Genomic DNA, 56,986 nt, shown 5'->3' with positions numbered 1-56,986 from the left:
GAACACCCCGGTGGAAAGGTACTCCGGCACCACGTCGTTCACATTGGTGGCCGCGAGAAACCCTCTCACCGGCATCCCCCACCACCACGCATACACCCCGGCGGTGAGATTGCCGAAGTTCCCGCTCGGGACACAGAAGAAAGGCCTCTCCCCTCGCGCCTTCAGCTGGGCATAGGCCCACACGTAGTAGAACGACTGCGGAACGAGCCTCCCCAGGTTGATGGAATTGGCGCTCGTGAGAGGACACCGCTCACTGAGCTCCTGATCGAGGAAGGCCTCCTTCACCATCCGCTGGCAATCGTCGAACGAGCCGGCCACCTCGAGGGCATGGACGTTCCCCCCCAGTGTGGTGAGCTGCTTCTCCTGAAGCGGACTCACCCTCCCCGAAGGGTAGAGGATCACCACATCGATGTGCCGCCGGCCGTGGAAGGCCTGTGCCACCGCACTCCCCGTATCCCCCGAGGTGGCCGTGAGGATCACGGCCCGCCCCTCCCTCCGGGAGAGGAAGACCTCCATGCAGCTCGCGAGAAAGCTCGCGCCGAAGTCCTTGAAGGCGCACGAAGGCCCATGGAAGAGCTCGAGGAGAAGGATCGAATCGGTGAGCTCCCTCAGCACAGGAGAGAAGGGAAAGGCCCGTTCCACGAGCCGGCCCGCCTCCTCCTCGGAGAACTCATCGCCGAAGAGGAGGCGAACCATCTCGTACGAGACGTCGACGAAGCCCTTCTCGGGACCGAGGCGCTCGTAGAGGGGGGCGAGGTCCAGACGCTCCACCGGATGGTAGAGCCCTCCGTCCGGAGCAAGCCCCCGGAACACCGCCTCTTCGAACGAGACCACGTCCTTGGGATTCCTCGTGCTCACGAAACGCATGGCCCCTCCTATCTCCCGAAGAAGGCCTTGTGGATGACCCGGACCGCCTCCTGTCCCCGCTCCTCGTCCACCACGAACGAGAGATTGCGCTCCGAAGACCCTTGGGCGATGGCGTGCACATTGATCCCCCTCTCGCCCACGGCCTGGAAAAGCCGGCCGGCGAGCCCGGGCGTACCCCGCATATTCTCTCCCACGATGGCGATGATCTCAAGATCCCTGATGCACTCGAAGTCCGAGATGATCCTCGCCCTACGCTCCGGCTCGAGCGAGCGCTCCAAGGCATCGAGGGCCCTGTCCACCTCCTCCTTCCTGCACACCACACAGATGCTGTGTTCCGAGGAGGCCTGCGAGATCATGATGATGTTCACCTTGGCCTCGGCGAGGGCGGAGAACACGCGCGCCGCGATCCCGGGCACCCCCATCATCCCGCTGCCCTCTATGTTGATGAGGGCCACACCAGGAATCGAGGCGATCCCCGTGATGGGCCAAGGGTGCGGCTTGGGATGCTTCACGATGCGCGTACCCGGAAACCCGGGATTCATCGTGTTCTTTATCACGATGGGGATGTCCCGCTCCACCGCAGGGATCATGGTGTAGGGATGTATCACCTTGGCCCCGAAATAGGAGAGCTCCATCGCCTCCTGGAACGAAACCTCCTCGAGTACGAAGGCTTCAGGAACCACCCGCGGATCGGCGCTCATGACCCCGTCGACGTCGGTCCAGATCTCCACCTCCTCGGCACCCACGCCGGCCCCCACGATGGCCGCACTGTAGTCAGAGCCGTTCCTCCCCAGCGTGGTCGTCACCCCCTCTCTGGTTGCGCCGATGAATCCCGTCACCACATAGATCGCATCCCCGGCGAGCCTCTCACGGATCCTCCCATAGGTCTCCTCGAACTGCACCACCGCGCTCCCGAACGAGTCGTCCGTGAGCACCACCTCCCTGGCGTCCACGTACTCCGCCCTCTCACCCAGCGAGAGAAGGTAGCGGGTCACGAGGGTGCAGTTGAGACGTTCGCCGAAGCTCGCCACCAGGTCGAGACTCCGCCTGGAACACTCGCGCACGAGCTCGATGCCGTGAAGGATGCTCGAGAGATCCTCGAGCAGTGCGGAGACGGCATCCCACGCCGCCCCGGCCTGTGTCCCATCCCCCATGAGAGAGGAGAGTGTCTCCTTCTGCCTGGCGGTGAGCGAAGAGAGGTCCTCACGGTACGAGGGATCCCCCGATTCGGCCTTGCGGGCCATGGAGAGGAGGAGGTCGGTGACCCCCTTCATGGCCGAGAGCACGACCGCCACCGGCTCCCTCTCCCGAGCCTTCCTCACCAGCTCCACCACGTGGGCGATCTTCGGCCCATCGGCGACAGAGCTCCCTCCGAACTTCATCACCTTCATCTTTCCGGGTCCTCCATCCTGTGCTACAATGATCAGGCTCAATCATTGCAGAGATGAGGGGTTTTAGCAATACACAAACGGTATACTTATGCATTATCGCGGTAGAACGGCCCTGAAAACGAAAAAATATGCAATCCTCGCGTGTGCACTGCTCTGGGCCTCCTGTCGTACGCCGGCACCGTCCCCTCCCATCGCCCCCCCACCCTCCCCCGCCCTCCCCACTCCCGCGGAAAAACCCCTCCCCTCCCTCCCCCCCGATCTCTTCCCCGTACACGGCAAGGACGACCGGCCGGTGGCGGCCTTCCGGTCCGACACCGGGGAGGCCCTCATCCTGTGCACTCCCGGCGCCCCATACCGCTGGGAAGAGCTCTCCGACATCAACCGTATCTACCAGAGCGAAGACCTGCCCGAACTCGCGATCGCGTGGGTCACGGAACAGGGCCTGGAGCGCATCCCCCTCGGCCGGTATCCCGTGCTCAAGGAGGCACGCCCCCTCACCCTCGCCTCCCCCCGCAGAGGGATAGCGCTCCTTCTCACCTGCCTCAAACCCCAGAAGATCGTGCATCTCCTCGTCTCCTCCGGCGGGAACGGCCTGCCGTCGATCGACACCTTCTTCACCACGCCCTCCATGACCACCTCCTTCCAGGACCTCGACACAGACGGCACCATCGACGTGCTGGTCACGGAGACCGTACGCGAGGAGGGCGTGGGCCGGGAGACCTATCTCTCCTGGTACACCTGGAACGGGATCCGATTCTCCCTCGAACGGTCGCTCGGCATCGTACGCAGCCTGAAGGCATTCTTCTCGAAGGCCGGAAGGCTCATCCGCAACGGACCCGATCCCTTCCTCTCCTACGCCTGCGTGCCGGAGGCGGAGACACTGGAAGACATCTTCCTCGCAGAAGGAGGGGACACGCTCGGTCTCCACGGGATCCGAGGGATCACCTTCCCCGAGATCTCGGAGAACCCCTTTCCGGACGGAGGAAGGCCGGGGGAGAAGATCCTGGTCCCGGTCCGCATCGAGACCGGGGAAGGATCATTCGTCGCCACCGCCTTTCTCGGACTCAAGACCTTCCCCTTCCAGGACCCCCCCTTCGAGTTTCTCATTGACAGACCCCCCACCAATCCGTAGAGTGAGGCACCATGAGATACCGAATCGAAGGCGGTTTCCCGCTCAAAGGCACCATCCTCGCCAAGGGGAACAAGAACGCAGCACTCCCCTGCATCGCCGCCTGTCTCCTCACCGACGAAGCGGTGGTCCTCGAGAACGTGCCCGACATCCAGGACGTGAGGGTGATGCTCGACATCGTCCAGTACCTCGGCGTCCAGGTCACGCGCCTTCGTAAAGACTCCTACAGGCTCAAGACCACCGATATCGTCACCTCAGAAATCCCTCAAGAGAAGGCGAAGCTCATCCGGGCCTCCATCCTCTTCGCAGGCCCCCTCCTGGCCCGTACCGGGAAGGCAGTACTCTCACCCCCCGGCGGAGACGTGATCGGTCGAAGGAGGCTCGACACCCATTTCCTCGCCCTCTCCGCCCTGGGTGCCCGGGTGGAGATCGACGGCGTCTTCAGGCTCACGGCCCACAGACTGGTGGGGGACGAGATCTTCCTGGACGAGGCCTCGGTGACGGCCACCGAAAACGCCATCATGGCCGCCGTGCTCGCCGAAGGCACCACCGTGATACGGAACGCGGCGTCCGAGCCCCACGTACAGGACCTCTGCCACATGCTGAACCAGATGGGAGCGCAGATCTCGGGGATCGGTTCGAACGTCCTCACCATCGAAGGAGTGGAGCGCCTCTCGGGTACCACCTTCGCCATAGGGTCCGACTACATGGAAGTGGGTTCGTTCATCGGACTCGCGGCCGTCACGAGGGGCGATGTGGTCATCGAAAACGCGGATCCCCAGCACCTCAGGATGACCAAACTCGCCTTCGGGAAGCTCGGGATCTACTGGGAACAAGAGGGGCGAACCATCCACGTGCCGGCCGGACAATCCCTCAAGGTGGTGCCCGATCTGGGAGGGGCCATCCCCAAGATAGACGATGCCCCGTGGCCCGGATTCCCGGCCGACCTCACGAGCATCATGACCGTGGTGGCCACCCAGGCCGAGGGAACCATCCTCATCCACGAGAAGATGTTCGAGTCCCGCATGTTCTTCGTGGACAAACTCATCGAGATGGGCGCACGCATCATACTCTGCGACCCCCACCGCGCCGTGGTCTCAGGGCCTTCACGGCTCCGGGGCTCCGAACTCACCTCGCCCGACGTACGGGCAGGGATGGCCATGGTGATCGCCGCCCTCTGTGCGGAAGGAGAGAGCCTCATCCACAACGTCTACCAGATAGAACGCGGATACGAGGATCTCGTGGAACGACTCCAGAACCTCGGGGCCCGCATCAGGAAAGAGTCGTAGTCAGCGCTCGATTCCGTAGTACGAACAGTACCATGCCACGAACCGCCGGATCCCCTCCGAAAGCGGGGTGGAGGGACGGTAGCCCACGGCCTCCTCGAGCGACTTCGTACTCGCATGGGTGGCCACCACGTCCCCGGGTTGCATCTCGCGATAGACGATCCTGGCCTCCCGACCCAGCGCCTCCTCGATGGCTCTGATGAAGTCCATGAGGCCCACGGGCGAACCGTGGCCTATATTGTAGACCCAGAAGGGAGCCGACGATCTGTCGGGCCGGGGATCACCCGGATCCCAGTCCCGCCTCTCGGGGAGAGGATGCTCCGCCACCCGCGCGACCCCCTCCACCACGTCTTCCACATACGTGAAGTCCCGCTCCATATGACCGTGGTTGAAGACCTCTATGGGCTCGCCTTTGAGGATGCGCTCGGTGAAAGAGAAGTACGCCATGTCGGGACGTCCCCAGGGACCATAGACGGTGAAGAACCTGAGCCCTATGGTGGGAAGGCCGTAGATGTGGCTGTAGACGTGCGCAAAGAGCTCGTTCGAGCGTTTGGTGGCCGCGTACAAGCTCACCGGATGATCGACCCCATCCCGCTCGGAGAACGGGACCTTCTCGTTGAGCCCGTAGACGCTCGACGTACTGGCGTACACCAGTCTCTCCACTCCGCAGCGCCTCGAAGCCTCGAGCACGGCCCAAAACCCCTCGATGTTGCTCTGCAGGTAGACCTCCGGATGGGTGAGGGAATAGCGGACCCCCGCCTGGGCCGCGAGGTGGATGACACGTTCCACCCCGTGACGCCGGAGGAGGGTCTCCAGGAAGACCCTGTCCCGAACGTCCTCGAAGTAGAAGATGTAGCCCTCCCAGATCCTCGAGCGCATCCCTTCCCCTCGTTCGCCCACCACGATCCCGTGCTCCGCAAGACGCGCCTTCTTGAGCCCCACGTCATAATAGGGGGAGAGGTTGTCGATCCCCACCACCTCGTGTCCCTTCCGCAGGAGGAAATCCACGAGATGGAATCCCACGAAACCGGCACTCCCCGTCACCAGAAACCTCATGTCGCTTCGTCCTCCCTCTGTCGGTACACCTTGTCAACGCATCGCCCTCACCAGGAGGAGGAGGCTGAGACCCAGGAGCACGGCGCTCCCCACCACGAGGACGGCGACCGCCGCCCCGCTCCCACCCAGCGCCATGGCCGCCGCAATGAGACGGGCGCCCCCCTTGTCCATCATATCCGCCCCCCACCACACCGCCGCAGCCACGAGAGGTCCCCCCACCACGAGCAACCCCCACGATCGCCTCGCAGCCCTGTAGCGTCCCCTCCACGCGAGGGCGAGCACGAGAAACGATCCTATCAGAAAGAGCACCGCCCTGTATATCCGTATATAGATGAGGGTCGTGATCTCCCCTCGGGGAAGGAGCACCCGATCGGGAAGCCACACGAGCTGGAAGAGTTCGGACAGCGTCCTCCCCTCCCACCCTGTGCCGCCCAGGAGCAGGAGCTGATCCACATCGAGCCCCACCGGCACCAGGAACGCGGGGTCGTACGGGACCTCGCCCTCCCTCTCGGGAAGGAAGCGCACCGACCGGTCGCTCCGCCCCACACAGTGGAGCACGAGGATACCCCGCTCGATCTTTGCGTAGGGCGCCCGGAGCCGGTAGACCAGGCTACCCTCCCGTCCCACACCGGTCACCTCCACCCCGAAGCCGTAGGTCCCCTCGGCCACCCGGATCACCCTCTCGAGATAGAAGAAGTCGACCCTGTCGTCCCCCCTCCTCGCGAAGAAGACACGGGGAATCCCCCCCACGTCGGACAGATTCGCTATCTCCTCGTAATAAAAGGCGTAGGATTCCACCTGCTCCCTGGCCTCCTCGTAGTACCGCACCACATCGGCGTCACGGGGCCGTTCCTCCCTGAGCCGCATGAAGGCATAGTAGGCGCCGAGATAGTCTCCTTCCATGAGACGCTCGTACGCCTGCCGCTTGGCGGCGAAGAAGTCCTTGTCCTTCCGTGAGGAGGCTGTCTCCTCCTCACGCAGTATGGCATCCCACGCCTTCGCCTGGAGCCTTCTCGCCTCCACCAGGGACGGCTCGATCGCATGGGCGAGCCGCGCATAGTAGTACGCCGTATACGCGTCCTCCTTCTGGAAGGCCTCTTCCGCCAGACGAAGGGCCTCCCCCGCCGAGAGGTTGTGCGGTACGGCCGGGAACCCCTCCTCCTCCCCCGCCTCCTCCACCGTGGGCCGTTCCCGCTCCAGGGTACGAAGCTCCTCCCGGTACGACTCATCCGAGGGGATCAGCCTCGTGTAACTCCTGAGCGCCTGCAACATCGTCGCCCCGTCCCCCCGCTCCTTCGCACGCTCGTAGACCTCGAGAAACTCCTCGGCGAGCCGGGTCCTGTACTCCAGGTGGCGTGCATTCCGTATCACGAGCGGCTTGACCCCCTCCTGGAGGAGGAGATAGGCCCCCGCCTCCACCACCACGAAGACGAGGAGACCCTGGAGGATCCTGAAGCGATCCCTCACATCCTGCTGGACGAGCAGGTATCGGGAAGAGAAAAAACCCACCACCAGGACCACCGAGAGGAGATGAAAGAAGAGGAAACCTCCCAGCCAGTCGGCGACACCCTCATACAACCGCCACGAAGCGGCGAGCAGGGGGTGCACAGGAGCCTCCGCCTTCCCCATGACATAGGCCCATCCCATCACGAGGACGAAAGAGACCAGATAGCAGACGAAGAGCCCCCTCACGATACGCCCTACGGGACTCACCATGCCACCTCCTCCCGGAGGCGTGCATAGGGCAGGAGGAAGAGGAGGAAGAGGAGGCCGCATACTCCGATGAAGGCGGGGATGGCGAGAACCACGTAGTCAAAGGACACGGGAATCCGGGACGCGACTTCGACGAAGAGCGGCTCTTCGGTGAAGCGCTTCACCCCCCACATGAAGAGCCCGGGGGCCATACCCATACCGACGGCGAGGATCGTGTTGAAGAAAGGCCAGCGGGTGAATCTCACCCAGGTCCACATCCCGATCGAAAAGAGAAACCATGAGCCGAGGAAGAGAAGAGACCGAGGCGCCCCCATGGAAAAGGCCTGGTCCCACACCCCTTCCAAGGCCAGCGTCACCTCTTCCCACACGGAAGCCCAGCCGGGAATCGGGGCGAGGACCGCGGCGTCGTAGCCCCGGGAAAGGTCGATCGATTCCCTCTCTCCCAGGACATACCGTCCGGTCTCCTCGTCGAACCACCCTTCCGGGAAGAGGCGGACGACCGGCTCGCGTTCGAACCAGACATCCACGACCCCGGCATCGAACCTTCCCGAGGCATACACGAAGAGGTACCGATCCTCCGCCGTCCTCACGAGTGCCTGCGAAGAGACCGGCGAGGTGTAGCGCCATTCCAGGGCGGCCACCCCTTCCTCCAGGGGAGGAACGACGAAGGCGTACCAGAGGTAGAGATATCCTGTCATGAGCAGGGCGAGCTCCAGGATGGAGAGGAAGAGAACGCCCGGACGAACGAACACCCTCGAGAGGCTTATGATGAGCGCCAGTATTCCTGCCGAAGGGCCCAGGGCCCTCAGGGCCTTCAGGAAGAAAGGAAGCACTGTGCTCTTTCCATCCACCGTGACATACACGCCGTCGGCGAGTCCCCAGGAGGCCATCCCCCAGGAAACCACTCCCAGAAGGAGTATCACGAGGAGCCACCCCACATAGTACACAGGGAGGAAAAGAGAATCCCTCATGCCTGTTTCCTTCATCGATCCTCGTCGATCAGCATGTAGCCCTTTCTGATCACAGAAACGAGCACCCCCTCCAGATCGAGTTCGGCCAGTTTCTTCCTCAACAGGGAGACGTGCATATCCACGGCCCGGGACGATCCGTTTCTCATGCCCACGGCATGGGAGAGCGCCTCCCTCCCGAGGGGTTTCCCCCTGTGCCGCACCAGGAGGGAGAAGAGCTGCCCTTGCACGGGAGTGAGGCGAACCTCCTTCCCCTCCCGCCTGAGGACCCCATTGCGGTACTCACAGACCTTTCCTCGCAGCACCACCCGCTGGGGGAGAAAACGTCGGGCCCGTACCAGGAGCTCACCGACGCTCCAGGGTTCCTTCAAGTAGTCCCCGCACCCGAGGGCGAACGCCTGGGCAACGTAGTCGGCCGGACCATAGGGGATCCACACCGGTCCCCCCTCTCCGGTCTCGAGAGATATGGAAAGAAAGTCCTTCCAGGGAAGGGAGACCACCTGGCAGCACTTCGCCTCTTCGACGACGTCTTCCAGTATGACGATGTCCTCCTTCTGGGGATGGGGAAAATCCTTGTAGTCCAGCCAGAAGTAGTACCTCACATCTGCGTCGGGGAGGAATACTCCGATGGGTATCTCACGACCCCGAGGAATCATGCGGAAGCCCCAGGCGTTTCTTGAGATCCTCGAGGAGGACATCCGCCTTGTCCTCCGGTTTCTCGAGCTTCCTTATCTGTTCCTCAAGCGACAGGGTCGTGTCTTCCGCCTCGAGGGCCTCGGTGGCCTCGGCCTCGGCCTCCAACTCCTCGACTCTCTTCTCGAGTTCCTCGAACGCGGCAAAGGCGGAGGTATCAGAGAGTCCCTTTATGGTCTCCTGCAGACGTTTCTGGGCCTGGACCCGTTTCGCTCGTGCGATGAGGATGTTTCTCTTCCTCCTCGCGTCCTCTATCCTGTCCTGGAGATCCCGGAGCGAGGCCTTCAGCTTCTCCACCGTGGCGTGCTGCTCCTCATGGCTCTTCCTGTACTGTTCGAGCACCTCGAGAAGCTCGGCCTTCTTCACCAGAGCCTGCTTCGCCAGATCCTCCCTGCCGGCCTTGAGGGCCGTCACGGCCTTCTGCTCCCAGTCCTCGACCTGAGCCGCGTATTCGGACACCCTCTTCTCCAGCCTCTTCTCGTCCGCGAGGGCCTGGGCAACCGAGCGCTTCGCCTCGAGGAGCTGCTTGTTCATGTCGAGGAGGAGCTGATCGAGAAGCTTCTCGGGATCCTCGATACGCTTGAGAAGGGCATTGAATTGAGCCTTCACGGCCCTCACGAGGCGCTGAAAGAAGCCCATACCCTTCCTCCCTATCCCAGGAAGACCTGGCCGTTGTTGTCTATGGCGAGGATCGTCTTACACTCCGAGCATCGAAAGCGACCCGGACGCGTGGCCTTCAGCTTCTTCGAACAGATGGGACACTTGAAGATCTTGGGGAAGATCTCGGTCTGTACCTTCTGCCCCCCTTCGGAGAAGTGGGCCACCGCCTCTTCGAGATTGTCCTTTATGGTGAAGAACTGAGAGAATCCGAGGAGCTGGAAGACTTCGTACACCTTCGGCTGGATTTCGAGGAGCACGATGTCCCCCCCCCTGGGCTTCACGGCCTTGAGGAAAGCGGTGAACGACCCTATACCGGTACTGGAGACATAGTTGAGCCCGCCGCAGTGGAAGATGAGACGGATGTATCCTTGTTCGATCGCCCTCGTGACCTTCTTCTGGAAAAAGTTCGAATTATACGTATCTATATAGCCCGTAAGAAACAGGATGAGACACCCAGGCACCGAATCGACCTTCTGAAGCCGTATCTTGAGGCTTTCATCCTTCTCCTCGTCGAATCCTGGGATGATGTCGTTATTTGCCATTCCCGAACCTCGCTTTTTGCTTCATGTGACCATACCTACATAATATAAGTCTATGTATGGTTTGTCAAATCCGCATCCGCTCCAACGATCACAATCTAAGTCCCTTATCGGCAGAAATCACCGCCCCATTTACAAGAGGAGTGGGCATCTTCACCAGATAACGGACGAGGTCCACCACCTCTTCCGCCGAGGCGATACGCGCCTCGGGCACCTCACGCCAGCGCTCCCGCTCCTCTCGCGAGGTGTACTCCGTGAACACGATACCGGGACAGATCACATTGCAGGCCACGTTCGAACTCCCGTAGGCCACGGCCACCGACTTCGCAAGCACCCCGAGCCCTGCCTTCGCCGCCGCATACGGAGCGATGGAGGTATATCCCCTCAGCGCGTCGCTTCCAGGACCCCCGAAAAGGACGATACGCCCATGCCCCCGCTCCGCCATCAGTCCCGCCACCATACCCACCACGGCCCCGGGTAGCACGAGGTTCCCCCGGGCCATCCGTTCCCACACCTCCAGGGATGCCTCCCCGAGGCCCACATACTCCACCGGCCCGGCACACCACACCACGATGTCGAACGGGAGGCGGGATGCCACCTCCTTGAGGAATACGTCCCCCTGGTCAAAGGGACACAGGAATCCGTCCACTTCTTCGGCAGTGCGCGCGCACAACGCACGCGTCTCCTCGAGCCGCGCCTCGTCGTGTCCTCCGTGGACGACGAGGGAGGCCCCCTCCTCTGCGAGCATGAGGCTCACCCCCCGTCCGATCCCTCCGGATCCTCCGACCACCAGGGCCCTCTTTCCTCCGAGCTCTTTCCGATCCTTCCGCACGCTTGACCTCCTCACGCCACTATCCTATCATGAGATAGGGAGCGGGTGAACGACATGAAGCGACTGTTCCTCCTGTACATGACCCTCGGAACCCTCCTGTGGGCATATGACCCTGTGGACGGTGTGCGCTTCGACCTCACCCTCGAAGACCTCATCGGGACGCTTCCAGAGGGGAAAGAGGAGGTATCGGGGTACTACCTCGTCCTCGATGGCATCATAGGGTCCGTGGAGGTCCTGGATCCCGGGGAGGGAGAGTCCTTCACCGCCCGGTTGGAGCTCGTCTCGGGCGCATGGCTCTCGGAGGAGGAGGTTGCCCTCTACCGTGCGGACGTGATCCTCAAGGGCGCAGAGTTCCGATCGAGGATACCCCTCTCGAGGAGGGATCCCATCCTCCCCGAGAGCCTCATCGAGAGGAGGAGGATCATCGTCCTATGCAGGCTCATCGACGTGGAATCCTCCCCGGACGGGACCCCTGTACCGGTGCTCCTCGCGAAAGCGGTGAGGGTGATCAGATGACTACTCGAATCTCACCAGATCGGGGGTGATCATCTCGAGACCCCTGAACCTCGCCTCGAGCACGGCGCGGGTGAGCACGTTTTTCAGTTCCCTCACGTTACCCGGCCAGTCGTACGAGAGAAGGCGGTCCATGGCCCCGGACGAGATCCGGGCCGGGCATCCGTACTGGTCCGCGAGCATCCTGGTGAAATACGAGGCGAGAAGCGGGATATCCTCCTTGCGATCGGTGAGGGGGGGGATCGAAATCTTCAGCACATTGATCCGATAGAAGAGGTCGGCCCGGAACCGCCCCCGCTTCACCTCCCCCGCCAGATCCCTGTGGGTGGCGCACACCACACGCACATCCACCCGGATCGAGCGATGCCCCCCCACCCTCACCACGCTCCCCTCCTCCAGGACACGGAGGAACTTCACCTGCAGGTCCGCCGGAAGCTCTCCCACCTCGTCCAGGAAGAGCGTCCCGCCGTCAGCCTGCTCAAAAAGCCCCGGACGTCTCCGCGCATCGGTGTAGGCCCCCTCCTCGGTACCGAAGAGTTCTGCTTCGATGAGAGAGGGGGGAAGTGCTCCGCAATTGACCGCCACAAAGGGCATCTCCCTCCTGGGAGAGAGATCGTGGAGGATCCGGGCCACGAGTTCCTTGCCCGTCCCCGTGGGCCCCTGGATGAGCACGGTCTCCTTCACCCGGGCCACCACCGAGATATATTCCCGGATCTTCACGATCGACTCGCTCTTGCCCACTAGGCGCTCGAGCGGAGACCTGTCCTCCACAGCCGGAGAGGAGTAGCCTTTGCACCGAAGTGCCCGCTGGAGTGCTCGATGGAGGGCATCCCTTTCAGGAGGGAAGGGGAGATAGTCCACGGCACCGAGATCCATCCCTCTCACCACCGTATGGGGCGACGGATCGGGAGAGCAGAGGATGAGGGGGATGTGGGGAAAGACATCCCCCAGTGTTCTCGCGACCCCCTGCCACTCATCCCCCGCACCGTGGACAAGGATCACCGCATCCGGTCTCTCATCACCGAGCCGGACCTTCACTGCGGCCTCATCCACCAGAACCATGGAGACATCTTCCGGAAGGAGGAGCCTGAAAAAGTCCTCGCTCCCTCCCTTCATATCTATAAGCGCTACTTTAATCATCTCGTGACTTGTTTAAACCGAACACCTTGTACACCATCACCAGAAGAGCGAACCAGAGATAATAGAACACCTTCAGGATCCGGAGGGGATTGAGGATGAACCCCTTCAGCGGGGGAATGCGCCCGTAGAACTCCTCGGGAGCCACCCTCTTCCTCCGTCCCGCGAAGACCTGCATCGTCTCGGGATGTACGATCACCATGGCAGGGGGAAGTTCCGCCCTGTGCTGCGACACCCACTCATCCCCGCCGCGAATACCGCTCCCTATCAGGATGAGGGCCGGCGTGGCCTTCTTCACCGCGGTGAGGATCGTCTCCTCCACCTCCTTTGGGAAGTTGCCGTGGTAGCGTCCCACCACACGAAGACCGGGGAACGTCTCCCGGATATTCCGCTCGATGGTGAGGATATCCTGAGGGCTCTCTCCGAGGAGGTACACCCGTTCTCCCTTCTCCTCCAGGAAACGGAGAAGCCGAACGATGAAGGAAAAAGGAAGGTACCTCACAGGGGCCTCCTGATGGAGCCGTCGAGCCGCCCACACGAGCGAACGGTCAAGAGGCAGGACCAGAGATGCCTCCTCGAGTATCCGCCGCTTCCGTTTCGAACGGCGGGCACGCATGCAATCCGAACGCCGTGCGAACACGATATGGTGGAGTCTCCCATCGAGGAGGAAGTGATGGAACACCCGCTCGAGATCCGCATCCTCCACGCGATCCACGGGGATCCCCAGGATACGGATCCTCTTCTTCCAAGGTATATTCGTCGCAGCTGTCATGATCCCCCCAATTCCCCCAGAACATCAGCGACCGATGATCTGGACGAACACCTTCCGGGTGCGCGGCCCGTCGAACTCACAGAAATAGATTCCCTGCCAGGTACCCAGGGCGAGGGTTCCCCCTTCCACAGGGATCGTCACTGAAGGACCGACGAGCGACGTTTTGATATGAGCCGCGGAGTTCCCCTCGGCGTGAGCATAACCGTCCTGGAAAGGCACGATCTTGCCCGTCTCCATGAGGAAGTCCCGTATCACAGAAGGATCCGCCGCCTCGTTTATCGTTATCCCCGCCGTGGTGTGAGGTGAATAGACCACACAGATCCCCTCCTCGACACCCGATCGGGCGACGATCTCCTGGACCTCCCGCGTGATGAGCACCACCTGAACCCTCTCTCCGGTACGCACTGAGATCCGTTCCATTCAGGTCTCGCCTCCCATCAGTCCGAGAAGGATGCGCATACCTTCCTCCATCACCCTGTCGTAGTCCGGATCATAGAGCGGAGGATGCGTCGACCGCCTCACCACCTCGGCATGGATGAGACGTCTCAGGATGTCGGGATCGTATTCGGGCCGTTCCGCCACCAGCCGGGAGATGAAACTCCCGATCGCCTCCTCGGAGGGGGCCACGTCATGAGAGACCACGAACTCCGTGATCCTCCCTGAGGAGAGGAGTTCTCCGTAGAGGGCCGTCTGTTCCTCGGTGAAGGTCTCCTCCTCCACCTTCACATCCGGCTCGATCCCATGCCTGTCGATCACCACCCCGCTGGGCGTATAGTAGCGGGCAACCGTGAGACGGAAACCTCCTCTGGGAAGCAACTGCACCTGCTGGACCGACCCTTTTCCGTAGGTCGTCTCTCCGACCAGCGTTCCCCTCCCCCTGTCCTTGAGCACGCCGGAGAGGATTTCGGCCGCCGAGGCCGTCCCCCTGTTCACCAGGACCACCACAGGGATATCCTCGTCCACCAGGAGATCTCCGGTGGCATAATAGGTGCGTGTAGCCTCGGAAGTCCGTCCCTCCTCCCTGAGCATGATCCCTTCTCTGAAGAAGAAGTCGGTGATCTCGAGAACCGAATCGAGGAGCCCTCCGGGATTGGAACGGACATCGATGAGGAGCCCCCGATACCCCCGTGCCTTGAACGCGGAGATGGCCTCCTCAACCTTCTCCGGGGTGTGTGGAGTGAACTGGATGATCCTGAGGATACCCACCTTGTGCTCGGGAAGGAACTCGTAGCGCACCGTGGGCACCTCGATGATCGCACGGGTGAGGGTCACATCGAACACATAGTCGCCCCCCCTCTTGATGGTGATGGTCACCTGCGTGCCGGGCTCACCCCTCAGGCGGGAGAGGACCTCGTCGATGGAGAGGTCCATCGTGGACTCCCCTTCTATCCCTATGATCTTGTCCCCAGCCAGGATGCCCGCGCGGTAGGCCGGAGTGCCTTCGATGGGGGCGACCACATCCACATAACCCGCATCCCCCCCGTTCGCGGTCTCCTTGGCGATATAGAGACCGATCCCTCCGAACTCCCCTCGGGTGGTGTCGGAAAGATCGCGGAGCTCTTCCTCCGAAAGATACTCGGAGTATGGATCATCCAGGCTCTCGAAGAGCCCTTCCAGGGCCCCTTCCAGAAGGACCTCCGGATCAGGCTCTTCGACATAGTGGTCCTGTACATAGGAAAAGACACTCTCGAAGAGAGAGAGGAGTTGATCCGTCGAACGGTCGAGAGCGAAGAGCCCGTCCGCCCATACAAGGGACATTAGGAACCCGAAGAGGAGGAGGAACCCTCCCCACCATATCCCCCGCAGTCGGACATCCCCTTTTTTCATCATCACCACCTTGAGCGCCTGTGTGAAGTCTATTCTCAGAGATACCTCCCGTTTTGTCAACTCGAGGAATCCTCACTTGACCCACATACCACCCCCTTTTAGACTAGAAGGTGATGATGCGAAAAATTTTCTTTCTCTTTGCCGCGTTGTGGGAAATGATCCGTTTCGCCTTTCTCTTCCTGATCCTCCAAGCCCCGATGCGGATCGAAGCGGGGAGGGCGTTGATCCTCCTCTGGCTCAGCGGGCCGGCCCTCCTCCTCGCCCTCCAGGCCTTCGCCTCCCTCTTCGAACGCCCCGCACAGGGCGCGAGACGACTCCACCTCTCAGGGAAACTCCTGCAGGTCCTCATGGGGCTCGCCCTCTTCCTCTCCACGCTCCTCTCCACACCCGTGATCCCACCGCTCTTCATCATCGCCACCACTGGCATAGACGCTCTCATCTTTCTGGGGCTTCTCCTCGATCGGTCTTCCGTCCCTCCGTCTCATGGGACCACCCCCCTACAGGAAAAGGATGAGCCATGCACATCTTCCCCATAGCCAGTGGTAAAGGAGGTGTGGGAAAATCTCTCATCGCGACGAACCTCGCCATCGCCCTCGCCCAGGCGGGCAAAGAGGTGGTCCTGGTGGACCTCGATCTGGGAGGATCGAACCTGCACCTCATGCTGGGCATCCCCGCTCCCCGCGGCATCGGTAGCTTCCTCACCACGCCGGGCCTCTCCTTCCAGGACATCGTAGGTCCCACCCAGTACGAACGGCTGAGATTCGTTCCCGGGGACGCCGAGATCCCTGGTGTCGCGAACCTCACCGCCGGACAGAAGAAGAAGCTCCTCTCACACCTCAGGAAGCTTCACGCGGACTACCTCATCATCGATCTGGGGGCCGGAACACACATCAACACCCTGGACTTCTTCCTGATGTCCAACAACGGCATCATCGTGACCACCCCCACCCCGACCGCCACGGTGAACGCCTATCTTTTCCTCAAAAACGTGATCTTCAGACTCCTCTATCTCTCCTGCAAGAGAGGAAGCGAAGGCTACCAGTATCTCAAGAGGCTCGAGAAAGAGGGAAAGGCCTTCCAGGAGCTCTATCTCCCGAAGCTCGCCGAACTCATCAAGGAAGTGGATCCGGAGAGCTACGAACAATTCACCCGGTCCCTCTCCTCATTCCACCCACGGCTCATCCTCAACATGCTCGAGCAACCCCAGGACACCGTGAGGGCCCAACGCCTCAGACGATCCTGCCAGCAATACCTGGGCATCGACATCGAACACCTCGGCATCATCTACAGAGATGACCTCCAGGACATCGCCCTCTCCTCGAAGCTCCCCATACTCGTCTACAAACCGGATTCGGTCCTCTCCCAGGCCGTCTATCGCATCGCCGACAAACTCCTCCAGATAGGTGAAGAGGAGACATCGCTCCTCGACATCGAGGAGATAGACGAATCCTTCCAGGAAGCCGACGTGGAAGCCCAGATCGACTTCGAGAACAAGATGGAATACGTGGAAGAACTCCTCCACACCGGGACCCTCACCATGGGAGACCTGGTGGAGACCGTGAAGATGCAGCAGATGGAGATCAACAGGCTGAGGAAGGAGAACCAATTCCTCAAAGCCCAACTCGTAAAGGCGATACAGAACGGATTCCTCCCCGAAACCCGAGGGAAATAGACCTGCGTATGACCACACAGAAACTGACCGTCACAGGCAAGGCGCAGATCACGATAGACGAACAGAGACTGAGGGTCTCCCTCGTCTTCACCAAGGGGGAAGACGGGGATCCCCTCTGGAACGTCGCAACCCTCAAAGAAGTCCTCGAACAACACGGACTCGAGGGAAAGGTACCAGAACAACGCCTCCGGGAAGCCCTCAGGAGAATCGCCCAGAGCAACGATCACATCGTCACACTCACCCTGCTTGAAGGCATCCCTCCGGAAAAACCCGTACCCGAGACCGTCACCTGGGCGAAAGACCTCTCCATCCCCCCCGAGATGGAGAAAGACATCGAAAAGGTCCTCGCCAAGGCCCCCCCTCCGGAGATCTACAGGGAACTGCAGGAGACGGTAAAAGAAGAAAAGGAAGTCCTGAAAAAGGCGGCACTCCCCTTCCTGCCTCCCAAAAAGGAGAAGATCACCGTCACGCACAAGAAGACGAGGAGGGAAAAGGTCTATGTGGACCCCACCGTGCGCTCCTCCTTCTACGTGGAAGAAGGGAAGAAACTGGGGGTCGTCTCTCCCGCCGTCCCCGGCCTCCCGGGACAGGACATCTTCGGAGAGGAGATCCCGCCCACAGTACTCGCCGATCCCTCGTTCTATCCCGGTGAAGGTATCCGGAAGGAGAGAAACGAGCTGGTCGCCCTCACCACGGGGATACTCCGGGTGGGGAGGAACTGGGCGGACATCATCCCCTTCCGACCCCACAGGTGGGAGGTGGAACTCTCTCCGGACAAGGCCTCCTGTTTCCTCTCCCTGTACCCCGGTACGGAGGACGCACAGTTTCCCGATGTATCGCTCATCATCCAGAAGGTCGTGACCCTGGGGTATCCCGAGGAGCGCCTCCTCTCCCCGGAGGAGATACAGGAACTCATCCGCCTCGCGATCGTTCGCAGGTCGCCGCTGGAACGGGTCCCCATCTCGAAAGACCGGGATGCATCCTTCTCCATACACATATCGGAGGACAAGCTTCTCGCCACCCTCACCATACGGAAGGGTGCGGGGAGGGGGAAACCCCTCAACCTCAAGGAAGTGGGGAAGGCCATCAAGGAGAGCGGCCTCAAACCGCTCGATTACAAAAAGATAGGAGAAGACATCCTCGCCTTCTACCACAGCCCTGAGCTCGAGCTCAAGGACTACGTCCTGGTGAAGGGGACTCCCCCCCAGAAGGGGGCGGACCGCACCCTCGAACCCTCGGTGCACTACCTCCCCGATGAGGAAGCGAAGGCGATCAAGGAGAAGACGGCCACCGTGGTCGAGGCATACAAGGGCATCCCCTCCATCGTGGAGTTCTCCCTCCAGGAGGTGGAAAAGCTGGCCTATGTGGAAAAGGACCAACCCATCTTCCTCATCAGCCCCGCCACCCCGGGACAACCCGGAACCGATGTCTTCGGGAACCAGATACCGGGACTCCCGGGAGACACCCCTCCCCTCGTGATCCACGAGAACATCGAAGAAAAAGGCAACCTCCTCATCGCCACCATCCAGGGCATCATGGAACAGGGAGAAAAGGACGGAGTCCTCCACCTCAGGGTCCGGCCCCATCGCGACGCCCGCATCCTGGTGGAGACGAGCCCGGACGACATGGAGGCCTACCTCACCCTGGAAGAGGGGGTGGGCACGGGGCGAAAGCTCACCTTCGAGGACATCCTGAAGGCGATCCGCGAAGAAGGGGTGGTAAAGGGGGTGGACGAAGGTCTCGTGAAGGAGGCCCTCCGGCGCGCCCAGGAAGAGGGAGAGGTGAGAAGGGCGCTCGTCGCACGGGGAAAGGAACCGGTGGCAGGAGGACAGAGGAGGATAGAGTTCCTCGTCCCCCTCCCCTCGGGGAAGCCGTTCAAGGAAGGCCCCTCGGGGCAGGTCAACTTCAAGGAGCAGGACCGCTACACCGTGGTGGACGAGGGGCAGCCCATCGCGAGGATCTTCCCCCCGGCCCAGCTCCCGGAAGAGGGATGGGATCTGAGGGGGAGAGTCCGCAAGCCCCTCCAGACCAGACCGTCCGAGATCACCACAGGGGAGGGAGTGAGGGAAGAACCCCAGGAAGACGGCACCATACTCCTCCTCTCCACTCAACGCGGGGTGCTCTCGTACGCGGGGGGAAGGATCGACATCCTCTCTCGTCAGGTGATAAAAGGCGATGTCGACCTCTCCACCGGAAATCTGAGGCTCACGGGCGACATCACGGTGAAGGGATCCGTGCGGAGCGGGTTCTATGTGATCACCACCGGATCGATCCTGGTGGAAGAGGGCGTGGAAGCGGCCCTTCTCTCGGCAGGGAAGAGCGTGATCATCAAACAGGGCATAAAAGGGGGAGGCAAGGCGGTGGTGAGGGCCAAGGAGGACATAAGCGCCCGATTCGCCGAACACACCCGTCTCCTCGCCGTAGGCGACATCCACCTCGGCACGGCCTGCTACAGGAGTCTCGTGAAATGCAACGGCAGACTCCTGGTGGGACCCGAGAAGGGAGTCCTCCTGGGGGGGAAGGTGAAGAGCCGCCTGGGGGTGGAGGTGGGAACCCTCGGTTCCGAGAAAGGCCTGCGTACAGAGGTTTCCTTCGGACAGGACTACCTCATCGAAGATCAGATCGAGATAGAGGAACAGGAGATCACCAAGCTCAAGCAGCAGATCGTGCAGCTCGACAACGAGATACAACGACTCGCCCGAAACGGTAATCCGGGGAAACGCCAGGAACTCCACGCACGCAAGTTCCGACTCCTCAAAATCATGGAGAAACGTTCCTTCCGCCTCTTCACGCTCAGGGAACGATTCGAGCAGCACTTCGAGTCGTCCATCATCGTCCATGGCACCATCCACCCCGGCGTGGTGATAGAATCGCACGGAAGGATTCACGAAATCAGGAGTCCCCAGAGAGCCGTCCGTATCACCTTCGACCCCCAGTCGGGCCGTATTGAAATCAACCCCCTTGCCTCTTCATAATCTGAGGAAGGAAAGGAGATCCCATGGCCTACGTCTTCTATCCCTCCTGGCTGAGTCCCGAAATCATCCCCGGTCTGCCTTTCAGGTGGTACAGCCTCATGTACCTCGTGGCCTTCGCCATCGCCTATGTGCTCATGGCCCACCAGGTGCGAGAGCGCAGACTGCCGGTCACCACGGACGAACTTCTCAACTTCTTCTTCTGGGGAATCGTGGGCCTCCTCCTCGGCGCCCGGATATTCGCCGCACTGGTCTACGATCCCAGCGGCACGTACCTGAGGAATCCCCTCCTCATCTTCTGGCCCTTCGATGAACACGGCCGTTTCGTGGGCCTGAGAGGAATGAGTTACCACGGCGGGCTCATCGGGGGAACACTCGGCGTGCTCCTCTATTGCCTACGACACAAAAAAGACGTGCTCGAATGGGGGGACATGCTCACGGCCTCCATCCCCTTGGGCTACACCTTCGGAAGGCTCGGCAACTTCATCAACGGTGAGCTCTACGGCAGGGTGAGCGCCCTCCCGTGGGCCATGATCTTTCCCGAAGCAGAACGCTTCCCGGCAAAGGAGTCATGGGTACAGGAGTTCGCCCAGAGGACGGGCTTTCCCCTCCCTTCAAGCAACGTGCTCGTGAACCTTCCCCGTCATCCTTCCCAGCTCTACGAGGCCTTCTTCGAAGGCATCGTACTCTGGGCGCTCCTCTGGTTCCTCGTGCGCCCACGGCGTCCGTTCAAGGGAGCCGTGCTCGCCTGGTACCTCGTAGGATACGGAGGCTTCCGGTTCGTGCTGGAGTACTTCAGACAACCGGACGCCGGGATAGGATTCCCCCTCATGCTCGAGCCATCCAAGGCGAACCCGCACCTTCTCCTCTCCCCCTTCAACTTCACCACCGGCCAGATCCTTTCCTTCTTCATGGTCCTCGCAGGGGTGATCCTCCTCCTCGTCCTTCCACGCATGCAGGGTCGGACACGCCGGAAGGGAACGGCATCTCACACCGAGTAGAGGCGCTTCGCCTTTCTCAGACGCTTCCTGGAAGCCCGGATCTCATCGCCGTAGAGCTCGAAGACCTTTTCGAGGCGCTTCCTCAAGGTGTGGAGACCGAACTCTGCCCGCGCCACCTGGAATGTCTCCTCCACCCGAACCTTCCTCTCCTCGGGATGCGTGAGCACGTGGTGGATCTCCTCCACCGTCCGATCGGGAATGATGAGCCTGCCGTCTTCGTCATATCGATCGCGAACCTCGATGAGACGCATTCCCGGAAGCTTGATGTCGGTCTTGTAGACCAGATAGGTGGTGGTGACCACCGGCACCCGGGCCGCGACAGCCTCGAGGAGCGCGTTCCCGAAACCTTCCCAGAGAGGAAGGTAGGTGACGAGGTCGGCATTCACCAGCACGTCCCGGTTGGTATAGAGCTTTCTCCCTTCCGCATCACGCCCCCGCACCGCACTCACCCTCTCCGCGATGAGATGGAGGGGGATCCCCTCCCTCTCGGCGAGGGCTTTTATCTGATCCACGTAATCCACGTCGGGTTCATCCCCCTGATACAGAGAGATGATGTAGTGCACCCTCCCCCTCAGATCGGGATAGGCCCGGAGGAGCGCCGCGATGAGACGGATCGAATCCTCGATACGCTTCCTGCGAACGATGCGAGTGGGCTGTACGACGAGGATGTCCCGTTCGGAGAATCCCAGCTCCTGTCTGAAATCACTGTTGTAGTCATCGAGGACCACGGGATGATCGAAGTCCTCGCAGTTGGGTACCACATGGGGGGAAACCCTCTTGATGGAGGTGAGGATGTGGGCCGCATAGGAGGAAATCACCACGTGCTCGAGTCCTATGTCCGAAGGAGGCATGATCCTGTTGAGAAAGGTCTCTATCCGGTTGTTGCTGAACCTGCTGCGCTCCCACCAGAAGTCGTGATGGTGGAAGATCGTAGCCACCCGTTTTTCGGTGGCCACATGGTGGACCGCCACGCCTCCCAGGAGGGTCATGGGCATGGCGTTGGTGTTCTCAGCGATGAGCACATCCAGATCGAAGTCCTTCACCTTCTCGAAGAGGTGTTCACCCACTTCGAGCCCTTCCCTGATGCACTCCTCCACGTAGCCCTTGAGCTTCTCCTCGGTCAGGTATACCGGCACCTTGTTGAGATACGGGAAGAAGATACGCTCGTAATGCCGCTGAGATGGAGAGTCGAACCTGATCTCGGGAAACACCACTTGGTGTTCTTCGGGAATGAGCGTGAGAGGGGCGCGATACTTCCCCGCGATCGTCACGACCTCATGTCCCATCTCTTGGAGTACCTTGATCCACTTTTCCACCTCCAAGGACACCCCATCTACATCGCCTAGTTTTCCGCTCACGAATCCTATCCGAAACGAGTCCATACGACTCTCCTTTTCTGGAAAAAACGCTCTTAGTTTTTTATACTAAAAAAAACCCCATTGATGAAGTGAGGTTATGAGTACTCTCATCGTCTACTATTCGCACACGGGAACCACGCACGAGATCGCGGGTATCCTCAGGAACAGACTCTCATGCGACATAGAGCGGATCTCGCTCCAGCATCCACTCCCCCCAAGGGGATGGAGGCTCTACCTCCTCGGAGGGTACCAGTCCATCTTCAGGAGAAGGCCGCCACTCAACCCTCTCGGCAAGGATCCTTCCCTTTACGACACGGTGATACTGGGATTCCCGGTGTGGGCCGGGCATCTTCCTTCCCCCATGAGGAGTCTCCTCTCCTCCGGTACGATCCACCACAGGCGGTGCGCCATCTTCTGTTCGTACGCCGGGAATCCCGGCAAGGCGCTTGAGGAAGGGGTGCGTCTCCTCGAGCACCATGAAAACCGGGTGGTGAGCATCGCCGGCTTCAGAGAGAAGATGCCGTCGGAAGATCGGGAACAGACCATCCTCTCCTGGGCGGAGACTCTCCAATGAGAGGCCTCCGTCTCACCTCATCTCCACGCAGGGCAAGACTCATATTCCCTGTGCTCAAGGCCCTCGGTCGAGGGATCGGATGGTTCTTCCATCTCTCCGGTGAGGGCCTCGAGAATCTCTCGGCTCTCGATCCCCCGTTCCTCATTCTCGCGAACCACGCCTCCAACCTCGACCCCGTGTTCGTCAACCTCTTCGCTCCCTCTCTCATCCGCTTCGTGGCCTCCGACTCCCTCATCCGCACCCCACTCTCCCACATGCTCTTCGCCCTCATGGACGTCATTCCCATCACCAAGCAGGTAGCCGACACGGGAACGCTGCGCGGCATCTTCCAGGCGCGACGAGACCGTCGCATCATCTCCCTCTTCCCGGAGGGACACGCCACCTGGGACGGGACGACCCTTCCTCTCACGCCCGGGACCGCCCGCCTCGTCCAGGCCCTCCGCGTCCCCGTGATCACGGCCACCATCCGAGGCGCCTTCCTCGCCGCGGGAAGGTGGCGCCGACGCGCCGTCCGGGGCCCCGTCTCCGTGCGGTTCCACACCCCCCTCTCCCCGGACCACCTCACGCCCCTTCCTCCCCCTGCCGTGGAGGACCTCCTCGCCTCCCGTCTCGCCCACGACGAATGGGAGGCCCAGAAGCAGGATCCCCTCCCCCTCCTGGGTCCACGGGCCGAGTACCTCGAGCGCACCCTCTTCCTCTGCCCCTCCTGCCTTTCGCACGGGACCCTCCGTTCCTCGCTCCACACCCTCTCGTGCACCGTCTGCGGTCTCGCAGTCCAGGTCGATCCCTTCGGATTCCTCCACGGCCCCATCCCCTTCACCACCATGAAGGAATGGAACACATGGCAGCGAGGGACATACCCCTCCCTCCTCTCGTCCCTCCCGGAGCACTCCCCCATCCTCTCCGCACCCGCATCCCTTCTCACCGGCCCTCTCCGCACCCGCCCCCGCCTCCTCACCTCCGGGACCCTCTCCCTCCACCGGACACACCTTCGGCTCACCACCCCCTCGGGGAACCACGCGCTTCCCCTCGATCGCATACGCGGGCTCAACATCCAGAAACACGAACGCCTCGAGTTCCTCCTGGGCCCGACCCTCCACCGCATCGCCTTCCATGACCCCCGCACTTCGGCGTACCTTTGGTACTTCTCACTACACCTTCTCAAGGAGCACCCATGAACATGGATTGGACCCTTCCCATGGACTTCGCGGTCATCTCCCTCCTCCTCCTGACCGCCACCTTGCTCAAGCGAAAGGTCCCCCTCCTGAGGAAGCTCCTCTTCCCCAACGCCCTCATCGCCGGCTTCATCGGCCTCCTCCTGGGCAGGGACCTCCTCCATCTCATCGAGATCCCGGAGGAACGCCTCGGGGCCTACGTCTACCACCTCATGGCCATCGGATTCATCGCCCTCGCCCTCAAGGAGCGCACACAGCGTGACATGCCCACCATCGTACGCACCGGCGCCTTCATCGTCTCCGGCTACCTCCTCCAGGGCATCATCGGCCTGGGCCTCACCCTCCTCCTCCTTCCCTTCATCCCCCACCTCTTTCCCGCGTTCGGCCTCCTCCTCCCCCTGGGATTCGGACAAGGTCCCGGCCAGGCCTACTCCATAGGCTCCCGCTGGGAAGCCCTTGGCTTCCCGCACGGCGGCAACATCGGCCTCTCCATCGCCACCATTGGTTTCCTCTGGGCCTGTCTCGGCGGGATCGTGGTCCTCAACATCCTCTTCGGAAAGGAGGCCCGCAAGGCCGTACCCGACGACGAGGAGAGCCCCCACCTGCCGGGCGAGGTGGTCGAATACGACGCACCGGGCGACATCCCCCTCACCGAATCCATCGACCGTCTCAGCATACAGGGCGCCCTCATCGGCCTCGTCTATCTCGCCACCTACCTTACCCTCAAGGGTGTCGAACTCCTGCTCGAAGGCACAGGAACCTTCGGGCAGACATTCTCCCAGCTCCTCTGGGGCTTCCACTTCATCGTCGGTTCCCTCTACGCCATAGGACTCCGCCTCCTCTTCAACCTCTTCAAGCGGAAGGGCCTCATGCATCGCACCTACCCCAACAACTATCTCCTGTCCCGCATCTCCGCAGGGGCCTTCGACTACATGATCACCGCCTCCATCGTCGCCATCTCCCTCGACGTCTTCACCGCCAACCTCCTCCCCATCCTCCTCATCACCACCACAGGAGGACTCGCCACCGTCCTCTTCAGCCTGTCCGTGGGACGACGCATCTACCACCACCACTGGAAGGAGAACGCCACGGCGGTCTACGGCAACATCACCGGCACCATCTCGACCGGCCTCGCCCTCATCCGGGAAGTGGATCCCCTCTTCTCCTCCCACGCCGCCGAGAACCTCGTCTTCGGAAGCGGCGTGGGCCTCGTCATGGGCCTCCCCCTCCTCGTCGTCCTCAACCTTCCGGTCTACGGCTACCTCACGGGAACCCCCTCGCTCTACTGGATCACCATGGCCATACTCGTCCTCTATTTCGCAGGCCTCCTCGCCTTCACCTTCCGGAACGCCGCCCGCACCCGCCCCACCCCTTGAGCAAGGCATCCCTTCCGACTCATAATCGAAGGAGGGAGGAATCATGAACCCCGAGCCGCAGCCCTCCACCGAGGAGAGAGGGCTCTCCCTCCTTCATCTCAAGGATCTCGACATGCTCCTCGAGACCATACTGCGGCACGCCCGTACCATCACCGGCGCCGACGCCGGTTCCATCTATCTGAGAGAAGGAAACGCCCTGAAGATCGCCTACTCCCAGAACGCCACCCTGGAAAAGAACCTCCCTCCCGGCCGGAAGCTCATCTACGAGATATTCGCCCTCCCCATCAGTGCGAAGAGCATCGCAGGATACGTGGCGCTCACCCGGGAACCCCTCATCATAGAGGACGTCTACCAGATCTCTCCCGAGGCCCCCTACCGGTTCGAAGCCACCATGGACAAGGTGGCCGGCTACAGAACCGTCTCCACGCTCACCATCCCCCTCCTCACCCCGCAACGTGACCTCCTGGGCGTCCTCCAGCTCATCAACGCCAAAGACACCGCGGGCAGGATCCGAACCTTCACCCGCGTGGATCTCGAGGCGGTCTCACAGCTCTGTCTCGCCGCCTCCTATTCCCTCCAGCAGGCCCGCATGATGCGACAGATCATCCTCAGGATGATCCGCATGGCCCAGATGAGGGATCCGCACGAGACGGGCGCCCACGTCAACCGCGTGGCCGCCTATGCCGTTGAACTCTACGAAGCGTGGGCCATCTCTCACTCCGTCCCGCTCCAGGAGGTGATCCACACCCGTGACATTCTGAGGATGAGCGCCATGCTCCACGATGCAGGCAAGGTGGCCGTACCCGACAGCATCCTCAAGAAACCCGGTCCCCTCACACCCGAGGAACGGAGCGTCATGGAGACACACACCTGGAGAGGCGGAGAACTCTTCATCGATCGATCCTCGGAGTTCGACCAGGCCTCGTTCGAGATCGCCCTCACGCACCACGAGCGCTGGGACGGGACCGGGTATCCAGGGGTCCTCGACCCCGCCACCGGAGAACTCCGACTCGAGACCCGGCGGCCACTCGCGGGAGAGGAGATCCCCCTCCTCGGGAGGATCGTGGCCATCGCCGACACCTACGACGCCCTCACCTGCCGGCGCTGCTACAAGGAGGCCTGGGAAGAGGAGAAGGCCCTCGAAGAAATCCAACGTCTTGCGGGTACAGCCTTCGATCCCTCGCTCGTGGAGACCTTCCTCTCCATCCATCCCAACATCCAACAGATCAGGAAGCGTTACCCCGACCCTGTCATGGAGGCCTCATGAAACGTCCCGCGACCCGCACCTTCGGGATCCTCACGAGTGGGGGCGACTGCCCCGGACTCAACGCCGCCATTCGAGGGGTCACCAAGGCGGCCTACTGGCGGTACGGCATGAGCATCATCGGCATCTCCCACGGATACCGCGGACTCATAGAGGGGGACGCGCGGCTCCTCCATCCTCGGGACTTCGACGGCATCCTCACGAGGGGCGGGACCATCCTCGGGACCTCCCGAGAGAAACCTTTCAAGCCCGATCCTGGAGAGAAGGATTCCGAAGCGGGGAGCCGGAAAGTGGAGGCCATCATCGAGAACTACCACAAACTCCACCTCGACTGTCTGGTGGTCCTGGGAGGCAACGGCACGCACAAGACCGCCTACCTCCTTCAACAGGCGGGTCTCAACGTCATAGGACTTCCCAAGACCATTGACAACGACATCTGGGGCACCGACGTCACCTTCGGCTTCCACAGTGCCGTCGACATCGCCACCGAGGCCATCGATCGCCTTCACTCCACGGCCCACGCGCACAATCGGGTCATGGTGATCGAAGTCATGGGCCACAAGGCAGGGTGGCTCGCCCTCTATGCAGGGATCGCAGGGGGCGGGGATATCATCCTCATCCCCGAGATCCCCTACGACCTGGCTCACATCGTCCACCACCTCCAGACCCGACAGCAACGAGGAAAGGAATTCTCCATCGTCGTGGTCGCTGAAGGGGCCCTCTCGCGCGAAGAGTCGCTCATGTCAAAAGAGGAGAGGAAAAAGAGGCGCAAGAAGAACCGCTTCCCCACCAAGGGCTACGAGGTGGCCCACCTCATCCAGGAAGCCACCGGTATGGAGACCCGCGTCACCGTGCTCGGCTATCTCCAGCGAGGAGGGACGCCTTCACCCTACGACCGGCTTCTCGCCACCAGGTTCGGGACCGCGGCCGCGGAACTCCTCTATCGAGGCGACTACGGGAAGATGGTGGCCCTGCGGGACGGAGAGGTGGTCGCCATCCCGCTCGGAGAGGTGGCGGAAAAACTGAAGACCGTCCCCCCTGACCATCCCCTCATCGACACGGCCCGTGCCGTGGGCACCTGCTTCGGCGACGGCGTGTAGTACTTTTTGAAGCCTTCCGTATACAAAAAGATACACAAGTGGCCATCCCCTCCATCCTCCGGAACGACCATTCGACAATTGCTTATGGAAAAAAGAGATAAAAGGCACGCATTCCTCCTCTCTATGGCACGATTATTGCAGAGTCTTCCCCCGAGGAGTGAAGATGATCAGCCAGTACGTACTCGATCGACCGGTACAACAGGAAGTGTTGAGGAAGTCCCTTCACATGTCCATCGCCCTCTCCCCCGGAGTGGCGAACACCCTCGGCGCCCTTCCCACCATCATCCTCCTGGCCCTCGGGGTGACGGCCTACACCCTTGCGGAGGCCCTCCGCATCTCCGGAAGGAGAGTAGGTCTCATCTCGCTCATCACCGAGTGGGCCTCGCGGGAGAGGGACAGGGACCGCTTCGTCCTTGGTCCGGTGACCCTCGGACTCGGCGCCATGCTGGCCCTCCTCCTCTATCCCGCACCAGCGGCTACCATCGCCATCTATGCCCTGGCCTTCGGTGACGGATTCGCAAGCCTCATGGGACGGAGCCTTGGAGGTCCCAGGATCCCCGGCACCGGCGGCAAAACCATAACCGGAGCCTTCGCGTGCTTCCTCGCCGTGTATGCGGCAGCCTTTCCCCTCACCCGCCATCCTGGGGAAGCGGCGGCCATCGCGCTGAGCGCCACGCTCCTGGAACTCGTCCCGGTGGACGATCTCGACAACATACTCCTTCCCGTGGGAACCGGGCTCATCGCGAGCATCTTCTTCTCGTCCTAGAGACGAGGCGCGCCTGTCACCGTGACCCTGTAGTGCTCCCTCCCGTAGAGGACCATCCCCGTGATGAGAAAGAAGAGGCCGAGGAGCAGTCCTCCTTCCTCGAACCACCCGTAGAAGACCACCGTATACCCGGCCACCATGGAAAACGCCCCCGTCGTCCCCTGGAGGAGGGGCCGCGGGGCATGGACGAGATATGCGGTCAAAAAACCCGCGAGCGTGCCCATCGTGAGCATGCCGACGAGGAGACCGTACGACGGGAGGTCGAGAGGGGGGAAGAGACCCGCGTACGCGAGAAAGTGTGTATTGGAGAGGGGAAGCGTCCAGGCGAGAAGCGCGCCGGCAAGTCCGATACCCAGGGAAAGCCGTCCCACCCTGGGATACGGAAACCCAAGGGCATAGAGGGATGCCGCGCCCAGGCTCGCAAGACCGAAGAAGTAGCTCCAGTAGAGGATCCTCACCGCGAAGACCTGGAGGAAAAGGGGCCCTCCCGTCCGATGGGCATACCAGGCGAGCGCCTTCACTCCCCCCATCCCCACCGAGAAAAGGAACAGGAGGAAAAAATAGATCTCGGGGGAAACCGAACGTGCGAAGAGGTACCGCACCACCTGCAGTCCGATGAATCCGCTCAACGAGAGCAGGAGCGCCGAGAGGAGGATCGGCAGGGCCTCATCCCCGCCGGGAACACCTTCGAGCCCCCGTACCCGTACGGCGATCGAAACAGAGACCAGGAACACCGCCGCGAGGGCGATCTGGGCTCCTGTGATCACGATATTCCTCTGCTGAAGCGTCATCGAAAAGATGATATACTTTTTGTCACGAAAACACTATAGTAACAGGAAGAGGGTTCGATACTCTAAAAAGGGAGGCCCATGACGATGAAACGCGCCCTTCTTGCGCTCGTGCTCTCACTCATCCCCCTCACGCTCTCGGCGGGGGACGCCGCCGCCTTCCTCAACCTGGGATTCTCACCCGACGGTCGGTACTTCCTCTTCGGCGTACACGGCGTGGAGGAAGAGACATCCCATCCCTACGCCGAACTCTATCTCGTGGACGTACCTCGGAACGAGTTCGTCCCGGCGGGAATCCAGCGGAAAACCTTCGCCGTCTCGCTCCTTCCGGGGCAGGAAAGCATCGGAGCCCTCCTCGCCCTGCTCTACGACGCCCTCCCCCTCGTGGAAAAACACCGGATCGATCACCTCCGTCAGGGGAGGCTCCTCTACATACTGCTCGACGGGGAGCGACCGAAGGAATACCTCGAGTTCAGGGACTTCTACACCTCCACCCTCTATCGGGTCACCCTCATTCAGACCCAGAGGGGGAGCAAGGAGACATCGGAAGCCGCCTTCCACCTCCAGGTCGTCATCACGGGAAGAGATGGGAAGCACAGAACCTATCTCGTGGGAAGGCCCAACTACTATCGCAAGGGGGTCCAGGAGTACAGGATCCGCCAGGTCATCCTCGCCCCCGACGATGTCTCCCTCGTCTTCGTGATTGAGAAGACGATCTACGCTCCCACCGGTCCCTCCATCCGTTACATGGTGGAGACCATTACACCATAATCCATTTCTTGACATAGACTTCATCCTCACAGTACAATCCTTCCGCACCGCACGTTCACATTCCCTATCAAAGAAGAGAGGAACGATGGCTGAACAGATTACCCCGAGAGAGGTGAGCTATTCCGACTGGTTCGTCGACATCGTGCTCAAGGCCCAGCTCGCAGACTACAGTCCGGTGAAAGGGTGTATGGTCATCCGACCGCGGGGATATGCGATCTGGGAGAAGATCCAGTCACAGCTCGACCGCATGTTCAAGGAGACAGGACATCAGAACGCCTACTTTCCCCTCCTCATCCCCGAGAGTTTCCTCCACAAGGAAGCGGAGCACGTGGAAGGGTTCTCCCCTGAACTCGCAGTGGTCACCCATGGTGGAGGCGAGGCATTGGAAGAACCCCTGGTGGTTCGTCCCACTTCGGAGACCATCATCTGGAGCATGTACAAGAAGTGGATACAGTCGTACCGGGATCTTCCGCTCCTCATCAACCAGTGGGCCAACGTGGTGAGATGGGAGAAACGGACGAGGCTCTTCCTCCGCACCACCGAATTCCTCTGGCAGGAGGGACACACCGCCCACGCCACCAGGGAAGAGGCCGAGGAAGAGGCACTCAGGATGCTCCACGTCTACCGGGAATTCGCCGAGGAATACCTTGCCCTGCCGGTCTTCTACGGGAGGAAAACCGAATCCGAGAAGTTCGCAGGAGCGGTCACCACCTACTCCATCGAGGCCATGATGCAGGACAAGAAGGCCCTCCAGGCAGGCACGAGCCACTTTCTGGGTCAGAACTTCGCCAAGGCATTCGACGTGACATTCCAGACCCAGGCGGGCACCCTCGACTATGTCTGGGCGACATCCTGGGGGGTCTCCACCAGACTCATCGGGGCGGTGATCATGGCGCACTCGGATGACAGGGGTCTCGTGCTTCCTCCCCGTATCGCCCCCACCCAGGCGGTCATCATCCCCATCTATACCAAGAAAACCGTGGACCAGGTGGCCGACTACGCAAAAAGGGTCTTCGGCCGGCTGGCCGAGGCGGGACTTTCGGTGGAGATGGATCTCGACGACCAGAACTCTCCGGGGTGGAAGTTCGCCGAATGGGAACTGAGAGGAGTCCCCATCAGAGTGGAGGTGGGCCCTCGGGACATGGAACAGGAGAAGGCCGTGCTCGTACGCAGGGATACCGGAGAGAAGAGGGCTGTGTCCGTCTCCCGGCTTCCCGAGGAGATCCCCGTGCTCCTCGAGGAGATCCAGAAGACCCTCTTCCGGCGGGCAAAGGACTTCAGGGACGAGCACACCCACTACGTGGAAGATTATGACTCCTTCAAGCGGATCATCGAGGACGGTGGGTTCGTCTTCGCCCCGTGGTCAGGGTCTCCCGACGTCGAGGCCAGAATCAAGGAAGAGACAAAGGCCACCATACGGGTCCTGGAGTTCGGCAACGAGGAGAAGGCCTCCGGGAAGAATGATATCCTCACCGGAGAACCGGCGCGACACATCGCCCTTTTTGCAAAGAGCTACTGAACGTGTTATCATTTATGTCATGAGGTCCACGAGGGGCATACTGGTCGCCGTCGTACTCCTGGCAGGAGGGGGGGCCCTCTCCTCGCTCACCCTCCACTCCTTCGAGCTCAGCGACACCATAGGCATTCGTCTTTCCTCGGTGGACGACGCCGCCCCCCCTCCGGTGACCCACCTCCTGAAGGGGGCGGTCCATCTCCCCCTTGGAGAGGACCTCTTCCTCATCCCCGGGATCTCCCTCTGGTTCGGAGAGTACCTCTTCACAGGAGAAACCGCAGCACCCGCCGAACTGGAAGCACCCGACGCGAGCCTCCTCATGATACCGGGACTCAGTCTCGAACTCTCCTACGACCTCCCGTTGACGAGAGATCTCTCCGCAGGAATGCGGGGCGGCATCCTTCTCCAGTTCCCGTTCGCCGTCAGAGGGTACGGGGAAGACCCGTCCGCGAGTATCATGGAATACTACTACGGCGGGATCCGCCTCCTCTACCTCAGAATCGCCCCTGAGCTCGTCTGGAGACTCTCCTCGTTCGGGCTCCTCGTAGGACCCGACATCGAACTCCCCCTCTTCCATGTCTGGGATGGAGAACCCTTCGTCCACCACCTCCTCGTCGGACTCCGACTGGGACTTCGTTTCTATATGTGACGCTCCGGCGGTATCGGCTCCCGCTCACCCATGAGCCCCGCCACGGTCTCACCCAGGAAGCTCACGCAAAGGACATCCAGAAGGGTGCCCATGCTCACGAGGAGAGGAAAGACAGGCCGGAAGATGAGATAGGCCTCGTCCAATCCCCTGCCATACAGGCGGGAGAGCATCACGAGTCCCACCATCACCGCAGACCCGGGGAGTGCACCGAACAGAGGGAGGAAGAGGAGCCCCATCCCCGCGAGCCAGAGATAATCGAGGGGAGAAAGCCCCAGACTGGAATAGGACGAGAGGAGCACCGTGAACGAGATGAGCATCACCCCCATGCTTCCCGCCCTCGCGAACAGGATACCCACCGGATAGGCGAGGGCTCCCACCTTCCGGGGAATCCCCCCGTTCTCCTTTCCGAGCCTGATGAGGGACCCCAGAGGAAAGTAGCCGTCGCCCGGGAAAAGCCCCAGGAAAAGGGCGGGAAGGTGGTGGAGGAACCATCTTCCGGTGCCTCGGCGGATCCACACCGTGCTCACCAGCACGAGCACGAGAAACAGGATCCCCCCGAAGACCCCTATCATCCCAAGGAGATTGCCGTAGAGACTGAGGTCGGTCTCCCCCCTCAACGAATAGAGGAAGTGTGCGACCACGCCGACGAAACCGAAGGGAAGGATCTCCACCACGAAGGCATTCACGAGATAGAACACCCTATTGGCGGCATCCACGACATCCACGAACGGATCCGTGAGATACGAGTCGAGAGGGATGATGCTCCCCAAGGAAAACCCCACCAGCACCACTGGGAGGAGAAAGGAGCCTGAGGAGAGAAAGATCTCAAAGAAGTTCATGGGAACGAGGGAGAGCAGGAGACTGCGTATATCGGGGATCTCCACCGGCTCCACTTCTTCCACGAGTATGGGGATCCGCTCCAGGGGGAGGAACCCCGAGGAAAGGAGGGCAAGGAGCACGACCCCTATATCGACCGCACACACTACGAGGAAGAGGCGACCCAGGATCTCTCCGATACGACCCTCCCGTTTCAGCTCATAGGTTCCGATGATCACCCCCGTGGCCACGAGAGGAAGGAGGAAGAGCCTCCCCAGTCCCACCACCACATCACGTACGAACGAGAGGATCTCCCCTGTCGTATCGTCGAGCGGAAGGAGCAGACCGAGCGCGCCGCCGAGAAGGACAGCAAGCAGGATCTTGAGCCAGATCTTCATAGGTCCTCCTACTTGGAAAACCAGAGTCGGCGTCGTTCCCTGATCTCCCGCCACCGATAGAGGGATTTCCCGTCCCCTTCCAGTATCGAATCGACGAGAGGATCCAGGGTCGCCTTCTCCCGTCTGAGTCCCCGTGCGGGTATCCCCATACGCCTACAAACTTCGAGAAGGGAAAGAAACCCTGCCTCGAGGAGGGGAACGAGAGGAGAAGAACCTTCGCCGTCGGCATCGAGCACGAGGACCACTTCGCTCTTCCTCGTGAGTTCCGCCGCTTCCTTGAGGAGGAAGAGCCACCCCTTCAGACAGGTGTCCACCCTCTCCTCGATCTCAGAAAAGGAGAGCGGGCCTCCGCTCTCCGGATGCACACGATGAAGACACACGAGCCGCTCCAGCTCCCCCTTCTGGAGCACCTGGAGGAGGAGGGACTTCGACGAAAACGGCGATGAAGGCTTCCAGGGGAGACAAGGTTCGTCGACATTCTCTCCCGGGAACGCGAGGAATACATCGATCCCTCTCTCCCTCAGCCTCGCCTCGAGCCGTTCCGCCTCTCCGGAGAAGTGCGAGACGATGAGCAGGTTTCCCATGTCGGTATAGTACAGGGGTTCCGAAGCCGTGGTCAACATAAAAGGAATGTGCTACCCTCTGCGTGAGGGAGGAAGCCATGAGGATCGGACTTGCCCAGATAAACCCGGTGATAGGTGATTTCTCCGGCAACGTGAAGAAGATATGCTCTTTCGCCATGGAGGCCTACCGACAGAAGGCGGATCTCGTGATCTTTCCGGAACTCGCCCTCTGTGGCTATCCCCCCATGGACCTCCTCGAGCATCCCTCCTTCGTCCAGGAGAATCTCAGGGCCCTCAGGACCCTTCAACACGAACTCCCCCCTGAGCTGGGGGTGGTGGTGGGCTATGTGGAAAAGAACAAGTCCGCCGCAGGGAAACCTCTCCACAACACAGCTGCGCTCATCCATCAGAGACGGATCCTCCTGCGCCAGCACAAGACCCTCCTCCCGACATACGATGTGTTCGACGAGGCCCGCTACTTCGAACCCGCGTCTGAGCGAATCGTGGTCCCGTTCAAACGGCGGCGGCTGGGAATCGCGATCTGCGAGGACATGTGGGGCGAAACAGAACCGCAACCGGGCCTGAGATACCCGATCGACCCCATACAGGACCTCCTCGACCAGGGAGCCGAGATCATCCTCATACCCTCCGCCTCCCCATACTACATGGAAAAGGTCCTCCTACGAGCAAAGATCATGGAACTCATAGGAAAAGGATCAGGGGTCCCCCTCGTCTACGTCAATATGGTGGGAGCGAACGACAGCCTCATCTTCGACGGACAATCACTGGTGACCGACCGGGAGGGAAGGCTCGTCTTCAGGGCCCCGGCCTTCGAGGAGGGACTCTTCCTCATCGATACCGAGGCACTCCCCGCCCCCCTTCCTCCCCTCGAGGTCTCCCGCCTGGAGGAGGTGCGGGGAGCCCTCCACCTCGGCATCCGCGACTACCTCACAAAGACCGGATTCGATCGGGTACACCTGGGTCTTTCCGGAGGGATAGACTCCGCCCTCGTGGCCACCCTGGCGGTGGAGGCCCTCGGTCCGGAGCGGGTGTCTGCCTTTCTCATGCCCTCGCAATTCTCCTCGGAAGGCAGTGTCCACGATGCCATGGCCCTCGCCGGGAATCTCGGCATCCAGGCGCACACGCTCCCCATCCGGGCTGTCTTCGACACCTTCCTCTCCACCCTGGAACCCGTGTTCCAGGGGCTTCCCTGGGACATCACCGAGGAGAACATCCAGGCCCGCATAAGGGGAACCATCCTCATGGCCTATTCCAACAAGATGCGTTCCCTCGTCCTCACCACCGGAAACAAGTCGGAACTCGCCGTAGGATACTGCACCATCTATGGGGACACCGCGGGCGCCCTTGCGGTGATCGGAGACCTCTTCAAGACCCAGGTATACGCACTCGCCCGACATATCAGGGAGGACACCGGGGTCATCCCTGAAGAGATCCTCACCAAACCCCCGTCCGCCGAGCTCAGACCCAACCAGACCGATCAGGACAGTCTCCCCCCCTACGAGGTCCTCGATCAGATCCTCGAACTCTACCTCCTCCGGAATCTCACGGCAGAAGATATCATCGCCAGAGGCTTCGATCCCGACCTCGTGCGACACGTACTCCTCATGGTCGTGCGGGCAGAACACAAACGACGACAGACCCCTCCCGTGCTGAAGATCTCTCCCCGGGCCTTCGGAACGGGACGAAGGATCCCCATCGCCCGGGCCCCGTACGAGCCCTACTCGTAGGAGAGTTCCAGCACCACCGCCTGGTACGGGGCAAGCGCGAGAGGAAGACCCTCTCTCTCCACCACGTGCAGATCCCCGCCCCCACGGCGCCCGCTGATCCGGTCGTACCAGGACAGCCTGCGCCCCCCTCCCGAAGGAGGCCCCCATCCCCCCTCCTTCAGGACCATCCCATTCCTGGGAGAACCAGAATTGTTGTAGCAGACGAGGTGTCGCCTCCCTCCTCTCTGCGAGAAAAAGGAGAAGACATCCTCGACGAAGCCTCCCTCCGTCGAGAACCGGCACACTTCCCATCGCTCAGGACGGGCGAAGAGCTCCCTCTCCTTCAGGAGAGGAGTTATCGTCTCATCGTGCCAGGCTTCGAGCTCCGCACCCTCCTCCCAGCCCGGACTCTTCCCGTCCATCTCATACTTCTCTCTGAAACCCTCCCACTGGCCATGTGTGAAGAGGATACTCCCCGGAAGGGTGGTCAGGAAGACGACCGCACCCTGATACTTCCTGAGGGGATCGTATCTCATGAGAGGAGGAAGGTCGTCAGGGCTGGAGAGGTAGAAGAGCATCCTGCCCGCCCGTTCCGGTCGTCGGGCGAGATCTCTCAATCTCTCCTGAAACCGGGAATTCTCCTCCGCGGCCACGTGCGCGGCGAACGAGGCGTCGTACACTGCATCGAAGAAGAACCGGGAGGCACACGCGTCCTGGAGTCCCCAGAAGACCTCGGCCACGGTGAAGAGATGGGGAAACTCGAGACACACCTCCTCCACCTCATCCCAGAACTCACGCGGGTAGAGGGCCGAGAACTCCTCATCCCCGAGGGAGAAGCGTTCCCTCGAGGGAACCATGGTACGTTCGCCCGGGGCCGGGAACCAGAGCCTCCGGTACTGGTCTCTCATGAGGAGCATCGCAGCGTCGAAACGTATCCCGTCGGCCGCCTCTCCCACCCTTCGTATGGTCCTGAGCATCTCCTCTCGAAGGTCTTGCCTGGTGTAGTCGAGTTGCGCCGTATCGTTCCATGGCACCGACTGGTTGTCGTTCCCATGATAGAGGTATCGCACCTCCCCCGTGCGCCTGTCACGCCTCTCGAAGACCACCGCCGCATCCTTTCGGGTGTAGTACCCATCCTCCACTCTGATCTCTATGTGAGGGTGGCTGGAGAGGTTCTCACCCGAAAATCGATACCAGGGGAAGGGGGCTTCTCTCGTGGAGATGAACCAGTCCGGATGCCCGTACACCCAGTCGCTATCGATGGCGGTGTGGTTGGGTACCACGTCCACCATGAGCCCGATCCCGTACCGATGGAGACGCCTCCTCAAAGAGAGGAGATCCTCCCGGGTGCCTGCCGAAGGGTCCACACGGTACGCGGTGATCGCATAGGCCGATCCCAGCACATCCCCCTTCCCCATGAGCTCCTTGAGCCGTCTCGAGGCGTTGCTCCGCTCCCATACACCTATGAGCCAGAGGAAGGTGATCCCCCTCGACGAGATACGCTCCACCTCCTCCTCGGGCACTTCCCGCAGGGATCGAACAGGTCTCTGGTACCGGGCCGAGAGATGGAAGAACCACAGAGGAAGACGCTTCACCAGTACAACGCCATGTCTTCCTTGATCCGCCTTCACACGTGTGTCCCGAACCGCTTCACTGTGAATTCCTCAACTCCCTCAACCTGTCACGGATACGCGCGGCTTCCTCGTACCGCTCGTTCTCTATGGCCTTCTTGAGCTCCTCCTCGAGACGCGAGACCTCGAGCTGCCTGGGATCCGGCGCCTGTTCCTCCTCTTCCCCCACGATCTGGACCGAGATCGCCGTCTCCTGCACCACGAAATCCGCGACGTAGACCGGGCAATGCATCCTCACCGCCAGAGCGAGGGCGTCGGAAGGCCGGGAGTCGATGACAAGGGTTTTCCCTTCATGGGAGAGGACGAGACGCGCATAGAATGTCGCCTCCCTGAGGTCACAGATCTCCACCTTGAGAAGCTCCACTCCCAGCTCCCTGAAGAGGTTGAGTATGAGATCATGGGTGAGCGGACGGGGCATCGGCACGTTTCCGAGGCCGATGAGGATGGACTGGGCCTCGAGCTGCCCTATGAAGATGGGGACCACCTTTTCCGAGCCCTTGGGGCGAACAAGGACCGCATTCCCTCCCTCTGTCCGCGCGACGGTCCAGACCTCCGCTTCGAGAAACTTCACTTCGTTCATCACTTCAATAATACTATCCTTGTCCCTGCTTTTCAAACCTCACACACAGACCCTGTTCCTTCCCTTCTCCTTTGCCATATAGAGGGCCTTGTCGGCACGCTCTATGAAATCCTCGGGAGTGGCGTCCCGTCGGGGATCGTACTGCGCCACGCCGAGCGAGATGGTGATATGCATGACGGCGCCACCATAAGGGATCTCGAGGTGTTCCACCGCGATCCGGATCCGGTCGGCGATGCCCACCGCCGCCTCGAGCGGCGTATGGGGAAGGAGCACCGCGAACTCCTCGCCTCCGTATCTGGCCGCGATGTCGTTTTTCCTCGTATGAAAATGGATCACACGGGCGATCTCCTGGAGTACCTTGTCCCCGGCGAGATGGCCGTACGTATCGTTGAGTCGCTTGAAGTGATCGAGGTCGGCCATGATGAGGGAGAGCGGAGTCTGTTCGCGTTCCACCACCAGCATGAGATCCGCGAGCATGGAATCGAAGTAGTTCCTCAGCTTGAGATGAGTGAGGAAATCGGTGACCGCCATTTCGTAAAGAAAGGCATTGTGAAGTGCGATACTCGCGATACCCGCCAGATCCATGAGGTATCGCTTCTCGTACTGGCTGATGGGTTCCCCGTCGATCCTGTCTCCCAGGATGAGGATCCCATAGAGCACCCCTTTGGCCACGAGGGGAACCACCAGATCGATGGAGAGGGAATAGAACGGCAACCGTTCCATCTCCTCCCTGGAGATCACCCTGCCCATCTCTTCAAGGGTGAGAGGCTGTGAGGTCTTCTCGAGAAGAGAGATGATCGGATGTTCTCCGGGAATCCGGTACTCCACGTCATGGACGAGATCGAAACCGAAGTAGTTCCTGTGAAGGACGAAGTCGTGCTCACCCACTCCCCGCCTCACGAAGATGCCCACTTTCACCACCCTGAGCTGCCCCATACAGACATAGAGGATGCTGTCGATGAGCGTTTCCAGTTCGAGGTTGGTGTTGAGACCTTTGCTTATCTCGATGAGTTGTCTGAGATCAAACAGCTGCTTCTGATACAGCGCGAGCTGCTCTTTCGTGAGTTCAGAGTCTTCCATGGATGGTACGGGCTCCCCTCCCTCAAGGGACTACTCATTGCACTATTGTACAACCAGCCCCGGGATATTACAAGAGAAAATGCCCATCCCTTTCTCCGGCTAGAAATCATCGAGTCCGGAGAAATCAAGTGTTGCGAAATAATCGTCGACCGTCTCGGCCCTCCGGATGCACACCGCCGATCCATCCTCTCTCAGGAGAATCTCGGCGGAGCGGAGCTTCCCGTTGTAATTGAAACCCATGGCATGGCCATGGGCACCCGTATCATGGATGACGATGATGTCTCCAGGCTCGATCGGAGGGAGCGCTCTGTCGATGGCGAACTTGTCGATGTTCTCGCAAAGACTTCCCACCACGTCGTAGACTTCCGAAGGCGGAACGTCTTCCTTTCCGAGGACCGTGATGTGGTGGTAGGCGCCGTACATCCCCGGTCTCATGAGGTTCGCCATGCACGCATCCACACCGATGAAGCGCTTGTAGGTATGCTTCCTGTGGATCGCACGCGTGATCAGAAACCCATGGGGACCCGTCACCATCCTCCCGTTCTCCATCACGATTTGTGCAGGGTAGAGACCTCTCCGCACGATCATCTCGTCATAGGCGGCCTTGATCCTCCGAGAAAGCTCGTAGAGATCCACCGCTTCCTGATCCGGTCTGTAGGGTATACCGATCCCCCCCCCGAGGTTGATGAACTCTATATCGACTCCCACCTCCTCCTTCACCTCGGCGACGAGGGAGAAGAGGAGCCGTGCCGTGTCCTCGAAATAGTCCACATTGAGCTCGTTCGACACCACCATGGTATGGAGCCCGAACCGTTTCGCCCCCTTCTCCTTGAGGAGGCGATATCCCTCTATGATCTGCTCCCGCGTGAACCCGTACTTGGATTCCTCGGGATGACCGATGATGGCATTCCCCTTCTTGAGCGGCCCCGGGTTGTAACGCATGCATATGAATTCGGGTATTCCCACATGCGCTTCGAGATAGGGGATGTGGGTGATATCGTCGAGATTGATACGGGCCCCCAACTCCCAGGCCTTTTGGTACTCCCAATACGGCGTATTGTTCGAAGTGAACATGATCTCCTCGCCCGAGAGCCCCACCTTTTCAGCGAGGACCAGTTCGGGAAGAGAACTGCAATCCGCACCCATCCCCTCCTCCTTGAGGATCTTGAGTATATAGGGGTTGGGAAGGGCTTTCACCGCAAAAAAGTTCTTGAATCCGCCGGGAACCCAATCGAAGGCCTCGTAGAGCCTTCGCGCCGTCTCCCTGATACCCCTTTCGTCGTAAAGATGAAAGGGAGTAGGGAACTCCTCTATCAGCCGTTCCATCTGGTCCTTCGAAAAAGGGAGCACTCTCTGCATGGCCTTCCTCCGATCCCTCAGTTGAAGAGCGAGACATCCTTTCCTGTATAGTAACGAAGGACGGTCTCGAAGGCTAGCCGTTGTCCCTCCAGGAAGGCCCGCTCCTCCTGGGACGAGGATCGTTCGTGCTCGAGGAGGAGGCGGATGATCTCCACCTCGAGAAAGGAGGAGAGGCTCTTCTTGCTTCCCAGGAGAGGTCTCGCCGGGACTCCTCCCGGCTCAGGATGTTCGTCGCCTCCCTCCTCCTGGAAGAAGACCAGACATCCAAGAGCCTCATCCCTGTCGCTGTAAAAGGGAGCAATGTCGAGGATCACAGAGATCCTCCGTGCATCCTCTCGGAGCAATACCGCACGAGTCCTATGGCGGGTCTTCGACTCGATGATCTCCTTGAAGGGGGGTTCATGGAGGATGTCCTCTGTCTCCTCGAACAGGGGGACCGCCTTGCTGAAAGGAAGACCCTGGATCCTTTTCGCCTGGCTGAGGAGGAAACCCTCCGCCCCTGAACTCACATATCGGATCCTTCGCTCCACATCCACGACCACGAACGGCACGTGCAGATTCTGAAGGAGTGCCTTCATCCACACCCGCGTCTCAAAGAGCTCTCTGTCCTTCTTGTACTTCGAGAGGGCCATCCTCACCGCCACCTTCAACTGATGGGGATGAAAGGGTTTGAGTATATAGGCATAGGGAAAGGTCTCTTCTGCACGCATGAGGAGGCCCGGCTCGGAATACGCCGTCAGATAGATGACGGGGACGAACCGCTCCTCCTGGAGTCTCCGAGCCACTTCGATCCCGTCGATCCCTGCCCCAAGGTTGATATCCATGATCAGGATATCGGGAAGCACCTGTTTCGCGAGCCGGACCGCCTCCTCCCCCGAATAGGCGGTATGGACACCGGAGATACCGAGCCTCTCGAGCTCCTCTCTCACCTGAAGGGCGATGACCGCCTCGTCCTCCACAACGAGAATCGTCACACCTTCCATCCGATATGTACTATACCCGAAACTTCGACAGATCGCAACAACACTCTTACCAGGAAAACCGCGTGCCGAACCAGAAATAGTGGTTCGTCGCCTCCTGACCCTCTTCCAAATCCACGTTCCAGATATACTCATACGTGTAGCCGCCTTCCAGCTCCAGCACGCCGTGGAAGGCCGGAACCTCATAGGAAAGCTGCTGTGTGATCTGGAGGGTCTTCTCGATCACCTCCTGTGTGAGGAAGCGGGTGGGTTGTGCATCGAACGTGGGATATCCGTCCTCGGTGTACCCGTCATCGAAGATACTCCCATCCCCCGGCTCCACGTTCTCATAACCTTCGGAGGCGTTCCCATGGCGGATGAAACGCAGGGAAGGGATCCATCGAAGGGAAGACACAGGGGTAAGAACCGCCTTGACCTGGATTCGATCAGAATTGGGAGGGAGAGCGGGCCCGAGGTTCACCCCATCGTGCGTGTAGTTGAGGTAATTCACATCGGAATCCCTATGGGTGTACATATAGGGGGTGATGAGAAGATAGTCGAGCGAGATCCCTGCGAGGAAGGGGGTGAAGGCGCTCCACCGGAGACCGGCCCGTAGGGAGGCCTTATAGAGGGTGTTGAAGTTGAATTCCACGAGATCGTAGAACTCCGCATCGTCCACGTACACCTCGAGGGCCGCCTTTATCCCGTGCGGCAGCCTGGCCGCCAGGGAAAGACCGAAGAGCGAATTGTCGGGAGCCCCGGCGTAGATCTGCTGATAGGTGAGCTGCGAGAGAGGAAGGAAGTAGTAGAGATCGAACTCAGGACCCCATATCACCGTCTCCCATATCCCGAACGAGAGCCACGGGAAGATCGGAATGGAGAGGCCCTGGAGACGAAGATGTTTCCCCCTGTAGCTCCCGGCCCCCTCGTTGTCGGTCGCGACGAGCTCCATGTAGAGCCATGTATAGGTGAACCAGGGAGTCCTCCACACGAGATCGAAGCGTGGCGCGTGGGGAGCGTCCTGGGAGATCACGATCCCCTCCTCGTCCCACACCCCGTAGCTACTCCTCATGAGCCCCGCCTGAAAGAAGAGATCGGACGATCCCAAGGTGACCGCCGAATGGATACTCTGTTTCACGTAGTACGTCCTCTCCCCGATCTCGAAGTCCGAGGAGTCCGCCACCAGATCCATCTGCAGAGTCTCGTACGAGGAGAGTGCCATCCCTTCCATGAGGAGATCTCTCCTGGGGGGGCGGGCAAGAGCGAGCGAGGCTCCTTCCTGCTTGTCCACCAGATAGAGGCCCCAATCGGCGAGGATCTCGACCCCGGAGGCGGGGTACATCCGGGCATCGATTCCTCCTCCTCCGATCCCGAAGAATTCCCCGGATGCATTCATGCGGAGATCGATCCGACCGGAGCCCTCTATGGAGGTTTCCGTGCCGACCTGGTCGAGGTACTGGAGTGCCCGCTCCCTTACGAGCCCGGTACTCCGATCCACCACCCGGGAAAGCAGTTCGCGGAGCACGGTTTCGGGATAGGGTTTGAGGGGAGGAAGGTGATCCACATACCCCGCTCCCTCGCACAGGGCGAGAAAGGTGTAGATTTCGTCAGCAGGATCGAGGCCCGGGGATGCCGAACCGAGGAATCCCACACCAACCAGGAGCCACACCATCGTCCAGCGTCGTCTCATGGAGAATCCTCCTCCCACAGCCTATACAAAAAGGGGGATACATGAAAAGCCAGGGCCTTCACCCTCTCCTTCCAGAGGACTCCGTACCACCGCACCGCATCGTCTGTCGGGGGCACTGAAGAAAGTTCGAGTCCGATCTCCACCTCCTTGCCCAGAACCCTCTCAAACACGAGGAGCGTCCTCCAGGCGTGATACCAGTCGGTCACGATGAGGATCTTTGAAAGACCTCTCTCCGAGAGGAAGGACTTGGTGATCCTCGCGTCCTCATAGGTAGAGGCAGAACCCTCAGCTCCTATCACGATCGAGAAAGGAGGATTCGAGGCGGAGACATCCTCTAGATATTCGCGATTGTCTTCCAGAAGTACGCAGGGAATGAAGACCAGGGGGATCCCCTCTTTTTCGGCGATCTCGACCCCCTTCTTGAACCTCCGTATGATCTCTCCCTCGAGCGCCACCACCACCTGAGGGGCTTCTACCCTGGCCGACACCGCGAAATCTTCGAGACGGAGAGGCATCCTCAGAGCAAAGGGGATGAGCACGAACCCTACATACAGGAGCAGACCCAGGAAGGGAACCTCACACATCGGCCCCCTTCCGCAGGAGGCCGATGCGCACGCCTCCATACTCACATTCCGACTGCGCGCCGTATCTCCTCCACCTTGTCCACCCGTTCCCAAGGGAACTCCTCCCTTCCAAAGTGCCCGTACACCGCCGTGGCCCTGTAGAGAGGGCGCTGGAGATCGAGAGTTCGGATGATCCCTTCGGGAGAGAGGTCGAAGACCCCGTCTATCGCCTCCTCGAGAGCCCTATCGGAGACCTCCCCGGTTCCGAAGGTATCCACCATGATGGAGACCGGACGGGGGACTCCTATGGCATAGGAGACCTGGATCTCGCATCGTTTCGCGAGTCCCGCCGCCACGATGTTCTTCGCTATATAGCGGGCCATATAGGCGGCCGAACGATCCACCTTGGTGGGATCCTTTCCTGAAAAGGCTCCCCCACCGTGGCGGGCCATCCCTCCGTACGTGTCCACCATGAGCTTCCTTCCGGTGAGGCCCGTGTCTCCGTGGGGACCTCCTATGACGAAACGCCCCGTGGGATTGATGTAGTAGACCGTCGACTCATCGAGAAGTCCCGTGGGTTCGAGCACCGGCCTGATGACCTGATCGATGAGGACCGTTCTGATCTCTTCGTATTCCAATCCGTCGTCGTGCTGATGGGAGAGCACCACGGCGGTGATTCGCTTCGGGGTCCATCCCTCGTATTCCACCGTGACCTGGCTCTTGGCATCCGGCCGCAGCCATGGGATCACCCCCTCTTTACGCAGTCTCGCCGCATGCTGGAGGAGTCTGTGTGCGCACATGATGGGCATGGGCATGAGTTCCGGTGTCTCGTCGCAGGCGAATCCGAACATCATCCCCTGGTCCCCAGCCCCTCGTTCCTTGAACAGGCCGATCCCCTCCAGCACACCCTGAGCGATATCGGGACTCTGCTTCTGCAGCACATTCACCACACTCATACTCCTGTAGTCGAGCCCGTATTCCGCCCTGTCGTACCCTATCTCCTTCACCACTTCACGCACGAGCTCCTGCACGTCGATGCGCGCCTGGGAGGCGATCTCCCCACCCACGAGCACCATTCCGGTGGTGGTGAAGACCTCGCAGGCCACCCTGGATTCGGGATCCTGGGCGAGACATGCGTCGAGCACGGCATCACTCACCTGATCTGCGATCTTGTCCGGATGCCCTTCGCTCACCGATTCCGAACTGAAAAGATATCGCCTCAGACTCATGACCTCTCCCTTTCTGGTTTTCATCGCTAGTACCGATAGTGCTCCGGCTTGTAGGGCCCGTCCTCGGGTACTCCGATGTAGGCCGCCTGCTCCGGAGTGAGCCTGGTGAGTTTCACCCCCAGCTTCTCCAGATGAAGCCGAGCCACTTCTTCGTCCAGTTTCTTCGGAAGACGATACACCCTTCGCTCGTACCGCCGCCGGTTCCGCCAGAGATCCATCTGGGCGAGGACCTGGTTGGTAAACGAAGCTGACATCACGAAGGCCGGATGTCCGGTCGCACATCCGAGGTTCACCAGCCTCCCATCGGCGAGGACATAGATGGAATGGCCATCCGGGAAGGTATAGCGATCCACCTGAGGCTTCACCGCGGTTCTCACGATATCGGAAGCGGCCTTGAGGCCCGCCACATCGATCTCTGCATCGAAGTGTCCGATGTTGCACACGATCGCCTGATCCTTCATCCTCGCCATGTGATCCACCGTGATCACGTGCACGTTCCCGGTGGCGGTCACATAGATATCAGCGATACCGAGGGTGTCCTCCACCGTCGTCACCTGATATCCCTCCATCGCCGCTTGGAGGGCACAGATGGGATCCACTTCGGTCACGATCACCCTCGCGCCGAAGGCCTTGAGGCTCTGGGCACACCCCTTCCCCACATCGCCATAACCACATACCACGGCCACCTTGCCTGCGATCATCACATCCGTGGCCCTCTTTATCCCGTCGATGAGGGATTCCCGGCATCCATAGATATTGTCGAATTTGCTCTTGGTGACCGAATCGTTCACATTGATAGCGGGGACCAATAGTCTGCCCTGTTCCTGCAACATGTAGAGTCTGTGAACACCGGTGGTCGTCTCCTCTGAGACACCCTTCCACCGCTCCACCACTTTATGCCAGTGGTGCGGATCCTCCTGATACACCCGCCTGAGGAGTGCCTTCAAGGCCCGTTCGTCCTCCGACTGCGAGGGCTCATCCACCCACCTCGACCCCTCCTCCAGCTCGTATCCCTTGTGGATCATGAGGGTCGCATCCCCCCCGTCATCCACCACGAGATCGGGCCCTCCCCCGTCCGGAAAGGTGAGCGCGTTGAGGGTGCACTCCCAATACTCCTCGAGGGTCTCCCCCTTCCATGCATACACGGGGATCCCTGCCTTCGCCACAGCAGCCGCTGCATGATCCTGCGTGGAGTAGATGTTGCAGCTCGCCCAGCGTACTTCCGCCCCCAGGAGACGAAGCGTCTCGATGAGTACGGCGGTCTCCACGGTCATGTGGAGTGATCCGGAAATCCTGGCTCCAGCGAGAGGCTTGGCGTCCCCGTACTTCTCCCTGAGCGCCATGAGCCCAGGCATCTCCTTCTCCGCCATCTCTATGGCGGCCCTTCCCGCCTCCGCGAGTCCTATCTCCTTCACCCGGTAGGGATCATGGGTTCCTATCATCGTTTCCCCCTGAAAAGTATTCGTCCCACACCTTCATAGACGAAACCCGTCTTCCTGGCCCGTTCAGGATCGAGCACGTTCCTCGTGTCGAGGATCTTCCTCTCTCTCATGAGCTCCGCGACCCGCTCGAGGTCGAGATTGCGGTACTCATTCCACTCGGTGCAGATAAGGACTAGATCGGCCCCACGTGCGGCCTCATACTCGTTCTCCGCGTACTCGATGGAAGGCACGAGGCGCCTGAAGTTCTCCATGGCGAGGGGATCGTGCGCACACACCACCGCCCCTTCCTCGAGCATGGCCCGGATGATAGGATACGCCGGTGTCTCACGTACATCATCGGTTTCGGCCTTGAAGGCGAGTCCCAGCACGGCGATGCGACGACCTTCGAGGGAGCCTCCCAGGAGTCGCTTCGCCTTCTCGACCATCCTCACCCTCTGGGCCTCGTTCGCTCGGATCACCTCCCTCACGAGCGAGAGGTCCACCCCGTACCGCTCTCCGATCTTCACCAGGGCCTTCGTGTCCTTCGGGAAGCAGCTGCCTCCGAATCCCGGTCCCGGATGGAGGAATTTCGGACTGATCCTCCCGTCCATCCCCATCGCTTTGGCGATCACATGGACATCGGCTCCCACTTCCTCCGCGAGATTGGCTACCTGGTTGATAAACGAGATCTTGGTGGCGAGGAAGGCGTTCGCCGCATACTTGATGAGCTCCGCAGTCTCCCAGGAACACCACACGAAGGGCGTCTCTATGAGGTAGAGCGGGCGGTAGATCTCGTGCATGACCTCCTTCACCCGCTCGTTCTCGTACCCTATCACCACCCTGTTCGGATGGAAGAAGTCCTGAATGGCCTTTCCCTCCCTGAGGAACTCGGGATTCGAGACCACATCGAAGAGCCGGGGATCGACCATCCGTGAGAGCTCTTCATGGATCCATCGGTTCGTTCCCACGGGCACCGTGGACTTCGTCACCACCACCAGATAGTGGTCTATCAGGGGGGCCAGTTCCTCGAGGACCGCCTCTATCTGGGAGAGATCCGCTTCCCCGTTCTCCTTTTCAGGAGTTCCCACGGCAAGGAAGACCACTTCCGCATCCCGGAGGGCCTCCTTCATGCTGGTGGTGAACGAGAGCCGCCCCGCGGCGAGATTCTCCCTCAGATAGTACTCGAGTCCCGCCTCATAGATCACCGGATCCCCTGCGGAAAGCCGGGCGACCTTCTCGCGGTCGATATCCACCCCCACTACGTGGTTGCCGAAATCGGCGAGCCCCACACACGTGGTGAGACCCACATACCCGGTCCCCACCACCGCTATCTTCATAGGCATGAGCACTCCTTTCGATGAGAGGCGAGCGTGCGGAGCTCACTCCTCCTCTTCCACATACTTTCGATAGTCATCCGCGGAGAGGAGTTCCTCCAGTTCAGCCGGATCGGTGGGCTGGAGCTTCACGAGCCACCCCTCCTCGAAAGGCGACGTATTGAGGAGATCCGGTCTCTCCTTGAGGGTCTCGTTGATCTCCACGATCTTTCCCGAGACCGGCATGTGCACATCGCTCGTCGTCTTCACGGATTCCACCACCCCGAAGGCCTCACCCCTCTTTTTCACCACACCTACCTCGGGAAGCTGGACGAAAACCACATCCCCAAGGCTGTCCTGGGCATAGTCGGAGATACCGCACACCACCACATCCCCTTCACGCCGGGCCCACTCATGGGTGCTCGCATATCGCACGTCGTCTCTGAATTCCATACCCGCCCTCCTTCAGCGTTTTTGGTCAGTATAGTACACTCTCACCTGTTTGATGAGCCCCTCTCCCTCACTCTTCGTCGCCACACCTGGAATGCCGCTTATGGTGGTGTGGATGAGCCTCCTCTCGAAGGGATTCATCGGCTCGAGCAACACGGATCGCTTCGTCCTCTTCACCTTGTATCCTACCCTCTTGGCGAGCTGGACGAGCTGTTCCTGGCGACGTTCCCTGTAGTTCTCGGCGTCCAACACCACCCTCACTGAACTCCCCCCGTCACGGGAGGCGATCACATTGGCCAGCACCTGGAGGGCATCGAGGTTCTTGCCCTTCTTTCCGATGAGAATGTGCGAATACTCCGATTCGAGTACCAGGACGAGCTTTTCTTCCGAGCGCTCCTTCACCTTCACCCTCGAAGGGAAGCCCATCCGCTCGGTGATCCCTTCCAGAAACGCCACCAGGTGCCGTTCGAGTCCGACCTGCGGAGCCCCGCCACGCCTCTCTTTCCTGCTCGCATCGCTTCCATCCGGCACGTGAACTCTGATCACCACCCTTCCAGGTCGGAAGAGCCTGGGTTTCTGCTCCTCCACGATCTCCACGTCGAACTCCTCTCTCACAAGCCCCAGGCTCTCTATCGCCCGCTGCAGGGCCTCCTGCTCGGTTCTGCCTTCAAATTCCTGTACCATATGAGATCTCCTTAGTCTGAGGTTTTTCGCTTCATCACTCTGTTGATGTAGAGCTGTTGGGCTATGGTAAAGATATTCATGGCCACCCAGTAGACGAGAAGCCCCGCGGGCGCATTGTACAGGATAAAGAGGAACACCACCGGGAGGACATACATGAAGACTTGGTTCTGTGACGATGAGGAGGCGCCTTGCGTGATCTTCGTGGAGATGATCTGGGTGACCACAAGGATGAGCGGAAGGAGCCGGATATCGGTCCATCCCAGGAGAGGAAGCGGAGTATCGAAGTGGAATACGCTCTCCGGTACCGAAAGGTCATCGATCCATCCCGGGATGAACGTCGCCCCCCGAAGGTCGAAATGGGAGCTGAAGAGACCGTACATGGCGAAAAAGATGGGTATCTGGAGGAGGAGAGGGAGACACCCGCCCAGGGGATTCACCCCTTCCTTCTGATAGAGGAGCGCGAGCTCCTGGTTCATCCGCTGGGGATCATCCTTGTAGCGGTTTCTGACTTCCTCCATCTTCGGCGCGAGCTGCTGCATCTTACTCGCCGACTCATACGACTTGTGGGTGAGGGGAAAGAGGAGGATCTTCACAAAGAGCGTGAGAAGGATGATGGCCACCCCATAGTTCGGGATGATCCGGAAGAAAATCTGCAGGAAGAACTTGAGGATCCCTTCGAGCCATCCCAGAAGAGAGGTGTCGACCACCTTCTCGAGATGGAGTTCTGAGAGACCGGCGCTGTTCTCGTTCTTCTTGTTGTATTTCGAGAGTTCCCCGCTGATCTTTGGCCCCACGTAGAAACGATACAGATCGGTGATCCGTGCGCTCCTCGCCGCCGGTCTGTAGAGGTAGACGGTCGATCCCAGTGGGAGATCACCCTCGACTACGGTGGAAAAGGCCACATCATACTGCGGCAAGAGAGGAATCGCGATGAGGGTGAAGTACTTCCCCGAGATGGCGACCCATGTGGGATCACCCTCCTCGAGTTCGGAGATCTTCCCGGGATCGAGACGGACCTCCTTCCTCTTGCCGTTGAGGAAATAGAAGAACTTCCTGTACTCGCCGTAACGATCGAGGGCGGCGAACGGAGGACCTATCTGGGGACCGGTGTCAAGCGTGTACATGACGCCCTCGAAGTTCAGAGGAAGGGAGCTGTTCTCGGAGTTGACGAGTTCCACTTCGAGGTCGAAGAGATACTCCTCGGGATAGAACCGATACCTCTTCGTCACCCTGAACGGAGGAAGCCCGCTGAGCCGGACATCCTGAAAAAACTCGACCGTCCGTTCGTCCGGCCTCCTCACCTGGAACGGCACGTCGAGGAGGAGATCCCCTTTCCCTATCGAGAGGGAAAAGGCGTTCCGCCCCCCTTCGGGGCGATAGACCATCTCGACACTTTCCTCCCCATCCCTGTGGGTGAGGAGTTTGAGAGACCGTACCGTCCCCCCTCTGGACGAAAACACCACCTCCATGAGCGGGGAGCGGTAGACCACCTCGCGATCCTCCGCGGGGAGGAGCGCCTCCACGGAAAGACCGGAAGGAAGTCCCTCCGAGAGGAGAGACGACCCTTCCTGTGAGGAGGTCGCCTGAGGTGTGGGCGTCTCTGAAAGGACTTCCTCTTCCACAGGGGCGGGGACCTGAGGAACCTGCGACATGAAAAGCATCTGATTGATCACTGCACTTACAATGATCACCACGGCGGAAAGGATCACTGCGATCACCACATTTCGTTCCATACTCGATATACTCCTCTCTTAGGGCACTGGATCGTATCCACCAGGATGGAAAGGATGACACTTGCTTATACGCTTTATCCCCAGAGACAGTCCCTTCACCAGGCCATACTTCTCGAGCGCCTGGATGGTATAGTGTGAACACGTGGGATAGAACCTGCAACGGGAAGGAAATGCAGGGGAGACAAACCGTTGGTAGAGTCTGATGACGAGGACGAGAAGCTTCCTAGGAAATGCGATCCATCTCACCCACCAGCTCTGCCGCTTTGAGAAGGGAGCGGAACTGCTCCATCCGTGCTTCATATGAATAGTCTCCGGGAAAGAGAATGAGCGCCAGATCATATCCGGGAGGTAGAAGGTCCTTCTGGAGGCGAACGCACTCCCTCGCCACACGCTTGAGACGATTACGTTCCACCTTACTTTTTATGCTCCTGGGGACCACAAACAGGATCCTAGAGTAGTCACGTCCATTCTCGATGAACGTGAGACCCGCACCCTTTACTCTAACCTTCCGTCCCTCAAGAAACAGGCGCTGAATATCCTTGGGCCTTGCAAGGCGCTCTTTCTTAGTAAGGCTTCTTTTCATCTGAGACGGTGAGTTTCTTTCTTCCTTTTGCCCTTCTCCTCTTCAGGACGAGACGTCCACCCTTCGTCTTCATGCGGGCACGGAAACCGAACTTCCTCACTCTCTTCACCCTGCTGGGCTGATACGTCCTCTTCATAAAGGTATATCCTCCACTCCAAATGGAAATATCATTCGATCTGGTCGTTCAAGTATAAAAACACGAAGAGATCACGTCAAGGCGCGGCGGGAGAGGGCTCTGTCAAGGAGGAGTGTTGAAATTGAGCTGGAGCTGATAAGGGGTGCGTCTCCCACACTGCGAGTGTATCTGCATACCCACCACGTAGAGGCCTACCGCCTCATCCGCATGGGCACGGCTCATATACCCAGGATACCTCCGCAGAAAGCTTCTCATGTGCCGAAAGAGGTTCTCCACAAGGGCGTTCGTCCTCACCTTCTCCTTCCACTCATAGGGCAGCTCCAGATAGGAGAACAGTCGGTCCTTCCGCCACAGGAGTGCGGCACTCATCCGCGGCGCACGGGCTCCCCACTCCTTCCAGAACCCCTCAAGGGCCTTCTCCGCCTCCTCCTTCTCTCGTGCCGCCAAAAGCTTCCGGTAGGCATCCCGAAATGCCCGCCGCATCTCCTGTACGTGCCTCTTCTCCTTACCTCTCAGTTCATTGAGGAGCGTCCGCTCAAGGGTCCGCTCAAGGTGCCAGAGGCATACCTGCTTCTTCGCCTCAGGATACACCGTCTCCACGGCCTGCCAGATCCCCTCAGCCTCATCGGCCACCACCAGCTCCACCTCATGAAGCCCCCGCTCATAGAGCCTGGTAAGCAGTCGCTCGTAGCTCGCTCGCTCCTCCCGCTCCGCAACGACCCAGTCGAGTAGCTCATGAGACCCGTCCTCCTTCACCCCCACGGCACTCAAGATCACCAGCCCCCTTCTCCCTTTTCCCCTCAGCTTTCCCCACACCCCATCCAGCACGAGCGCCTTCACCCCACTAAGCGGCCGCCTCCGCCACCGCTCCTTCTCCTCACGAAGACGCTTTATGATCCGTAAGATCGTCTGAGGGTGGGCCTCGCCTATCCCTAACTCCCGTAACAGGATGGCATATCTCCGCGCGCTCATCCCTCCCACATACCCAAGGAGGAGCTGCTCGGTGAGGGCCACGAGCCTCTGCTCATAGGCGACCAGCTTCACCTCCTTCCCCCCGCCGGTGCGGATCCGGGGCACGCGTACCTCCTCGATCGGCCCCCATGGGGTCTGCACACTCTTCCACTTCCTGTAGCCGTACCGGTAGTACGGTGGCTTCTCAGCCTCCCCTCGTGCATATCGCGGTCGTCCCACTGCCTCCTCTCTCAGTGTCTCAAGGAGGTGCTCCAGGTACGTCTTGTAGGTGTGGCGCACTTCCTCCCGGAGTTGGGCCTCCACTTGCTTCATGAGGCCAGAGAGGGTATACTGTGTCTCAGTCAGTGCGCGTGTCTTGCCGCGCTTCATGGGGTATCTCCTCCTTGAAATAAAGGATTAGTGTGGTGGGAGATACCCCTTATCTTTTTTTCCCGCGTTTTTCAACACTCGATGTTACAGGCCCCGGGAGAGGGTCTTTCTCAATCGCTCGAGGGCCTCCCTCAGATGAGGGTCTTTTATCCGCTCGGTCTCCGTCGCATGGATCTCCTCGACCTCCACCGGTTCCGTCCCCTCGGAGGACTGCGTACGAACCTGGTCCTGTGAGGACCGAGGGGTCATCGTGGGCTCCACCCGAAACTCGAGGCGGCGTATCCCCAGCGAGGGGAAGTCTTTCTGTAATCGAGAGAGTATATACCTCTCTTTGAAGTGTACTTCGGCGAGCCATGCCGGGTGATCGACGACGACTTTCACGACACCTTTCTCTACGTCCTCGATCCTGCAGTGGTACGCGAGACGTTCCCCGAGGATCCGTCTCCACATGTGAAAGAAACGAAGATACATTTCACCCTGCTCGGGGGCGATATGGGAGAGAAGAGCGCGCACGAGTTCACTGGCTCGTTTCATCCGGAACGATCCGTCCTTCGACTACATGATACACCAGACTCCTTCCTCCTCCAAGTACCTGGAGGATGGGCTCTTCCGGAAGGAATGTGAAGAAACTCTGTCTCCCATGAGGAATCATCTCTACGACCCGTCTTCGCTTCAAAGGATCGAGCTCGAGGAGCACATCATCGAAGAGAAGGATGGGGGTCTTGCCCGTACTCTCCCGCACATATGTGGTCTGCGCCACCCTGAGCAAAAGGGAGAGCAGACGTATCTCTCCTGTGGAAGCATAGTCGGGGACGGGATGTCCGTTCATGGTAAAGACGAGCCTGTCCCTGTGGGGACCGCGTCGCGTGAACCCCACCATCAGATCCTGCGTGCGCTCACTCCTGAGGATCCGCATCAACTCCTCTTTTCCGTCTCCCTTCAGTGAAGCACGGTACGAGACATCGAACACGTTCCCTGAGAATCCGAACTCCTCGCACGTACTCCGAAGGATCGAAGAAAAGGCATCCATCATTCGCTCGCGTTTTACCGTGATCTGATGAGCGATGTCGGCAAGTTGGTCGTCGTACACATCCAAAAGATCCTCCCGGGCTTCCTTGAGGGCCTCGTTCCGAGAGGTGAGTATCCTGTTGTACGTCCTGAGAGAGTCGAGAAAGAGAGGATCCACCAGGGTGAGGATCTGGTTCATGAACTGCCTATGGAGGAGCGGCGACCCTACCACGAACTGGATGTCGTCGTGCGCGAATACGATACATGGAGAAATGGAAAACAGTTCCTTCCTGTTCGCTATCTTCTTCTCGTTGAGGAATATCTCCTTGGAGGTGGGACCTATCTCCACGAGTATGGGTAGTATGTATCCTTCCTCGGTTCTGAATTCTCCATGGACCCTGCAGGAGCTCCGTCCCCTCCTTATCAGGAAGGTATTCTGTCGTGTACGGAACGAAACACCATAGCAGAGAAGGTAGACGAGTTCGAGAATGTTCGTCTTTCCCTGACCGTTCTCGCCGACAAACACGACCACAGGGGCTCCCACGTCGATCGTCCCCGTGACGATATTGCGGAACCCCTCCGAACCGATGGTGAGGAACATATCCTCAATCGAGCTGCATAGGCATGACGATGTGGAAGAACTCCCTCTCCGGCACCGGCCGGACCGTGATGGCTCGACTCGGCTCGGTAAAGGCGATCTCGACCTGCTCCTCTGTCATGACCTTGAGCGGTTCGAGAAGGTAGAGGTAGTTGACGGCGATGGTGACCTCTTCGTCGGCATACTGCGCGGGGATCTCTTCCTGTGCCACCCCGAGATCGGTCTCCTCGGAACTCACCACGAGCACCCCCTCTTTCACCGTGAGGAAAACCCTCCGTGACTTCTGTTCGACGAGGAGGGACACCCGTCTCAATGCCTCGAGGAACTCCTCTCTCTGGAGCGTAAAGGAGTGCGCCTGCTGTTCAGGTATGACCCGCCTGTAGGCGGGGAAATTTCCCTCTATGAGGTTACTCGAGAGGTAGACATCCCCGTATCTGAGGAATACATGTTTCTCTCCGATCGCGACGTCGACCATACCCTCACCGGGGAGGAGTTTCCTCGCAAGATGGAGGATCTTCGGCGGGATGATCACTCCGTTGAAATCCGGAACGCCACCATCCACCCCTTTTTCGATATAGGCGAGTCTCCGTCCATCGGTAGCCACCATTGTGAGCCCTTTCTCTCCCTTCTCAACGAACACCCCGTTCATGAAGTAGCGCGTCTCATCATCCGACACGGCGAAGACCGTATGGGATATCATTTCGAGTAGATCGCTCTGAGGTATGGAGAAGTACGAATCTCCGTGGAGAGGCATCTCGGGATACTTGTCGGGGGAGATGGTCTTCAATGTGAAATTGATCTTCTTGAAAACGGTTCTTATGTGGAGGGAATCGTGTTCATCGAGCTCGAACTCGACCGCTCCGGAGGGGAGTGACCTCAGGATACCGAGTAGTTTGTCACAGAAGACCGTGGTGGCACCTTCCCTCGAGACCTCCACAGGGCTGCTCGTCTCGAACCCCACCTTGAGATCCGTGGCCCTGATGGTGAGCCTCGAGTCCTTCGCCACAAGGAGGACATTCGCGAGTATCGACAAGGCATTTTTCGACGCGATGATGTCCTGTGCGAGTGAGATGTCCTTTATGAGTTCATCTCGTTCACAGGTGAATTTCATGACCCTCTCCTTTCTATAAGATATAAATTCTAGTAGTCGTAATAGTAGAGGACGGAGAATTGTGGAAAATGCTGTATCTTTTTATATTGGAATAAAAAACAATTCTCTTGCTCATCTCCCTTTTTCCACCGTCTGTCCGGTTTTCCACACGTCTCGAGATTATATACAGGAATTCCATAAAAATACCACCTCTTATTTCGTACCCTCCTGGACCTCTCTGATGAGCTGGGCGATGATGGTATCGAGAGTCGGATCCGTCCTCATTTTCGATTCTATCTTCTGTATGGCATACATCACGGTGGTGTGATCCCTGCCACCGAAGTATTCTCCTATCTCCGTGGTCGAGTATTCAGTGAGCTCCCTTGCGATGTACATGGCGATCTGACGAGGGAAGACCACCGTCCTGGTCCTCTTCTTGTTTCTGAGGTCGCTCTGTGTGATCCCGAAGTAGTCGGCCACGACCTTCTGTATGAGATCTATCGTGATGTTCGTCTGTTTCGTGGTCGTGAACATGTCCTTGAGCTGTGACTTTGCGATATCGATGGTGATATCTCTGTGTACGAGCTCGGCGTATGCGATGAGCTTGGTGAGTGCGGCTTCGAGATCCCTTACGTTTGTGGTGACGTGTTCGGCGATGAAGGTGATGACCTCGTCGGGGATGTGGACGGTTTTCTGTTCTATCTTTTTTTTGAGAATGGCATACCTGGTCTCGAACGAAGGAGGTTGGAGATCGACATTGAGACCCCGCTCGAACCTGCTCCTGAGGCGATGGCTGATGTTCTTCAGTTCGGAGACCGGGCGGTCACAGGTGAACACCATCTGTTTGTTGGCATCGTAGAGTGCATTGAAGGTGTGGAAGAGTTCCTCCTGGGTTTCGGTCTTGTTCATGAAGAAGTGGATGTCGTCGATGAGGAGCACGTCCACGTTTCGGTACTTCGTCTTGAATTTGTGGGTCTCCTTGTTCTGGATCGAGGCGATGAATTCGTTGGTGAATTCCTCTGCGGTGACGTACACCACCTTGAGGTTATGGAATTCCCCATACACCGAGTTCCCGATGGATTGGAGGAGGTGTGTCTTTCCCAGGCCGACTCCTCCATAGATGAGACACGGGTTGTAGGCCGTTCCGGGATTCTTTGCAATCGCGAGTGCTGCGTTCGCTGCGAATGCGTTGTTCTCACCGATCACGAAATTCTCGAAGGTATAGTCTCGACGGAGCTGGGGATGGGGTGGTCTCTCCTTCGGAATCTCCCGTTGAGGGGAGGAAGAGGAAACAGGTCGTTCCTGCGCGAGGGACCTTTTTTCCACTACGAAATCGAGCAGGAGTTTCCTTCCGAGGAGTTCGTAGAACTTGTCTTCTATGAGCCTCTGATACCGCTGCTTGATCTGATCCCGGACGAAAGAGGAAGGGACCCTGATCCTGAGGGTCTCCTCCGATCCGTCGTAGTAGTCCACCTCGAAAAACCAGAGGCGAAACTCCTGTTCGGTGAGGACGCCCCTCAGGAGATTGAGCGTTTCCTTCCATACGATGCTGTAATCCCAGGCATGTTCCATCACGTATTCCCTCGCATGTTATCCACAAATTTTCCACATCACATACAGGAATGAAACAAACGTAAGTATACCATAAAAACGGCGCTTTGTAGAGATCCAG

55 protein-coding genes (1 of these 55 cut by a window edge) are annotated in these 56,986 nt (G+C 59.8%); 17 read left to right on the top strand and 38 right to left on the bottom strand.

The annotated features are described in order from the left end of the window. Both thrC and STHERM_RS00265 read right to left on the bottom strand, forming a co-directional pair. A protein-coding gene (gene thrC / locus STHERM_RS00270) for a threonine synthase (RefSeq protein WP_013312871.1) crosses the window boundary here: on the bottom strand, positions 1-867 show its 5' portion. Its footprint begins 441 nt before the window's first position; the window shows 867 of its 1,308 coding nt (coding positions 1-867); the start codon lies at positions 865-867; its stop codon lies off the left edge, out of view. A gap of 8 nt (positions 868-875) precedes the next feature. Beyond that, positions 876-2,258, bottom strand: a complete 1,383-nt coding sequence (locus STHERM_RS00265; RefSeq protein ID WP_013312870.1) for an aspartate kinase — start codon at positions 2,256-2,258, stop codon at positions 876-878. A gap of 292 nt (positions 2,259-2,550) precedes the next feature. On the opposite strand from STHERM_RS00265, the gene STHERM_RS00260 reads away from it, so the two are divergent. Together STHERM_RS00260 and murA are read left to right on the top strand one after the other, a co-directional pair. After that, on the top strand, positions 2,551-3,390 hold the full coding sequence (locus STHERM_RS00260; protein ID WP_237223301.1) for a hypothetical protein: 840 nt from the start codon (positions 2,551-2,553) through the stop codon (positions 3,388-3,390). 11 nt (positions 3,391-3,401) lie between these two features. Beyond that, on the top strand, positions 3,402-4,676 hold the full coding sequence (murA, locus tag STHERM_RS00255) for a UDP-N-acetylglucosamine 1-carboxyvinyltransferase (RefSeq protein ID WP_013312868.1): 1,275 nt from the start codon (positions 3,402-3,404) through the stop codon (positions 4,674-4,676). On the opposite strand, the gene STHERM_RS00250 is transcribed toward murA, so the two are convergent. The 7 genes from STHERM_RS00250 to STHERM_RS00220 all read right to left on the bottom strand — a co-directional run bounded on the left by STHERM_RS00250 (position 4,677) and on the right by STHERM_RS00220 (position 11,134). Next, entirely contained in the window at positions 4,677-5,729 is a 1,053-nt protein-coding gene (locus tag STHERM_RS00250; protein ID WP_013312867.1) for an NAD-dependent epimerase/dehydratase family protein, read from the bottom strand. It lies immediately after the preceding gene. Positions 5,730-5,762: 33 nt separating this feature from the next. Further along, positions 5,763-7,445 (bottom strand): hypothetical protein, encoded by a 1,683-nt coding sequence (locus tag STHERM_RS00245; protein WP_013312866.1) that lies wholly within the window; start codon positions 7,443-7,445, stop codon positions 5,763-5,765. Next, a complete protein-coding gene (locus STHERM_RS00240) occupies positions 7,439-8,413 on the bottom strand; it encodes a hypothetical protein (protein WP_148223834.1) in 975 nt (324 codons plus the stop codon). The genes STHERM_RS00245 and STHERM_RS00240 overlap by 7 nt, the downstream gene beginning before the upstream one ends. A gap of 11 nt (positions 8,414-8,424) precedes the next feature. Further along, entirely contained in the window at positions 8,425-9,066 is a 642-nt protein-coding gene (locus STHERM_RS00235) for a response regulator transcription factor (protein ID WP_071650323.1), read from the bottom strand. Further along, entirely contained in the window at positions 9,047-9,742 is a 696-nt protein-coding gene (locus STHERM_RS00230) for a PspA/IM30 family protein (RefSeq protein WP_013312863.1), read from the bottom strand. Before STHERM_RS00230 ends, STHERM_RS00235 begins: the two co-directional genes overlap by 20 nt. A gap of 11 nt (positions 9,743-9,753) precedes the next feature. Then, positions 9,754-10,305, bottom strand: a complete 552-nt coding sequence (locus STHERM_RS00225; protein ID WP_013312862.1) for an STAS domain-containing protein — start codon at positions 10,303-10,305, stop codon at positions 9,754-9,756. A gap of 88 nt (positions 10,306-10,393) precedes the next feature. Then, positions 10,394-11,134, bottom strand: a complete 741-nt coding sequence (locus STHERM_RS00220) for an SDR family oxidoreductase (RefSeq protein WP_148223833.1) — start codon at positions 11,132-11,134, stop codon at positions 10,394-10,396. A gap of 54 nt (positions 11,135-11,188) precedes the next feature. Between STHERM_RS00220 and STHERM_RS00215 the strand changes: the two genes are divergently transcribed. After that, positions 11,189-11,650 (top strand): hypothetical protein, encoded by a 462-nt coding sequence (locus tag STHERM_RS00215; RefSeq protein WP_013312860.1) that lies wholly within the window; start codon positions 11,189-11,191, stop codon positions 11,648-11,650. On the opposite strand, the gene STHERM_RS00210 is transcribed toward STHERM_RS00215, so the two are convergent. From STHERM_RS00210 to STHERM_RS00195, 4 genes are read right to left on the bottom strand one after another with little or no spacing between them, the layout of a single operon-like run. Then, positions 11,651-12,763 carry a sigma-54-dependent transcriptional regulator gene (locus STHERM_RS00210; protein WP_237223298.1) on the bottom strand — a complete coding sequence of 371 codons (1,113 nt, stop codon included), beginning with the start codon at positions 12,761-12,763 and terminating at the stop codon, positions 11,651-11,653. Between the two features lie 16 nt (positions 12,764-12,779). After that, positions 12,780-13,556, bottom strand: coding sequence for a WecB/TagA/CpsF family glycosyltransferase (locus tag STHERM_RS00205; RefSeq protein ID WP_013312858.1), 777 nt, complete (start codon positions 13,554-13,556; stop codon positions 12,780-12,782). A gap of 24 nt (positions 13,557-13,580) precedes the next feature. Beyond that, complete coding sequence (locus STHERM_RS00200) at positions 13,581-13,976, bottom strand: secondary thiamine-phosphate synthase enzyme YjbQ (protein ID WP_013312857.1); 396 nt, start codon at positions 13,974-13,976, stop codon at positions 13,581-13,583. Continuing rightward, positions 13,977-15,383 (bottom strand): S41 family peptidase, encoded by a 1,407-nt coding sequence (locus STHERM_RS00195; RefSeq protein ID WP_041623666.1) that lies wholly within the window; start codon positions 15,381-15,383, stop codon positions 13,977-13,979. 113 nt (positions 15,384-15,496) lie between these two features. On the opposite strand from STHERM_RS00195, the gene STHERM_RS00190 reads away from it, so the two are divergent. Genes STHERM_RS00190 through lgt form a run of 4 tightly spaced genes read left to right on the top strand, consistent with a single transcriptional unit; the run spans position 15,497 to position 21,028 of the window. Continuing rightward, positions 15,497-15,919, top strand: a complete 423-nt coding sequence (locus tag STHERM_RS00190) for a hypothetical protein (protein WP_013312855.1) — start codon at positions 15,497-15,499, stop codon at positions 15,917-15,919. Continuing rightward, positions 15,901-17,055, top strand: coding sequence for a P-loop NTPase (locus STHERM_RS00185; RefSeq protein ID WP_013312854.1), 1,155 nt, complete (start codon positions 15,901-15,903; stop codon positions 17,053-17,055). Before STHERM_RS00190 ends, STHERM_RS00185 begins: the two co-directional genes overlap by 19 nt. An 8-nt stretch (positions 17,056-17,063) precedes the next feature. After that, positions 17,064-20,030, top strand: coding sequence for a flagellar assembly protein A (locus STHERM_RS00180; RefSeq protein WP_013312853.1), 2,967 nt, complete (start codon positions 17,064-17,066; stop codon positions 20,028-20,030). Between the two features lie 23 nt (positions 20,031-20,053). Continuing rightward, the gene (gene lgt, locus STHERM_RS00175; RefSeq protein WP_013312852.1) at positions 20,054-21,028 is read left to right on the top strand and encodes a prolipoprotein diacylglyceryl transferase; all 975 of its coding nucleotides are present in this window, start codon (positions 20,054-20,056) and stop codon (positions 21,026-21,028) included. Here lgt and STHERM_RS00170 read toward each other — a convergent pair. Further along, positions 21,016-22,410: a glycosyltransferase family 4 protein gene (locus STHERM_RS00170; RefSeq protein ID WP_013312851.1), complete on the bottom strand. Its 1,395-nt coding sequence runs from the start codon at positions 22,408-22,410 to the stop codon at positions 21,016-21,018. The genes lgt and STHERM_RS00170 overlap by 13 nt on opposite strands. 73 nt (positions 22,411-22,483) lie before the next feature. On the opposite strand from STHERM_RS00170, the gene STHERM_RS00165 reads away from it, so the two are divergent. The 6 genes from STHERM_RS00165 (at position 22,484) to STHERM_RS00140 (ending at position 28,641) form a co-directional block, all read left to right on the top strand. Continuing rightward, positions 22,484-22,960, top strand: coding sequence for a flavodoxin family protein (locus tag STHERM_RS00165; protein WP_013312850.1), 477 nt, complete (start codon positions 22,484-22,486; stop codon positions 22,958-22,960). After that, positions 22,957-24,138 (top strand): lysophospholipid acyltransferase family protein, encoded by a 1,182-nt coding sequence (locus STHERM_RS00160; protein ID WP_013312849.1) that lies wholly within the window; start codon positions 22,957-22,959, stop codon positions 24,136-24,138. Before STHERM_RS00165 ends, STHERM_RS00160 begins: the two co-directional genes overlap by 4 nt. Further along, positions 24,135-25,511, top strand: a complete 1,377-nt coding sequence (locus STHERM_RS00155; protein ID WP_013312848.1) for a sodium:glutamate symporter — start codon at positions 24,135-24,137, stop codon at positions 25,509-25,511. Before STHERM_RS00160 ends, STHERM_RS00155 begins: the two co-directional genes overlap by 4 nt. Positions 25,512-25,554: 43 nt before the next feature. After that, the gene (locus STHERM_RS00150) at positions 25,555-26,778 is read left to right on the top strand and encodes a GAF and HD-GYP domain-containing protein (RefSeq protein ID WP_013312847.1); all 1,224 of its coding nucleotides are present in this window, start codon (positions 25,555-25,557) and stop codon (positions 26,776-26,778) included. Continuing rightward, positions 26,775-27,875, top strand: coding sequence for a 6-phosphofructokinase (locus tag STHERM_RS00145; protein ID WP_013312846.1), 1,101 nt, complete (start codon positions 26,775-26,777; stop codon positions 27,873-27,875). Before STHERM_RS00150 ends, STHERM_RS00145 begins: the two co-directional genes overlap by 4 nt. A gap of 163 nt (positions 27,876-28,038) precedes the next feature. Next, positions 28,039-28,641 (top strand): diacylglycerol/polyprenol kinase family protein, encoded by a 603-nt coding sequence (locus tag STHERM_RS00140; protein WP_013312845.1) that lies wholly within the window; start codon positions 28,039-28,041, stop codon positions 28,639-28,641. On the opposite strand, the gene STHERM_RS00135 is transcribed toward STHERM_RS00140, so the two are convergent. Next, complete coding sequence (locus tag STHERM_RS00135; protein ID WP_013312844.1) at positions 28,638-29,432, bottom strand: hypothetical protein; 795 nt, start codon at positions 29,430-29,432, stop codon at positions 28,638-28,640. The two genes, STHERM_RS00140 and STHERM_RS00135, sit on opposite strands and share 4 nt — an antisense overlap. Positions 29,433-29,516: 84 nt before the next feature. On the opposite strand from STHERM_RS00135, the gene STHERM_RS00130 reads away from it, so the two are divergent. The 3 genes from STHERM_RS00130 to STHERM_RS00120 all read left to right on the top strand — a co-directional run bounded on the left by STHERM_RS00130 (position 29,517) and on the right by STHERM_RS00120 (position 32,362). Continuing rightward, on the top strand, positions 29,517-30,200 hold the full coding sequence (locus tag STHERM_RS00130) for a DUF2259 domain-containing protein (protein WP_013312843.1): 684 nt from the start codon (positions 29,517-29,519) through the stop codon (positions 30,198-30,200). Positions 30,201-30,285: 85 nt separating this feature from the next. After that, the gene (gene proS / locus STHERM_RS00125) at positions 30,286-31,719 is read left to right on the top strand and encodes a proline--tRNA ligase (protein WP_013312842.1); all 1,434 of its coding nucleotides are present in this window, start codon (positions 30,286-30,288) and stop codon (positions 31,717-31,719) included. A 19-nt stretch (positions 31,720-31,738) separates the two neighbouring features. After that, positions 31,739-32,362: a hypothetical protein gene (locus tag STHERM_RS00120; protein ID WP_013312841.1), complete on the top strand. Its 624-nt coding sequence runs from the start codon at positions 31,739-31,741 to the stop codon at positions 32,360-32,362. Here STHERM_RS00120 and STHERM_RS00115 read toward each other — a convergent pair. Together STHERM_RS00115 and STHERM_RS00110 are read right to left on the bottom strand one after the other, a co-directional pair. Beyond that, complete coding sequence (locus tag STHERM_RS00115; RefSeq protein ID WP_013312840.1) at positions 32,353-33,576, bottom strand: cation:dicarboxylate symporter family transporter; 1,224 nt, start codon at positions 33,574-33,576, stop codon at positions 32,353-32,355. The genes STHERM_RS00120 and STHERM_RS00115 overlap by 10 nt on opposite strands. A gap of 8 nt (positions 33,577-33,584) precedes the next feature. Beyond that, positions 33,585-34,160 (bottom strand): hypothetical protein, encoded by a 576-nt coding sequence (locus tag STHERM_RS00110; RefSeq protein WP_237223296.1) that lies wholly within the window; start codon positions 34,158-34,160, stop codon positions 33,585-33,587. A 77-nt stretch (positions 34,161-34,237) separates the two neighbouring features. Between STHERM_RS00110 and STHERM_RS00105 the strand changes: the two genes are divergently transcribed. Then, the gene (locus STHERM_RS00105) at positions 34,238-35,887 is read left to right on the top strand and encodes an NAD+ synthase (protein WP_013312838.1); all 1,650 of its coding nucleotides are present in this window, start codon (positions 34,238-34,240) and stop codon (positions 35,885-35,887) included. Here STHERM_RS00105 and STHERM_RS00100 read toward each other — a convergent pair. The 21 genes from STHERM_RS00100 to dnaA all read right to left on the bottom strand — a co-directional run bounded on the left by STHERM_RS00100 (position 35,878) and on the right by dnaA (position 56,886). Next, positions 35,878-37,461 (bottom strand): alpha-amylase family glycosyl hydrolase, encoded by a 1,584-nt coding sequence (locus tag STHERM_RS00100; protein ID WP_237223294.1) that lies wholly within the window; start codon positions 37,459-37,461, stop codon positions 35,878-35,880. The two genes, STHERM_RS00105 and STHERM_RS00100, sit on opposite strands and share 10 nt — an antisense overlap. A 55-nt stretch (positions 37,462-37,516) precedes the next feature. Continuing rightward, positions 37,517-38,077, bottom strand: coding sequence for a bifunctional nuclease family protein (locus STHERM_RS00095; RefSeq protein ID WP_013312836.1), 561 nt, complete (start codon positions 38,075-38,077; stop codon positions 37,517-37,519). Positions 38,078-38,116: 39 nt separating this feature from the next. Beyond that, a complete protein-coding gene (dgcA, locus tag STHERM_RS00090) occupies positions 38,117-39,157 on the bottom strand; it encodes a diguanylate cyclase DgcA (RefSeq protein WP_013312835.1) in 1,041 nt (346 codons plus the stop codon). Between the two features lie 99 nt (positions 39,158-39,256). Then, positions 39,257-40,516 carry a diaminopimelate decarboxylase family protein gene (locus STHERM_RS00085; RefSeq protein WP_013312834.1) on the bottom strand — a complete coding sequence of 420 codons (1,260 nt, stop codon included), beginning with the start codon at positions 40,514-40,516 and terminating at the stop codon, positions 39,257-39,259. 17 nt (positions 40,517-40,533) lie between these two features. Further along, positions 40,534-41,499: a response regulator gene (locus tag STHERM_RS00080; protein ID WP_041623059.1), complete on the bottom strand. Its 966-nt coding sequence runs from the start codon at positions 41,497-41,499 to the stop codon at positions 40,534-40,536. 46 nt (positions 41,500-41,545) lie between these two features. Continuing rightward, the gene (locus STHERM_RS11635) at positions 41,546-43,165 is read right to left on the bottom strand and encodes a hypothetical protein (RefSeq protein ID WP_041623057.1); all 1,620 of its coding nucleotides are present in this window, start codon (positions 43,163-43,165) and stop codon (positions 41,546-41,548) included. Beyond that, positions 43,162-43,749 carry a YdcF family protein gene (locus STHERM_RS00070; RefSeq protein ID WP_013312831.1) on the bottom strand — a complete coding sequence of 196 codons (588 nt, stop codon included), beginning with the start codon at positions 43,747-43,749 and terminating at the stop codon, positions 43,162-43,164. The genes STHERM_RS11635 and STHERM_RS00070 overlap by 4 nt, the downstream gene beginning before the upstream one ends. Positions 43,750-43,790: 41 nt before the next feature. Next, positions 43,791-44,957, bottom strand: coding sequence for a methionine adenosyltransferase (metK, locus tag STHERM_RS00065; RefSeq protein ID WP_013312830.1), 1,167 nt, complete (start codon positions 44,955-44,957; stop codon positions 43,791-43,793). A 26-nt stretch (positions 44,958-44,983) separates the two neighbouring features. Next, a complete protein-coding gene (gene ahcY, locus STHERM_RS00060; protein ID WP_013312829.1) occupies positions 44,984-46,399 on the bottom strand; it encodes an adenosylhomocysteinase in 1,416 nt (471 codons plus the stop codon). Next, a complete protein-coding gene (locus STHERM_RS00055; RefSeq protein WP_013312828.1) occupies positions 46,396-47,721 on the bottom strand; it encodes a UDP-glucose dehydrogenase family protein in 1,326 nt (441 codons plus the stop codon). The genes ahcY and STHERM_RS00055 overlap by 4 nt, the downstream gene beginning before the upstream one ends. A 36-nt stretch (positions 47,722-47,757) precedes the next feature. Then, positions 47,758-48,144 carry a glycine cleavage system protein GcvH gene (gene gcvH / locus STHERM_RS00050; protein WP_013312827.1) on the bottom strand — a complete coding sequence of 129 codons (387 nt, stop codon included), beginning with the start codon at positions 48,142-48,144 and terminating at the stop codon, positions 47,758-47,760. 12 nt (positions 48,145-48,156) lie between these two features. Beyond that, complete coding sequence (jag, locus tag STHERM_RS00045; RefSeq protein ID WP_013312826.1) at positions 48,157-48,825, bottom strand: RNA-binding cell elongation regulator Jag/EloR; 669 nt, start codon at positions 48,823-48,825, stop codon at positions 48,157-48,159. 11 nt (positions 48,826-48,836) lie between these two features. Continuing rightward, positions 48,837-50,558, bottom strand: a complete 1,722-nt coding sequence (gene yidC / locus STHERM_RS00040; RefSeq protein ID WP_013312825.1) for a membrane protein insertase YidC — start codon at positions 50,556-50,558, stop codon at positions 48,837-48,839. Positions 50,559-50,576: 18 nt separating this feature from the next. Continuing rightward, complete coding sequence (yidD, locus tag STHERM_RS11385) at positions 50,577-50,858, bottom strand: membrane protein insertion efficiency factor YidD (RefSeq protein WP_013312824.1); 282 nt, start codon at positions 50,856-50,858, stop codon at positions 50,577-50,579. After that, positions 50,782-51,141 carry a ribonuclease P protein component gene (rnpA, locus tag STHERM_RS00035; protein ID WP_041623055.1) on the bottom strand — a complete coding sequence of 120 codons (360 nt, stop codon included), beginning with the start codon at positions 51,139-51,141 and terminating at the stop codon, positions 50,782-50,784. Before rnpA ends, yidD begins: the two co-directional genes overlap by 77 nt. After that, a complete protein-coding gene (gene rpmH, locus STHERM_RS00030) occupies positions 51,122-51,277 on the bottom strand; it encodes a 50S ribosomal protein L34 (RefSeq protein ID WP_013312823.1) in 156 nt (51 codons plus the stop codon). Before rpmH ends, rnpA begins: the two co-directional genes overlap by 20 nt. A gap of 102 nt (positions 51,278-51,379) precedes the next feature. Beyond that, positions 51,380-52,618, bottom strand: coding sequence for an IS256 family transposase (locus tag STHERM_RS00025; RefSeq protein WP_013312822.1), 1,239 nt, complete (start codon positions 52,616-52,618; stop codon positions 51,380-51,382). A gap of 84 nt (positions 52,619-52,702) precedes the next feature. Continuing rightward, positions 52,703-53,152, bottom strand: coding sequence for a DciA family protein (locus STHERM_RS00020; protein ID WP_013312821.1), 450 nt, complete (start codon positions 53,150-53,152; stop codon positions 52,703-52,705). Then, positions 53,136-54,227, bottom strand: a complete 1,092-nt coding sequence (gene recF / locus STHERM_RS00015; protein ID WP_013312820.1) for a DNA replication/repair protein RecF — start codon at positions 54,225-54,227, stop codon at positions 53,136-53,138. The genes STHERM_RS00020 and recF overlap by 17 nt, the downstream gene beginning before the upstream one ends. Before the next feature lie 4 nt (positions 54,228-54,231). Then, the gene (dnaN, locus tag STHERM_RS00010) at positions 54,232-55,335 is read right to left on the bottom strand and encodes a DNA polymerase III subunit beta (protein ID WP_013312819.1); all 1,104 of its coding nucleotides are present in this window, start codon (positions 55,333-55,335) and stop codon (positions 54,232-54,234) included. A 192-nt stretch (positions 55,336-55,527) separates the two neighbouring features. After that, the gene (dnaA, locus tag STHERM_RS00005) at positions 55,528-56,886 is read right to left on the bottom strand and encodes a chromosomal replication initiator protein DnaA (RefSeq protein ID WP_013312818.1); all 1,359 of its coding nucleotides are present in this window, start codon (positions 56,884-56,886) and stop codon (positions 55,528-55,530) included. Between the last annotated feature and the right edge of the window lie 100 nt (positions 56,887-56,986).

This window comes from Spirochaeta thermophila DSM 6192 (genome assembly GCF_000147075.1).
GTDB classification, from domain to species: Bacteria; Spirochaetota; Spirochaetia; order Winmispirales; family Winmispiraceae; genus Winmispira; species Winmispira thermophila_A.
Note: the sequence above shows the minus strand (reverse complement) of the source record. Positions and strands in the feature narration are given on the sequence as shown.

Bases quoted from the DNA above. Each gene is read 5' to 3' on its own strand.
- yidD (WP_013312824.1), bottom strand. From the start codon at position 50,858: ATGAAGCACGGATGGAGCAGTTCCGCTCCCTTCTCAAAGCGGCAGAGC.
- STHERM_RS00240 (WP_148223834.1), bottom strand. From the start codon at position 8,413: ATGAGGGATTCTCTTTTCCTCCCTGTGTACTATGTGGGGTGGCTCCTC.
- STHERM_RS00265 (WP_013312870.1), bottom strand. From the start codon at position 2,258: ATGAAGGTGATGAAGTTCGGAGGGAGCTCTGTCGCCGATGGGCCGAAG.
- STHERM_RS00085 (WP_013312834.1), bottom strand. From the start codon at position 40,516: ATGCAGAGAGTGCTCCCTTTTTCGAAGGACCAGATGGAACGGCTGATA.
- STHERM_RS00025 (WP_013312822.1), bottom strand. From the start codon at position 52,618: ATGAAGCGCGGCAAGACACGCGCACTGACTGAGACACAGTATACCCTC.
- STHERM_RS00185 (WP_013312854.1), top strand. From the start codon at position 15,901: ATGCACATCTTCCCCATAGCCAGTGGTAAAGGAGGTGTGGGAAAATCT.
- recF (WP_013312820.1), bottom strand. From the start codon at position 54,227: ATGTTCCTCACCATCGGTTCGGAGGGGTTCCGCAATATCGTCACGGGG.
- STHERM_RS00170 (WP_013312851.1), bottom strand. From the start codon at position 22,410: ATGGACTCGTTTCGGATAGGATTCGTGAGCGGAAAACTAGGCGATGTA.
- STHERM_RS00195 (WP_041623666.1), bottom strand. From the start codon at position 15,383: ATGAAAAAAGGGGATGTCCGACTGCGGGGGATATGGTGGGGAGGGTTC.
- lgt (WP_013312852.1), top strand. From the start codon at position 20,054: ATGGCCTACGTCTTCTATCCCTCCTGGCTGAGTCCCGAAATCATCCCC.
- STHERM_RS00245 (WP_013312866.1), bottom strand. From the start codon at position 7,445: ATGGTGAGTCCCGTAGGGCGTATCGTGAGGGGGCTCTTCGTCTGCTAT.
- STHERM_RS00215 (WP_013312860.1), top strand. From the start codon at position 11,189: ATGAAGCGACTGTTCCTCCTGTACATGACCCTCGGAACCCTCCTGTGG.
- STHERM_RS00140 (WP_013312845.1), top strand. From the start codon at position 28,039: ATGATCAGCCAGTACGTACTCGATCGACCGGTACAACAGGAAGTGTTG.
- STHERM_RS00205 (WP_013312858.1), bottom strand. From the start codon at position 13,556: ATGACAGCTGCGACGAATATACCTTGGAAGAAGAGGATCCGTATCCTG.
- gcvH (WP_013312827.1), bottom strand. From the start codon at position 48,144: ATGGAATTCAGAGACGACGTGCGATATGCGAGCACCCATGAGTGGGCC.
- STHERM_RS00250 (WP_013312867.1), bottom strand. From the start codon at position 5,729: ATGAGGTTTCTGGTGACGGGGAGTGCCGGTTTCGTGGGATTCCATCTC.
- STHERM_RS00200 (WP_013312857.1), bottom strand. From the start codon at position 13,976: ATGGAACGGATCTCAGTGCGTACCGGAGAGAGGGTTCAGGTGGTGCTC.
- STHERM_RS00105 (WP_013312838.1), top strand. From the start codon at position 34,238: ATGAGGATCGGACTTGCCCAGATAAACCCGGTGATAGGTGATTTCTCC.
- jag (WP_013312826.1), bottom strand. From the start codon at position 48,825: ATGGTACAGGAATTTGAAGGCAGAACCGAGCAGGAGGCCCTGCAGCGG.
- STHERM_RS00165 (WP_013312850.1), top strand. From the start codon at position 22,484: ATGAGTACTCTCATCGTCTACTATTCGCACACGGGAACCACGCACGAG.
- metK (WP_013312830.1), bottom strand. From the start codon at position 44,957: ATGAGTCTGAGGCGATATCTTTTCAGTTCGGAATCGGTGAGCGAAGGG.
- STHERM_RS11635 (WP_041623057.1), bottom strand. From the start codon at position 43,165: ATGAGACGACGCTGGACGATGGTGTGGCTCCTGGTTGGTGTGGGATTC.
- STHERM_RS00130 (WP_013312843.1), top strand. From the start codon at position 29,517: ATGAAACGCGCCCTTCTTGCGCTCGTGCTCTCACTCATCCCCCTCACG.
- proS (WP_013312842.1), top strand. From the start codon at position 30,286: ATGGCTGAACAGATTACCCCGAGAGAGGTGAGCTATTCCGACTGGTTC.
- STHERM_RS00115 (WP_013312840.1), bottom strand. From the start codon at position 33,576: ATGAAGATCTGGCTCAAGATCCTGCTTGCTGTCCTTCTCGGCGGCGCG.
- dnaA (WP_013312818.1), bottom strand. From the start codon at position 56,886: ATGGAACATGCCTGGGATTACAGCATCGTATGGAAGGAAACGCTCAAT.
- STHERM_RS00160 (WP_013312849.1), top strand. From the start codon at position 22,957: ATGAGAGGCCTCCGTCTCACCTCATCTCCACGCAGGGCAAGACTCATA.
- STHERM_RS00120 (WP_013312841.1), top strand. From the start codon at position 31,739: ATGAGGTCCACGAGGGGCATACTGGTCGCCGTCGTACTCCTGGCAGGA.
- STHERM_RS00210 (WP_237223298.1), bottom strand. From the start codon at position 12,763: ATGAAGGGAGGGAGCGAGGACTTTTTCAGGCTCCTCCTTCCGGAAGAT.
- STHERM_RS00055 (WP_013312828.1), bottom strand. From the start codon at position 47,721: ATGCCTATGAAGATAGCGGTGGTGGGGACCGGGTATGTGGGTCTCACC.
- STHERM_RS00180 (WP_013312853.1), top strand. From the start codon at position 17,064: ATGACCACACAGAAACTGACCGTCACAGGCAAGGCGCAGATCACGATA.
- STHERM_RS00135 (WP_013312844.1), bottom strand. From the start codon at position 29,432: ATGACGCTTCAGCAGAGGAATATCGTGATCACAGGAGCCCAGATCGCC.
- yidC (WP_013312825.1), bottom strand. From the start codon at position 50,558: ATGGAACGAAATGTGGTGATCGCAGTGATCCTTTCCGCCGTGGTGATC.
- STHERM_RS00145 (WP_013312846.1), top strand. From the start codon at position 26,775: ATGAAACGTCCCGCGACCCGCACCTTCGGGATCCTCACGAGTGGGGGC.
- ahcY (WP_013312829.1), bottom strand. From the start codon at position 46,399: ATGATAGGAACCCATGATCCCTACCGGGTGAAGGAGATAGGACTCGCG.
- murA (WP_013312868.1), top strand. From the start codon at position 3,402: ATGAGATACCGAATCGAAGGCGGTTTCCCGCTCAAAGGCACCATCCTC.
- STHERM_RS00225 (WP_013312862.1), bottom strand. From the start codon at position 10,305: ATGGCAAATAACGACATCATCCCAGGATTCGACGAGGAGAAGGATGAA.
- STHERM_RS00155 (WP_013312848.1), top strand. From the start codon at position 24,135: ATGAACATGGATTGGACCCTTCCCATGGACTTCGCGGTCATCTCCCTC.
- rnpA (WP_041623055.1), bottom strand. From the start codon at position 51,141: ATGAAAAGAAGCCTTACTAAGAAAGAGCGCCTTGCAAGGCCCAAGGAT.
- STHERM_RS00070 (WP_013312831.1), bottom strand. From the start codon at position 43,749: ATGTGTGAGGTTCCCTTCCTGGGTCTGCTCCTGTATGTAGGGTTCGTG.
- STHERM_RS00235 (WP_071650323.1), bottom strand. From the start codon at position 9,066: ATGATTCCTCGGGGTCGTGAGATACCCATCGGAGTATTCCTCCCCGAC.
- STHERM_RS00230 (WP_013312863.1), bottom strand. From the start codon at position 9,742: ATGGGCTTCTTTCAGCGCCTCGTGAGGGCCGTGAAGGCTCAATTCAAT.
- dnaN (WP_013312819.1), bottom strand. From the start codon at position 55,335: ATGAAATTCACCTGTGAACGAGATGAACTCATAAAGGACATCTCACTC.
- rpmH (WP_013312823.1), bottom strand. From the start codon at position 51,277: ATGAAGAGGACGTATCAGCCCAGCAGGGTGAAGAGAGTGAGGAAGTTC.
- STHERM_RS00020 (WP_013312821.1), bottom strand. From the start codon at position 53,152: ATGAAACGAGCCAGTGAACTCGTGCGCGCTCTTCTCTCCCATATCGCC.
- STHERM_RS00095 (WP_013312836.1), bottom strand. From the start codon at position 38,077: ATGAACGAAGTGAAGTTTCTCGAAGCGGAGGTCTGGACCGTCGCGCGG.
- STHERM_RS00110 (WP_237223296.1), bottom strand. From the start codon at position 34,160: ATGGGAAACCTGCTCATCGTCTCGCACTTCTCCGGAGAGGCGGAACGG.
- STHERM_RS00150 (WP_013312847.1), top strand. From the start codon at position 25,555: ATGAACCCCGAGCCGCAGCCCTCCACCGAGGAGAGAGGGCTCTCCCTC.
- STHERM_RS00190 (WP_013312855.1), top strand. From the start codon at position 15,497: ATGATGCGAAAAATTTTCTTTCTCTTTGCCGCGTTGTGGGAAATGATC.
- dgcA (WP_013312835.1), bottom strand. From the start codon at position 39,157: ATGGAAGACTCTGAACTCACGAAAGAGCAGCTCGCGCTGTATCAGAAG.
- STHERM_RS00080 (WP_041623059.1), bottom strand. From the start codon at position 41,499: ATGGAAGGTGTGACGATTCTCGTTGTGGAGGACGAGGCGGTCATCGCC.